At 73.5% G+C, this 55,178-nt stretch carries 56 protein-coding genes and 1 pseudogene; 36 read left to right on the top strand and 21 right to left on the bottom strand.

The features are described from left to right. Nucleotides 1–15 precede the first annotated feature (15 nt). Together ACWEPX_RS28510 and ACWEPX_RS28505 are read left to right on the top strand one after the other, a co-directional pair. Complete coding sequence (locus tag ACWEPX_RS28510) at nucleotides 16–606, top strand: Clp protease N-terminal domain-containing protein (RefSeq protein ID WP_451900337.1); 591 nt, start codon at nucleotides 16–18, stop codon at nucleotides 604–606. Between the two features lie 87 nt (nucleotides 607–693). After that, entirely contained in the window at nucleotides 694–1,842 is a 1,149-nt protein-coding gene (locus ACWEPX_RS28505; RefSeq protein ID WP_451900336.1) for an alkaline phosphatase PhoX, read from the top strand. 6 nt (nucleotides 1,843–1,848) lie between these two features. Here the strand turns inward: ACWEPX_RS28505 and ACWEPX_RS28500 are convergent, their stop codons facing one another. Further along, a complete protein-coding gene (locus tag ACWEPX_RS28500) occupies nucleotides 1,849–2,151 on the bottom strand; it encodes a 4a-hydroxytetrahydrobiopterin dehydratase (protein WP_451900335.1) in 303 nt (100 codons plus the stop codon). Between the two features lie 157 nt (nucleotides 2,152–2,308). Here ACWEPX_RS28500 and ACWEPX_RS28495 point away from each other — a divergent pair, with 157 nt between their 5' ends. The 3 genes and pseudogenes from ACWEPX_RS28495 to ACWEPX_RS28485 all read left to right on the top strand — a co-directional run. Continuing rightward, entirely contained in the window at nucleotides 2,309–3,343 is a 1,035-nt protein-coding gene (locus tag ACWEPX_RS28495) for a thiamine ABC transporter substrate-binding protein (RefSeq protein ID WP_451900334.1), read from the top strand. Nucleotides 3,344–3,362: 19 nt separating this feature from the next. Next, nucleotides 3,363–4,937, top strand: coding sequence for an ABC transporter permease (locus tag ACWEPX_RS28490; protein ID WP_451900333.1), 1,575 nt, complete (start codon nucleotides 3,363–3,365; stop codon nucleotides 4,935–4,937). 40 nt (nucleotides 4,938–4,977) lie between these two features. Next, a pseudogene (locus ACWEPX_RS28485) lies at nucleotides 4,978–5,787 on the top strand (ABC transporter ATP-binding protein); the annotation flags it as partial. Nucleotides 5,788–6,336: 549 nt separating this feature from the next. Here ACWEPX_RS28485 and ACWEPX_RS28480 read toward each other — a convergent pair. From ACWEPX_RS28480 to ACWEPX_RS28470, 3 genes are all read right to left on the bottom strand, one after another. After that, on the bottom strand, nucleotides 6,337–7,182 hold the full coding sequence (locus ACWEPX_RS28480; protein WP_451900332.1) for an ABC transporter permease: 846 nt from the start codon (nucleotides 7,180–7,182) through the stop codon (nucleotides 6,337–6,339). Then, complete coding sequence (locus tag ACWEPX_RS28475) at nucleotides 7,179–8,138, bottom strand: ABC transporter ATP-binding protein (protein ID WP_451900331.1); 960 nt, start codon at nucleotides 8,136–8,138, stop codon at nucleotides 7,179–7,181. The genes ACWEPX_RS28480 and ACWEPX_RS28475 overlap by 4 nt, the downstream gene beginning before the upstream one ends. A gap of 179 nt (nucleotides 8,139–8,317) precedes the next feature. Then, nucleotides 8,318–9,376, bottom strand: a complete 1,059-nt coding sequence (locus tag ACWEPX_RS28470; RefSeq protein ID WP_451900330.1) for an outer membrane lipoprotein carrier protein LolA — start codon at nucleotides 9,374–9,376, stop codon at nucleotides 8,318–8,320. A 139-nt stretch (nucleotides 9,377–9,515) separates the two neighbouring features. Here ACWEPX_RS28470 and ACWEPX_RS28465 point away from each other — a divergent pair, with 139 nt between their 5' ends. From ACWEPX_RS28465 to ACWEPX_RS28455, 3 genes are all read left to right on the top strand, one after another. Then, complete coding sequence (locus tag ACWEPX_RS28465) at nucleotides 9,516–10,244, top strand: response regulator transcription factor (protein WP_451900329.1); 729 nt, start codon at nucleotides 9,516–9,518, stop codon at nucleotides 10,242–10,244. Beyond that, nucleotides 10,241–11,566 (top strand): sensor histidine kinase, encoded by a 1,326-nt coding sequence (locus tag ACWEPX_RS28460; protein WP_451900328.1) that lies wholly within the window; start codon nucleotides 10,241–10,243, stop codon nucleotides 11,564–11,566. Before ACWEPX_RS28465 ends, ACWEPX_RS28460 begins: the two co-directional genes overlap by 4 nt. A gap of 599 nt (nucleotides 11,567–12,165) precedes the next feature. Next, entirely contained in the window at nucleotides 12,166–12,867 is a 702-nt protein-coding gene (locus ACWEPX_RS28455; protein ID WP_451900327.1) for a (deoxy)nucleoside triphosphate pyrophosphohydrolase, read from the top strand. A gap of 4 nt (nucleotides 12,868–12,871) precedes the next feature. Here the strand turns inward: ACWEPX_RS28455 and trpS are convergent, their stop codons facing one another. After that, the gene (gene trpS / locus ACWEPX_RS28450; protein ID WP_451900326.1) at nucleotides 12,872–13,828 is read right to left on the bottom strand and encodes a tryptophan--tRNA ligase; all 957 of its coding nucleotides are present in this window, start codon (nucleotides 13,826–13,828) and stop codon (nucleotides 12,872–12,874) included. 433 nt (nucleotides 13,829–14,261) lie between these two features. Here trpS and typA point away from each other — a divergent pair, with 433 nt between their 5' ends. The 13 genes from typA to ACWEPX_RS28385 all read left to right on the top strand — a co-directional run bounded on the left by typA (nucleotide 14,262) and on the right by ACWEPX_RS28385 (nucleotide 28,655). Beyond that, nucleotides 14,262–16,169: a translational GTPase TypA gene (gene typA, locus ACWEPX_RS28445; RefSeq protein ID WP_451900325.1), complete on the top strand. Its 1,908-nt coding sequence runs from the start codon at nucleotides 14,262–14,264 to the stop codon at nucleotides 16,167–16,169. A gap of 83 nt (nucleotides 16,170–16,252) precedes the next feature. Next, nucleotides 16,253–17,920: an ABC transporter family substrate-binding protein gene (locus ACWEPX_RS28440; protein ID WP_451900324.1), complete on the top strand. Its 1,668-nt coding sequence runs from the start codon at nucleotides 16,253–16,255 to the stop codon at nucleotides 17,918–17,920. A gap of 498 nt (nucleotides 17,921–18,418) precedes the next feature. Further along, a complete protein-coding gene (locus tag ACWEPX_RS28435; RefSeq protein ID WP_451900323.1) occupies nucleotides 18,419–20,212 on the top strand; it encodes an ABC transporter family substrate-binding protein in 1,794 nt (597 codons plus the stop codon). A gap of 164 nt (nucleotides 20,213–20,376) precedes the next feature. Next, nucleotides 20,377–21,375, top strand: a complete 999-nt coding sequence (locus tag ACWEPX_RS28430) for an ABC transporter permease (RefSeq protein ID WP_451900322.1) — start codon at nucleotides 20,377–20,379, stop codon at nucleotides 21,373–21,375. Continuing rightward, nucleotides 21,368–22,297, top strand: a complete 930-nt coding sequence (locus tag ACWEPX_RS28425) for an ABC transporter permease (protein ID WP_451900321.1) — start codon at nucleotides 21,368–21,370, stop codon at nucleotides 22,295–22,297. The genes ACWEPX_RS28430 and ACWEPX_RS28425 overlap by 8 nt, the downstream gene beginning before the upstream one ends. After that, nucleotides 22,297–23,439: an ABC transporter ATP-binding protein gene (locus ACWEPX_RS28420; RefSeq protein WP_451900320.1), complete on the top strand. Its 1,143-nt coding sequence runs from the start codon at nucleotides 22,297–22,299 to the stop codon at nucleotides 23,437–23,439. The genes ACWEPX_RS28425 and ACWEPX_RS28420 overlap by 1 nt, the downstream gene beginning before the upstream one ends. Continuing rightward, nucleotides 23,436–24,473 (top strand): ABC transporter ATP-binding protein, encoded by a 1,038-nt coding sequence (locus ACWEPX_RS28415; RefSeq protein ID WP_451900319.1) that lies wholly within the window; start codon nucleotides 23,436–23,438, stop codon nucleotides 24,471–24,473. The genes ACWEPX_RS28420 and ACWEPX_RS28415 overlap by 4 nt, the downstream gene beginning before the upstream one ends. Before the next feature lie 109 nt (nucleotides 24,474–24,582). After that, nucleotides 24,583–25,449, top strand: coding sequence for an N-acetyl-1-D-myo-inositol-2-amino-2-deoxy-alpha-D-glucopyranoside deacetylase (gene mshB / locus ACWEPX_RS28410; protein ID WP_451900318.1), 867 nt, complete (start codon nucleotides 24,583–24,585; stop codon nucleotides 25,447–25,449). Continuing rightward, on the top strand, nucleotides 25,446–25,844 hold the full coding sequence (locus ACWEPX_RS28405) for a hypothetical protein (protein WP_451900317.1): 399 nt from the start codon (nucleotides 25,446–25,448) through the stop codon (nucleotides 25,842–25,844). The genes mshB and ACWEPX_RS28405 overlap by 4 nt, the downstream gene beginning before the upstream one ends. A 37-nt stretch (nucleotides 25,845–25,881) precedes the next feature. After that, nucleotides 25,882–26,715: a hypothetical protein gene (locus ACWEPX_RS28400; RefSeq protein WP_451900316.1), complete on the top strand. Its 834-nt coding sequence runs from the start codon at nucleotides 25,882–25,884 to the stop codon at nucleotides 26,713–26,715. A gap of 167 nt (nucleotides 26,716–26,882) precedes the next feature. Beyond that, on the top strand, nucleotides 26,883–27,209 hold the full coding sequence (gene fdxA / locus ACWEPX_RS28395) for a ferredoxin (protein WP_451900315.1): 327 nt from the start codon (nucleotides 26,883–26,885) through the stop codon (nucleotides 27,207–27,209). After that, nucleotides 27,206–28,285 carry a succinyldiaminopimelate transaminase gene (gene dapC, locus ACWEPX_RS28390; RefSeq protein ID WP_451900314.1) on the top strand — a complete coding sequence of 360 codons (1,080 nt, stop codon included), beginning with the start codon at nucleotides 27,206–27,208 and terminating at the stop codon, nucleotides 28,283–28,285. Before fdxA ends, dapC begins: the two co-directional genes overlap by 4 nt. Before the next feature lie 52 nt (nucleotides 28,286–28,337). Continuing rightward, on the top strand, nucleotides 28,338–28,655 hold the full coding sequence (locus ACWEPX_RS28385; RefSeq protein ID WP_451900313.1) for a hypothetical protein: 318 nt from the start codon (nucleotides 28,338–28,340) through the stop codon (nucleotides 28,653–28,655). A 15-nt stretch (nucleotides 28,656–28,670) separates the two neighbouring features. On the opposite strand, the gene ACWEPX_RS28380 is transcribed toward ACWEPX_RS28385, so the two are convergent. The 5 genes from ACWEPX_RS28380 to dapD form a co-directional block, all read right to left on the bottom strand. Further along, on the bottom strand, nucleotides 28,671–30,404 hold the full coding sequence (locus ACWEPX_RS28380; RefSeq protein WP_451900312.1) for a choline/carnitine O-acyltransferase: 1,734 nt from the start codon (nucleotides 30,402–30,404) through the stop codon (nucleotides 28,671–28,673). A 27-nt stretch (nucleotides 30,405–30,431) separates the two neighbouring features. Next, nucleotides 30,432–31,211 (bottom strand): class I SAM-dependent methyltransferase, encoded by a 780-nt coding sequence (locus ACWEPX_RS28375; RefSeq protein ID WP_451900311.1) that lies wholly within the window; start codon nucleotides 31,209–31,211, stop codon nucleotides 30,432–30,434. 18 nt (nucleotides 31,212–31,229) lie between these two features. Then, on the bottom strand, nucleotides 31,230–32,060 hold the full coding sequence (locus ACWEPX_RS28370) for a HalD/BesD family halogenase (protein WP_451900310.1): 831 nt from the start codon (nucleotides 32,058–32,060) through the stop codon (nucleotides 31,230–31,232). A gap of 66 nt (nucleotides 32,061–32,126) precedes the next feature. Continuing rightward, the gene (locus ACWEPX_RS28365) at nucleotides 32,127–32,951 is read right to left on the bottom strand and encodes a CHAD domain-containing protein (protein WP_451900309.1); all 825 of its coding nucleotides are present in this window, start codon (nucleotides 32,949–32,951) and stop codon (nucleotides 32,127–32,129) included. A gap of 13 nt (nucleotides 32,952–32,964) precedes the next feature. Then, nucleotides 32,965–33,915 (bottom strand): 2,3,4,5-tetrahydropyridine-2,6-dicarboxylate N-succinyltransferase, encoded by a 951-nt coding sequence (dapD, locus tag ACWEPX_RS28360; protein WP_451900308.1) that lies wholly within the window; start codon nucleotides 33,913–33,915, stop codon nucleotides 32,965–32,967. Between the two features lie 18 nt (nucleotides 33,916–33,933). Between dapD and dapE the strand changes: the two genes are divergently transcribed. Next, complete coding sequence (gene dapE, locus ACWEPX_RS28355; RefSeq protein WP_451900307.1) at nucleotides 33,934–34,995, top strand: succinyl-diaminopimelate desuccinylase; 1,062 nt, start codon at nucleotides 33,934–33,936, stop codon at nucleotides 34,993–34,995. Here dapE and ACWEPX_RS28350 read toward each other — a convergent pair. Beyond that, nucleotides 34,985–35,425 carry a hypothetical protein gene (locus ACWEPX_RS28350; protein ID WP_451900306.1) on the bottom strand — a complete coding sequence of 147 codons (441 nt, stop codon included), beginning with the start codon at nucleotides 35,423–35,425 and terminating at the stop codon, nucleotides 34,985–34,987. The genes dapE and ACWEPX_RS28350 overlap by 11 nt on opposite strands. Nucleotides 35,426–35,475: 50 nt before the next feature. Between ACWEPX_RS28350 and ACWEPX_RS28345 the strand changes: the two genes are divergently transcribed. Both ACWEPX_RS28345 and ACWEPX_RS28340 read left to right on the top strand, forming a co-directional pair. Continuing rightward, nucleotides 35,476–36,237, top strand: coding sequence for an LOG family protein (locus tag ACWEPX_RS28345; RefSeq protein ID WP_451900305.1), 762 nt, complete (start codon nucleotides 35,476–35,478; stop codon nucleotides 36,235–36,237). Beyond that, nucleotides 36,219–36,770: an LOG family protein gene (locus tag ACWEPX_RS28340; protein ID WP_451900304.1), complete on the top strand. Its 552-nt coding sequence runs from the start codon at nucleotides 36,219–36,221 to the stop codon at nucleotides 36,768–36,770. Before ACWEPX_RS28345 ends, ACWEPX_RS28340 begins: the two co-directional genes overlap by 19 nt. Here the strand turns inward: ACWEPX_RS28340 and ACWEPX_RS28335 are convergent. After that, nucleotides 36,767–37,441 (bottom strand): lysophospholipid acyltransferase family protein, encoded by a 675-nt coding sequence (locus ACWEPX_RS28335; RefSeq protein WP_451900303.1) that lies wholly within the window; start codon nucleotides 37,439–37,441, stop codon nucleotides 36,767–36,769. The two genes, ACWEPX_RS28340 and ACWEPX_RS28335, sit on opposite strands and share 4 nt — an antisense overlap. Before the next feature lie 149 nt (nucleotides 37,442–37,590). On the opposite strand from ACWEPX_RS28335, the gene folP reads away from it, so the two are divergent. Next, entirely contained in the window at nucleotides 37,591–38,406 is an 816-nt protein-coding gene (gene folP, locus ACWEPX_RS28330; RefSeq protein ID WP_451900390.1) for a dihydropteroate synthase, read from the top strand. Further along, on the top strand, nucleotides 38,403–39,314 hold the full coding sequence (locus ACWEPX_RS28325) for a glucosyl-3-phosphoglycerate synthase (protein WP_451900302.1): 912 nt from the start codon (nucleotides 38,403–38,405) through the stop codon (nucleotides 39,312–39,314). Before folP ends, ACWEPX_RS28325 begins: the two co-directional genes overlap by 4 nt. Here ACWEPX_RS28325 and ACWEPX_RS28320 read toward each other — a convergent pair. Genes ACWEPX_RS28320 through ACWEPX_RS28305 form a run of 4 tightly spaced genes read right to left on the bottom strand, consistent with a single transcriptional unit; the run spans nucleotide 39,259 to nucleotide 44,340 of the window. Then, entirely contained in the window at nucleotides 39,259–40,749 is a 1,491-nt protein-coding gene (locus ACWEPX_RS28320) for an amino acid ABC transporter ATP-binding/permease protein (protein WP_451900301.1), read from the bottom strand. The two genes, ACWEPX_RS28325 and ACWEPX_RS28320, sit on opposite strands and share 56 nt — an antisense overlap. Beyond that, nucleotides 40,746–42,245, bottom strand: a complete 1,500-nt coding sequence (cydD, locus tag ACWEPX_RS28315; protein WP_451900300.1) for a thiol reductant ABC exporter subunit CydD — start codon at nucleotides 42,243–42,245, stop codon at nucleotides 40,746–40,748. The genes ACWEPX_RS28320 and cydD overlap by 4 nt, the downstream gene beginning before the upstream one ends. After that, nucleotides 42,242–43,192, bottom strand: coding sequence for a cytochrome d ubiquinol oxidase subunit II (locus ACWEPX_RS28310; protein ID WP_451900299.1), 951 nt, complete (start codon nucleotides 43,190–43,192; stop codon nucleotides 42,242–42,244). The genes cydD and ACWEPX_RS28310 overlap by 4 nt, the downstream gene beginning before the upstream one ends. Next, nucleotides 43,186–44,340: a cytochrome ubiquinol oxidase subunit I gene (locus ACWEPX_RS28305; protein WP_451900298.1), complete on the bottom strand. Its 1,155-nt coding sequence runs from the start codon at nucleotides 44,338–44,340 to the stop codon at nucleotides 43,186–43,188. Before ACWEPX_RS28305 ends, ACWEPX_RS28310 begins: the two co-directional genes overlap by 7 nt. A 106-nt stretch (nucleotides 44,341–44,446) precedes the next feature. Between ACWEPX_RS28305 and ACWEPX_RS28300 the strand changes: the two genes are divergently transcribed. From ACWEPX_RS28300 to ACWEPX_RS28280, 5 genes are read left to right on the top strand one after another with little or no spacing between them, the layout of a single operon-like run. After that, nucleotides 44,447–44,785 (top strand): PadR family transcriptional regulator, encoded by a 339-nt coding sequence (locus tag ACWEPX_RS28300; protein WP_451900297.1) that lies wholly within the window; start codon nucleotides 44,447–44,449, stop codon nucleotides 44,783–44,785. Then, entirely contained in the window at nucleotides 44,782–45,447 is a 666-nt protein-coding gene (locus ACWEPX_RS28295) for a permease prefix domain 1-containing protein (RefSeq protein ID WP_451900296.1), read from the top strand. Before ACWEPX_RS28300 ends, ACWEPX_RS28295 begins: the two co-directional genes overlap by 4 nt. A gap of 39 nt (nucleotides 45,448–45,486) precedes the next feature. Beyond that, nucleotides 45,487–45,798: a DivIVA domain-containing protein gene (locus ACWEPX_RS28290; protein ID WP_451900295.1), complete on the top strand. Its 312-nt coding sequence runs from the start codon at nucleotides 45,487–45,489 to the stop codon at nucleotides 45,796–45,798. Continuing rightward, nucleotides 45,795–46,235, top strand: a complete 441-nt coding sequence (locus tag ACWEPX_RS28285; RefSeq protein ID WP_451900294.1) for an SRPBCC family protein — start codon at nucleotides 45,795–45,797, stop codon at nucleotides 46,233–46,235. The genes ACWEPX_RS28290 and ACWEPX_RS28285 overlap by 4 nt, the downstream gene beginning before the upstream one ends. Next, nucleotides 46,232–46,780, top strand: a complete 549-nt coding sequence (locus ACWEPX_RS28280) for a DNA-3-methyladenine glycosylase I (protein ID WP_451900293.1) — start codon at nucleotides 46,232–46,234, stop codon at nucleotides 46,778–46,780. The genes ACWEPX_RS28285 and ACWEPX_RS28280 overlap by 4 nt, the downstream gene beginning before the upstream one ends. Here ACWEPX_RS28280 and ACWEPX_RS28275 read toward each other — a convergent pair. Both ACWEPX_RS28275 and ACWEPX_RS28270 read right to left on the bottom strand, forming a co-directional pair. Continuing rightward, nucleotides 46,767–47,552, bottom strand: a complete 786-nt coding sequence (locus tag ACWEPX_RS28275; protein WP_451900292.1) for an enoyl-CoA hydratase-related protein — start codon at nucleotides 47,550–47,552, stop codon at nucleotides 46,767–46,769. The two genes, ACWEPX_RS28280 and ACWEPX_RS28275, sit on opposite strands and share 14 nt — an antisense overlap. A 2-nt stretch (nucleotides 47,553–47,554) precedes the next feature. Then, nucleotides 47,555–48,331, bottom strand: a complete 777-nt coding sequence (locus tag ACWEPX_RS28270) for a PaaX family transcriptional regulator (RefSeq protein WP_451900291.1) — start codon at nucleotides 48,329–48,331, stop codon at nucleotides 47,555–47,557. Between the two features lie 169 nt (nucleotides 48,332–48,500). Here ACWEPX_RS28270 and ACWEPX_RS28265 point away from each other — a divergent pair, with 169 nt between their 5' ends. Together ACWEPX_RS28265 and ACWEPX_RS28260 are read left to right on the top strand one after the other, a co-directional pair. Then, nucleotides 48,501–48,668, top strand: coding sequence for a DUF3117 domain-containing protein (locus ACWEPX_RS28265; RefSeq protein ID WP_189208333.1), 168 nt, complete (start codon nucleotides 48,501–48,503; stop codon nucleotides 48,666–48,668). Nucleotides 48,669–48,722: 54 nt separating this feature from the next. Next, nucleotides 48,723–50,192 (top strand): leucyl aminopeptidase family protein, encoded by a 1,470-nt coding sequence (locus tag ACWEPX_RS28260; RefSeq protein ID WP_451900290.1) that lies wholly within the window; start codon nucleotides 48,723–48,725, stop codon nucleotides 50,190–50,192. Here ACWEPX_RS28260 and ACWEPX_RS28255 read toward each other — a convergent pair. Together ACWEPX_RS28255 and glgA are read right to left on the bottom strand one after the other, a co-directional pair. Continuing rightward, nucleotides 50,114–50,590 carry a GtrA family protein gene (locus ACWEPX_RS28255; protein WP_451900289.1) on the bottom strand — a complete coding sequence of 159 codons (477 nt, stop codon included), beginning with the start codon at nucleotides 50,588–50,590 and terminating at the stop codon, nucleotides 50,114–50,116. The genes ACWEPX_RS28260 and ACWEPX_RS28255 overlap by 79 nt on opposite strands. 17 nt (nucleotides 50,591–50,607) lie before the next feature. Continuing rightward, nucleotides 50,608–51,768 (bottom strand): glycogen synthase, encoded by a 1,161-nt coding sequence (glgA, locus tag ACWEPX_RS28250; protein ID WP_451900288.1) that lies wholly within the window; start codon nucleotides 51,766–51,768, stop codon nucleotides 50,608–50,610. A 129-nt stretch (nucleotides 51,769–51,897) separates the two neighbouring features. On the opposite strand from glgA, the gene glgC reads away from it, so the two are divergent. After that, nucleotides 51,898–53,115 carry a glucose-1-phosphate adenylyltransferase gene (gene glgC, locus ACWEPX_RS28245; RefSeq protein WP_451900287.1) on the top strand — a complete coding sequence of 406 codons (1,218 nt, stop codon included), beginning with the start codon at nucleotides 51,898–51,900 and terminating at the stop codon, nucleotides 53,113–53,115. Here the strand turns inward: glgC and ACWEPX_RS28240 are convergent. Then, the gene (locus ACWEPX_RS28240; protein WP_451900286.1) at nucleotides 53,102–53,671 is read right to left on the bottom strand and encodes an O-methyltransferase; all 570 of its coding nucleotides are present in this window, start codon (nucleotides 53,669–53,671) and stop codon (nucleotides 53,102–53,104) included. The two genes, glgC and ACWEPX_RS28240, sit on opposite strands and share 14 nt — an antisense overlap. Nucleotides 53,672–53,840: 169 nt before the next feature. Between ACWEPX_RS28240 and sigE the strand changes: the two genes are divergently transcribed. Together sigE and ACWEPX_RS28230 are read left to right on the top strand one after the other, a co-directional pair. Next, nucleotides 53,841–54,473: an RNA polymerase sigma factor SigE gene (gene sigE / locus ACWEPX_RS28235; protein ID WP_451900285.1), complete on the top strand. Its 633-nt coding sequence runs from the start codon at nucleotides 53,841–53,843 to the stop codon at nucleotides 54,471–54,473. Continuing rightward, the gene (locus tag ACWEPX_RS28230) at nucleotides 54,473–55,015 is read left to right on the top strand and encodes a zf-HC2 domain-containing protein (RefSeq protein WP_451900389.1); all 543 of its coding nucleotides are present in this window, start codon (nucleotides 54,473–54,475) and stop codon (nucleotides 55,013–55,015) included. Before sigE ends, ACWEPX_RS28230 begins: the two co-directional genes overlap by 1 nt. The last annotated feature ends 163 nt before the right edge of the window (nucleotides 55,016–55,178 follow it).

Here is a 55,178-nt window from a genome sequence, read left to right as displayed (position 1 = left end):
CCTAGAGTTGACGCCATGACGAACGCAACTCCTCGGCTCGACGACCTCATCGCGGTCGTCGAGAGCCAGCACAACGACGACCTCTCGCGGCTGTCCGCCGCCGTGCTGCTCGGGCAGCACATGGAGGAGGTCGCCGACCACCTCATCGGGCACTTCGTGGACCGGGCGCGGCGCTCGGGGGCGTCGTGGTCGGAGATCGGGGCCAGCATGGGGGTGACCAAGCAGGCGGCGCAGAAGCGGTTCGTGCCGCAGCAGCCGGAGTCGCCGGAGGCCGACCTGCGGATCTTCCAGCGCTACACCGACGGCGCGCGGGCGGCGCTGATCGGGGCCCAGGAAGCCGCCCGGGAGCGCGGGCACGCGGCGATCGAGCCCGCGCACATCGTGCTCGCTCTGCTCGCCGACCCCGAGCTGAGCGGGCGCCCGGACGCCGACGAACTGCGGGCGGGCGCGGAGCAGGCCCTGCCCGAGCGCGGCGAGGCGCAGCAGGCGAACATCCCGTTCGCGCCCTCGGCCAAGAAGGCGCTCGAACTCGCCCACCGCGAGGCGCTGCGCCAGCAGGACGAGAACGTCACCGTTCACCACCTGCTCGTCGGCGCGACGGCCTGACGTCATCCCGCGGTCCGAAGAGGATCATGCTCCCCGGTTACGTTCCCCACGCGGTACCCACACGCACGGTGACGTGATCGGAGTGTCATGGAACGGCGCAACTTCTTGCGGGTAGCGGTGGTCGGGGCAGCATCGGCGGCGTTCGGCGGGGCGTCGTGGAGCCAGGCGTTCGCGGCGGGGGCGCAGCCCGGCCCCAGCCCCTACGGCCCGCTTCAGGCGGCCGACGCCAACGGGATCAGGCTGCCCGCCGGGTTCAGCAGCCGGGTCGTGGCCCGGTCCGGGCAGCGGGTGGCCGGGACGGGCTACACCTGGCACCCCGCGCCGGACGGCGGGGCCGTCTTCGCCGACGGCGGCGGGTGGATCTACGTGTCCAACAGCGAGGTCGCGGGCACCGGCGGCGTCGGGGCGATCAAGTTCGACGCGCAGGGCCAGATCGTCGACGCCTACCGCACGCTGTCGGGGACCGACGTCAACTGCGCAGGCGGGGCGACCCCGTGGAACACGTGGCTGTCCTGCGAGGAGGTCTCGACCGGCCGGGTCCACGAGACCGACCCCTGGGGCGTGGCCGCCGCCGTCGTGCGCCCGGCGATGGGCCGCTTCAAGCATGAGGCCTGCGCCGTCGACGCCGACCACCGCTACGTCTACATGACCGAGGACGTCAGCGACGGCTGCTTCTACCGCTTCCGCCCGACCACCTGGGGCGACCTGTCCAGCGGCACCCTGCAGGTGATGAAGGGCGCCACCAGCGCCACCAGCGGGCCGGTGACCTGGGCGACCGTGCCCGATCCCGACGGCAGCCCCACCGCCACCCGCAACCAGGTGCCGGGCGCGAAGCGGTTCAACGGCGGTGAGGGCTGCTACTACGCGGGCGGCACCTGCTGGTTCACCACCAAGGGCGACAACCGGGTCTGGGCCTACGACGCCACGACCTCGACCATCGCCTTGACCTACGACGACTCCCTGGTCAGCGGGACGGCCCCGCTGACCGGGGTCGACAACGTCACCGGCGCGGCCAACGGCGACCTGTTCGTCGCCGAGGACGGCGGGAACATGGAGATCTGCGTGATCACCCCCGGCGGGGTCGTCGCGCCGTTCCTGCAGGTCACCGGGCAGTCCAGCTCGGAGATCACCGGGCCTGCGTTCACCCCGGCTGGCGATCGGCTCTACTTCTCCTCCCAGCGCGGCGCTTCGGGCAGCGGGATCACCTACGAGATCACCGGCCCGTTCCGGAGCTGACCCGCGCTACCCGGCCCCGCCCATCGCCTCGATCACGCCGTCGATCTCCTGGGCGAGGTCCACGTCGTTGCGGGTGAGCCCGTTCACCGAGTGCGTCGTGCAGCGGAAGGTCAGCCGCCGCCAGCGGATGTCGATGTCGGGGTGGTGGTTGTCGTTCTCGGCGATCTCGGCGACCCGGTTGACCACCTGGATCGCCTCCGGGAACGACGCCAGCTCCACCTCCCGCACCAGCGCGCCGTCGTCGAGCCGCCACGACGTCAGCACGCCCAGCGCCTTGCCCACCTCGGTCTCGTTCAGCAGTTCAGCCATGGCCTCCATCCTGGCCCGACCGCGGGGCGTACGCTCGACGCTGCCACGGGAGTCCGGTGCGCCGGGCTGAGAGGAGGGCGGGGAGCCCTCGACCGTCACACCTGATCAGGGTCATGCCTGCGCAGGGAGGTCCTCGTGGCGCGCACGCCCGAGGAGGATGTCCATGCGTCGAATCGCGATCGCCGCGGCCGCGGTGCTGCTGGCGGGGTGCTCGCTCAGCGGGGGCGGTGAGACCCCGGGGGACCGCACCGTGGTGCTGGTCACCCACGACTCGTTCGCCTACGACCAGGCGGTGTTCGACGCCTTCACCGCCGACACGGGCATCCGCGTCGAGGTGCGCAAGAGCGGCGACGCGGGGGCGCTGACCAACCAGCTCGTGCTCACCAAGGCCAGCCCGCTGGGCGACGTCGCCTTCGGCGTCGACAACACCTTCGCCTCCCGCGCGCTGGCCGAGGGCGTCTTCGCCGAGCACCGCTCGCCCGCCGCGGCCAGCGGCCCCCAGCGCTACGCCATCGACGACACCGGCAGGCTGACCGCGGTCGACGTGGGCGACGTGTGCGTCAACGTCGACATCGCGGCGCTGGCCGCCCGCGACCTGCCGGTCCCGGCAGGCTACGCCGACCTGGCCGACCCGCGCTACAAGGACCTGCTGGTCGTGGAGGACCCGGCGACCTCCTCGCCCGGCCTGGCCTTCGTCCTGGGCACGATCGCCGAGTTCGGCGACGGGTGGACCGAGTACTGGTCGAAGCTGCGCGCCAACGGCGTGCTCGTCGTCAGCGGGTGGGAGGAGGCCTACACCCAGGAGTTCTCCGGCTCCTCGGGCAAGGGGCCGCGCCCGATCGTGGTGTCGTACGCCTCCTCGCCGTCGGCGGAGATCGGCGAGGACGGCAAGCCGCGCACCAAGGCCGTCCTCGACACCTGCTTCCGCCAGGTCGAGTACGCGGGCGTCCTGGCGAACGCGAAGAACCCCGGCGACGCGGGCAAGGTCGTGGACCTGCTGCTGTCCCCGGAGTTCCAGCGCACCGTCCCCGAGCAGATGTACGTCTACCCGGCGCGCGAGGACGTCGAGCTGCCCGCGTCCTGGCAGCAGGCGGCCCCGCTGCCGCCGGACCCGGCCACCCTGCCCGCCGCGGACATCCAGGCCAACCGCGAGGCGTGGATCGAGCAGTGGCGCACCGCCGTGCAGGGATGACCGCGGCTCGGGTGGGGCCGTGGTGAGGCGCGGTCGGACGTGGGCGGGGCCCGCCCTGCTGGGGCTGGCGCCGCTGGCGTTCCTGGCGGTGTTCTTCGTCTGGCCGGTGGCCGCGATCGTCCGGCTCGGACTGGACGCCGCCGCGCTCGACGTGCTCGGGGACCCGGCGACCTGGCGGGTCGTCGGGTTCACCCTCGGGCAGGCGGCGGCGGCGACCGCGGTCGCGGTGGTGGCGGGCCTGCCGGTCGCGTTCCTGCTGGCCCGGGTCGCGCTGCCGGGGATGGCGGTGGTCCGGGCGCTGGTGCTGGTGCCGTTCGTGCTGCCGACGGTCGTGGTCGGGCTGGCGTTCCGCGCGCTGCTCGGCGGCGGCTTCTGGTCGATCGTGCTGGCGAACGCCTTCTTCAACGTCGCGGTGGTGGCGCGGACGGTGGGCGGGCTGTGGGCGCACCTGGACCGGCGGGCCGAGGACGCCGCGCGGTCGCTGGGCGCGTCCCGGTGGCGCACGTTCCGGTCGGTGACGCTGCCCGCGCTGACCCCGGCGCTGGGCTCGGCCGCAGCCGTGGTGTTCCTGTTCTGCGCGACCAGCTTCGGCGTCGTGCTGCTGCTGGGCGGGGCCCGGTACCGGACCCTGGAGACCGAGATCTACCTGCGCACGGTCGAGCTGCTCGACCTGCCGGGCGCGAGCGCGCTGTCGCTGCTTCAGGTGTCGGCCGTGGTCGCCGTGCTGGTCCTGGGCGCGCGGGCGCGGCGCAAGCGGGAGGCGGCGCTGAAGCTGCGCGCCCGGGTGGAGAGCGCGCGGCGCCCGGTCGGCGGCGAGTGGTGGGTCGTCGCGGCCGCGTACGCGGTGGTGGCCGTGCTGATCGTCCCGATCGCCTCGCTGGTGGCGCGCTCGGTCGAGGGCGGGTTCGCCGGGTACAAGGCGCTGGCGGGCACCGGGCACGCCGGGTCGCTGTCGGTCACCGGCTGGGAGGCCGCCCTCAACTCGCTGCGCACCGCGACGGACGCCACGCTGCTGGCGCTGGTGCTCGGGGTGAGCGCGGCGGTGGCGCTGATCTCCCTGCGCCGGGCCCGCTTCATCGACGCCCTCGACACCGCGCTGATGCTGCCGCTGGGCGTCTCCGCGGTGACCGTCGGCTTCGGCTACCTGATCACCCTGGACGCCCTCCCCGGCGACCTGCGCACCTCGGCCGCCCTCGTCCCGCTGGCCCAGGCCCTGGTGGTGACCCCGCTGGTGATCCGCCTCGTCCTGCCGGTGCTGCGATCGATCGACGAGCGCCTGCGGCAGGCGGCGGCGACCCTGGGCGCGGGCCCGTGGCGGGTGTGGCGGGAGGTCGACCTGCCGCTGGCGGGCCGCTCGCTGCTGGCGGCCGCGGGCTTCGGCTACGTCGTGGCCCTCGGCGAGTTCGGCGCGACCAGCTTCCTGGCCCGCCCGGACACCGCGACGCTGCCGGTGGTGATCGGCAGGCTGGTGTCGCGGCCGGGGGAGCTGAACGCCCAGATGGCGTACGCCTCGTGCACGCTGCTGATGGTGGTCACCATCGCCGTGGTCCTGGTCGTGGAACGCCTGCGCGCGGGCGAGCTGGGGGAGTTCTGATGCCTGCTCGGTCCGATGTGGCTGGCGATGGGAGTTGCTGGTGCTGAAGGTCTGCGGTCTCACCGTGCGCTACGGCGCGGTCGCCGCCGTGTCCGATGTGGACTTGACGATCGGCGACGGCGAGGTGCTGGCGCTGCTGGGGCCCTCCGGCTGCGGGAAGTCGACGCTGCTGCGGGCGGTGGCGGGGCTGGAGCCCGCGGACGGCACGGTGAGCTGGGACGGGACCGACTTGGCGGATGTGCCGGTGCACCGCCGCGGCTTCGGCCTGGTGTTCCAGGACGGGCAGCTGTTCCCGCACCGGGATGTCGCGGGCAATGTGGCCTTCGGCCTGCGGATGCGGGGCGAGAAGTCGCCCGAGCGGGTCGCCGAGCTGCTGTCCCTGGTCGGCCTGGCGGGCTACGAGTCCCGCCGCGTCGCCTCCCTGTCCGGCGGCGAGCAGCAGCGCGTCGCCCTCGCCCGCGCCCTGGCCCCCCGCCCCCGCCTCCTGCTCCTGGACGAACCCCTCTCCGCCCTGGACCGCTCCCTGCGCGAGCAGCTGGCGATGGACCTCGCCACCCTCCTCCGCGCCGCAGGCACCACCGCCCTGGTCGTCACCCACGACCACGACGAAGCCTTCACCCTCGCCGACCGCGTCGCGGTGATGAACGCGGGCCGCATCAGCCAGGTCGGCCACCCGGCCGAGGTCTGGCAACACCCGGTCGACGAAATCACGGCCCGCTTCCTCGGCTGCACCACGTTCATTCCTGGCACCGTCGCGGGGGGCTTGCTCACCTGCGAATTCGGCACCATCCCCCACCCCCTCCCCGACGGTCAGGTCCAGGTAGCCCTCCGGCCCGCAGCCCTCCGCGCCACCACCCCCACCCCCGACCACCCCGCCCCTGCCTCCGACAGTCACGCCGCGGCAGCCGATGGTTCCGCCCGGATCGCAGACGAGTTCCCCACTGCGCCGGCCGGGGCAGAGGGCAGCTCTCGCGGTGCCGGTGCTTCCGGTCCGCTGGACGACGAGGGCGGCCCGGTGGGCGGCGAGGGCGGTCCGGTGGGCGGCGAGGGCGGTCCGGTGGGCGGCGAGGGCGGTCGGGCTGGTCGGGCAGGTGGTCCGGCTGGTCGCCCGGGTGGGGGCGAGGGAGCGGGGTTCGGTGGCTCGCGGGAGAAGGGCGGTGCCCCCAGTCCGCTGGACGGGTGGGGGTTGGGTACCGCTCCGGCTACCCCTGGAGGCGCGGATGAGGCTGCGCAGGGGGTTCGGGGGCGGGTGGTGGGGCGGGTGCATCGGCACGACCACGTGCGGTTGGTGGTTGATGTGGGGCGGCACGTGGATGCGGTTGCCGAGGTGGCTGGGGTGCCGGTGGTGGGGGAGGAGGTTGAGCTGGTGCTGGATGCGGCGGGGGTCGCCGTGGTGGGGTCAGCCGTCGCGGCTGAGCATTCGGGAGAGGGCTAGGGAGTAGCCGATCAGGATGTAGCAGCCTGCCCGGAGGGCGCCTTCGCCGAGGGTGTCCCAGGGGAGGGGGTCGCGGGCCACCTCGCCGATCGACTGCCAGCCGGTGGTGATCAGGACCGGGTCGAGCCAGTCGAGGGCGGGGATGGCGCTGAGGACGCCCGAGACGATGAGCAGGCCGAGCGCGACTGACAGGACGATCAGGGGGTGGTCGGTCCACGCCGACACCGCCAGGCCGACCGCGGCGATCCCCCAGATCTGGATGGCCACCAGCACCGTGGCCAGCAGCACCCGGCCCAGGCCGTCGAGGAACGGCAGGCGGGTCGCCGACATGGTCAGCAGGCCGTCGCCGCCGAGCAGGACCATCCCGGTGATCGTGCCGGTGACCGCCATCAGCAGGCAGGCCAGCAAGGTCACCGTGGCCACCCCGAACGCCTTGATCGCCAGCAGCCTGGCCCGCCCGACCGGCGCCACCAGCAGCGACCGCAGCGTGCCGTGGGTGGACTCGCCCGCCAGCGCGTCGGCGGCCAGGGTGGCGCCGACCAGCGGCAGCAGCATGGTCAGCGCGGCGAGGAGGGCGAAGATCGGCAGCATCAGGCCGTTGCCCTCGATGAGCGTGGACAGCCCCTCGCCGACCGGTCCCTCGCCGTCGGCCGCGATGCGGATGGCGATACCGGCGATCACCGGCACCGACGCCAGCAGGCCGAGGCCGACCAGGGTGCGCGGGCGGCGCAGCATCATCCGCAGCTCCGAGCGCAGCAGCCGCCCGAGCGGCGCCTTGGTGCGCGGGAGCGGCGCGGCGATCGCGGTCATCGCACGTCTCCGATCATGGCCAGTTCCTCGTCGAGGGAGTCGGTGGCGCCCGGCTCGGTGAGGCGGGCGAAGAGGTCTTCCAGGCCGGTGCGCTGCCTGCGCACCTCGTGCACGGGCACGCCCGCGCGGACCAGCGTCTCGACCACGGCGGGCGCGGTCGTGGTGGTGAGGTCGGCGAGGATGCCGTCCGGGACGGCCCGGGCCGGGATGCGGTTGTCGCGCAAGGCGTCCACGGCCCGGGTGACCTCCGGGGTGGACACCAGCAGCCCCGCGCCGTCGGCGTCGAGCAGGCTGCCCAGCTCGCCCTGGGCCACGACCGCGCCCTGGTGCAGGACCGCGACGTGCGTGCAGGTCGCCTCGACCTCGGCGAGCAGGTGGGAGGAGACCAGCACGGTGGTCCCGCCCGCGTGCAGGTCGGCGATGACCGCCCGCACGTCCCGGGTGCCCGCCGGGTCGAGCCCGTTGGTCGGCTCGTCGAGGATGACGAACCGCCGGGGGGCCAGCAGGGCGGCGGCCAGCCCCAGCCGCTGCTTCATCCCCAGCGAGTAGCCCTTGTACCGGCGGTCGGCCGCCCCGGCCAGCCCGACCCGCTCCAGCGCCTCGCCCACCGCGGCCGGGATGGCCCGCGTGGCCAGCGCGGGCTCGGCGGCCCCCATCCGCAGCAGGTTCTCCCGGCCGGAGAGGAAGGGGTGGAACCCCGGCCCCTCGACCAGCGCCCCCACCTCGGGCAGCGCCCGCGCCGCCCCCTCCGGCAGCCGCTGCCCCAGCAGCTCGACCTCCCCCGCCGTGGGCTCGACGAGGCCGAGCAGCATCCGGATGGTGGTGGTCTTCCCCGAGCCGTTCGGCCCGAGCATCCCCATCACGGAGCCGGTGGGGACTTCGAGGTCGACGTGGTCGACGGCCACCGTCCCCCGGTAAACCTTGCGCAGCCCCTGCGTTCGTGCCGCCGGAACCATGGTGGACCTCCCGGTCACTTCGTCGCGCGCGGGTCAGTCGGGCGACGGCGGTCGTGGACGTGCTGTTCGATGGTCATCAGCATGCCTCGGGTCGTGCGGGCCGGGACCTGCCCGGTCGCCGCGGGAGTGGAGGCCGACGCGGCAGGCGGTTCTGCCTGCCACGCCGACCTCCAGGGGGCCTACTTGGTCAGGGCCTCGGTGAGGACCTGCTGGGGCACGGCGCCCAGCGCGACCCGGCCATCGGTGGTGATCAGCGCGGTGCCGACCTTGGTGGTGATGGCGTAGCCGGTGCCGAAGGAACCCGTCACCTCGGTGCCCAGCTGGCGCATCAGACCGGTCGCGTCGACGGGCTCGCCGTCGCCCTCGGCGGGGACCGGGGTGGTCATCAGCTGCGGCGGCACCTGACCGACCAGCACCGTGTCCCAGCCCTCGCCGACGACCCGGAGGTCGACGCCGTCGAGCAGGGCGTTGCCCTCCACGTGCTGGGGAGCCGAGGTGCCCTCGGTCACCTTCGCGCCCGCGGGCGGGGTGAACTGGAACAGCGCCGGGTCCTGCGCGCCCGGGTCGAAGTCGGCGAAGCCGACGCTGACGGCGGGCTCGGCCTGGCCGTTGGCCAGCACCTCCAGCCGCAGCGGCAGCCGGGTCGCCTCGTCGACGGAGACGCGGATCTCGCGCAGCAGCGTGCGCTCGGTCGGCTTGGGCGTGAGCACCAGCTGGTACACCGGCCGGTCGGCCACCCGGGCCGTGCCGTCGATGGTGATGGTGCTGTCCTTGCGCATCAGCTCGACGAGCTGGCGGGACGCGGCGGCCGGGTTGGTCAGCTCGCCCTGCGGCACCGCGGCGTGGTCCATCCCCCCGAAGCGGATCACGCTGCGGTCCTTGCTGTCCCACACCCAGGTGTTGGCCCCGTCGCCGACGATGGTGCGCTCGCCCGAGCTGTCGCCCTCCAGCGACACCCGGAACCGGCCGTCGCCGTCGGTGAACACCCGGGCCGCGCGGCCGTCGCCGGTCGGCACGCCCGGGATCGGCAGGCCGAGGTTGTTGGTCAGCTCGACCGTGCCCGACAGCGCGGGCACCTCGGCGTCGAGCACCGACTGCACCAGCGCCTCCGGGGTGGTCGCCGGGAGCGCGGGCGGCGCCTCCCCGGCGCCCGCGGGCGTCGCCAGCAGGACGAGGCCGACGACCCCCGTCGCGGTGCCCACCGCGGCGATCCCCAGCGCGGTCCGTTTCCTGTCCATCGTTTCGATCTCCCCTGTTTCCGGGTGTGGTTGTTCCCGCGATTCCGAGAGTGCACCCGGGCTGCTGAGATGGCGCTGAGAGCGGCCGCGACGCTGAGAAGGCGCTGAGAGCCGCGGCGGGGATCTCGGCCGACCCGCCATGATGGCAGGCGTGAAGCCTCGGGTCCTGGTGGTCGACGACGAGCCTGGCGTGCGCCGGGCGCTGCAGCGCGGGCTCACCGCGGAGGGGATGGACGTCGCCGTGGCCGCGGACGGCCCGAGCGCCCTGCGCGCCGCGCTGACCGGCGCGTTCGACGTGATCCTGCTCGACATCATGCTGCCGGGGCTGTCGGGCTACCGGGTGCTGGAGAAGCTGCGGGCCGAGGGCGTGCGCAGCCCGGTGCTGCTGGTCTCGGCCAAGGACGGCGAGATCGACCAGGCCGACGGCCTCGACCTCGGCGCCGACGGCTACCTGGTCAAGCCGTTCTCCTTCGTGGTGCTGGTCGCCCAGGTGCGCGCGATGCTGCGCCGCGGGGCCGACGAGGGCGGCGCGCGGGTGCTGCGGCTGGGCGAGCTGGAGGTCGACCGCGCGACCAGGACCGTCCGGTTCGCAGGCGAGCCGGTCGCGCTGAGCCCGCGCGAGTTCGCCGTGCTCGACGCGCTGGCCGGGCGCGCGGGGTCGGTGGTCACCAAGGACGACCTGCTGCGCGCGGTCTGGGGCGACGAGCAGGCCGCCACCCGCAACGCGGTGGAGGTCTACGTCGGCTACCTGCGCCGCAAGCTCGACGCCGTGGGCGCGGGCGGCATCGTCCGCACCGTCCGCGGCCACGGCTACCTGGCCTCGACCGGGGAGATCGACGCGGCGCTCGATCCCGCCCGGCCGCGGTGAACCGGCTGCGCGGGCTGTGGCTGCGGCGCACGATCCGCTCCCGCATCACCGCGGTCGCCACCGTGGCCGCCCTGGTCGTGCTGGTCGGGGTGGCCGGGCTGACCAGCAAGCTGGCCGGGTCCGTGCTGGTCCGCGCCGCGGACAAGGAGCTGACGTCGGTGCTCGGCGGGGCCGTCGCCGCGGTGGCCGCGGGCGCGGCGCCGACGGAGGCCCCGAACACGCAGGTCCGGGTGCTGGACACGGCGGGAACGCCGGTCGACGGCCGCCCGCCGCCGCAGCTGGGACCGGCCGACGTGCGCGTGCTGAAGGCTGCGACGCCGGTGCTGCGCCGCGGGGACCGGCCGCCGACGCGGTGGCTGGGCACGGTCGTCACCGCGCCCGACGGCAGCCAGCGGCTCGTGGTCGTCGGGACGGGGCTGGTCGGGTACCACAGCGCCGATGACGAGGCGCTGCGCTGGCTGCTGCTCGCGGCCGGGCTGGTGTCGGCTGCGGTCGCGCTGGCGACCTGGCTGACCGTGCGCTCGGCGATGCGGCCGGTGGAGCGGATGCGCCGGGCGGCCGGGCGGCTTGGCCCGGGTCGACGGCTGCCGCTGCCGGAGGCCGACGATGAGATCCGCGGCCTGGCCAGCGCCCTCAACGGCCTGCTCACCCGCCGCGACGAGGCCACCGACCGGCTGCGCCGCTTCACCGGCGACGCGGCCCACGAGCTGCGCTCCCCGGTGGCGTCGATCCGCGTGCAGGCCGAGGTGGCGGTGGCGCACCCGGACCCGGACCTGGCGCAGGAGGTGCTCGCGGAGGTCGTGCACGAGTCCCAGCGCCTGTCGGTGCTGGTCGACGGCCTGCTGACCCTGGCCCGCTCGGACGCGGGCGAACTGCCCCCCGCCGAGCCGGTCGACCTCGCCGCGGCCGCCGCTGCCGCGGTGCGGCGCTGCCCGGAGGACGGGCCGACCGTCCAACTGCACCTGCCGCCAGCGCCGTGCTGGGTCTCGGCCGCTCCGTCCGAAGTGGAGCTTGTGCTGGACAACCTGCTGCGCAACGCTTTCCGGTACGCGCGGGCGCATGTGACGGTGACGGTGCTGCCGGGCAACCGCACCGGGCGGCTGGTCGTGGACGACGACGGGCACGGCATCGAGGCCGAGCACCGCCAGCGCGTCTTCGACCGCTTCTACCGCGTGCAGGACGACCGGGCGCGCAGCAGCGGCGGCACCGGGCTGGGGCTGGCGCTGGTGGCGGAGGTCGTGCGCAGGCGCGGGGGAGTGGTGGGGGTGGCGGAGTCCCCGGAGGGCGGCGCGCGGTTCCAGGTCGTCTGGCGGGTGGCTTGATCGCGCGCGCCGCGGTGGCGGGGATGGGAGATCGGGCGGCGGCAGGGGGCGATCGGGCGCGGGCGGGGGTTGGGCGCGGCTGAGGTGGTGGGTGGGTTGGGCGCTCGGTGGTGCGAGTGGAGTGGGCACGGCAGGGGGCTGGACGAAGGGGTTGAGCAGTGTGGTGGGTGGTTGCTTGCGACCGGTGGTAGCGCGATGGGCGGTGTTGGTTGGGGTGGAGCAGAGCGTGTGGGCGGGTTGTTGGGTGGAGCGGTTGGGAGAGAGGGCGGGGGCGAGCTGGTGGGCGATGGGGTGAGCGGTGCGGCGGGTGGTTGTTTGTGGTTCGTGGCGGCGCGTTGGTGCTGGTGGGTGGGGCGGAGCAGGCAGTGAGGGGACGGCTGTGGGAGTGACTGCCTGAGAGGAGTGGTGGGTCGATCGCGTAGGGCGATGCTGGTGGTTGGAGTGGGCGGTTCGGGGGTTGGTCGAGTTTGGTGGGATGAGGTGGTGGCCGGTTCGGGCGGGTCGGGTGGTTAGGCCGGTTGGCGTGTGGGGGTGGGCCGGGTGGTGGAGTGGGGGGTGCTGGATGTGTATGAGGTGGACGGTGGGGGCATCATGCCCGCATGCGGATACCGCTGCCGCCGAGGGCCGTTGCTGCCGCGTTGACGGAGACCGAGGTCCTGGGGGCGTGCGGGGGCGGGCGGTTGCTCGTGCCCGGGGAGGACGTGCACATAGGCGGGCACCGGTTGCGCGTCGTCCATCTCGATGCTGATGGGTTGCGGGCGGTGCCGGTCGGGCGGGCGTTGGTGGCGGTGGATGTCGGGGTTGTGGCGGTGGATGGGGACACGGAGTTGAGCGTGGCCGTGCGCGGGCCGAGGGCGTGGGCGCATGAGCTGATGGCCCGGATCGCGCATCGGGCTGCTGTGCTGGCCGAGGCCAGGGTCGTGGTGGGGACGGCGGTGCTGCGGGATGGGCAGGTGCTCGCGCAGCAGCGGGCGTACCCGCCGGAGGCCGCGGGGCTGTGGGAGTTCCCCGGCGGCCGCGTCGAACCGGGGGAGTCCGACGCGGACGCCGTGCGGCGGGAGTGCCGGGAGGAGCTGGGGATCGAGGTGCTGCCCAACGGGACGGTCGGGCCGGACGTGGTGCTGGCCGACGACCTCGTCCTGCGCCTCTACACCGCCCACGCCCCGCACGGCACACCCCGCCCGAACGACCACCAGGCGCTGGCCTGGCTAACCGAGCACACCCTCGACACCGTGCCCTGGCTGCCCGCCGACCGGGTGCTGATCCCCGCCCTGCGCGCCCGCCTGGCGCAGTTGCGCTGACGGCTCAGGTCACCCCCGCCAGGCGCAGGGCCGAGTCGAGGAGGTGGGTCGCCCGGGCTCGGGCGCGCTCGGCGCCGTCCTTGCGGATGCGGTCGAGCTCGGCCGGGTCGGCCAGCAGCTCCACGACCTTCGCCCGCAGCGGGCGCAGCTCCTCGATCACCGCCTCGGCCACGGCCGCCTTCAGCTCCCCGTACGTGCCGAACGAGACGTCCCGGGGCGACACGCCCGCGCACGCGGCGTAGATCTCCAGCAAGTTCGCCACGCCGGGCTGCTCCTGCGGCCGGTAGGCCACCACGTCGAGGGAGTCCGTCACCGCGCGCAGCACCTTCCTGCGGATCAGGTCCGGGTTGTCCAGGACGAACACCACGCCCGCGGAGTCGCGCGTCGACTTCGACATCTTGCGCTCGGGCGCGGACAGGTCGCGGACGCGCGCGGCGGTCGGCGGGGTCACCGCGGCGGGCACCACGAAGACCTCGCCGAAGGTCGCGTTGAACCGGCGGGCCAGGGAGCGGGCCAGCTCGACGTGCTGGGTCTGGTCGTCGCCCACCGGCACCGTGTGCGCGCCTTGGAGCAGGATGTCGGCGGCCATCAGCACCGGGTAGGTCAGCAGGCCCAGCCGCGCGCCCGAGCCGCCGCCCTTGGCCTTGAACTGGGTCATCCTGGCGGCCTCGCCGTAGGAGCAGGTGCACTCCAGCACCCAGCTCAGCGCCCCCAGCTCGCGCACCAGATCCGATTGGACGAACAGGTGCCCGGGGTCGATGCCCTCGGCGACCAGCACGGCCAGCAGCTCGCGGGTCAGCGCGCGCAGCCGCGGCGGGTTGTACGCGACGGTCATGGCGTGCAGGTCGGAGACGAAGTAGAGGTCGCCGGGGCCGCCGTCGCGGGCCCAGCGGCGCAGGGCCCCCAGGTGGTTGCCCAGGTGGGCGTGGCCGGAGGGGGTGATCGCGGATAGCCGGGTCATGGCGCTCCTAAAGTTTGCGAGCCGCCCCGGACACGACGAAGGCCGCCCGAGACGGACGGCCTGGAATGAGGACAGGGTTCACAGCCGCCGTGAGGCGGCCCACCACAGTCCCGTGTTCATGCCCACAACGTAGCAGCGGAGGGCCTGCTCACGCAGCCGCCAATCGAGCCCGTTTGAGCGCCAGCACCGGGCACTTGCGACATCGCGGCTTGGATGAGCAGCACTTCTTCTTCACCTTGCCCTTCTTCATCAGCTTCTTCACCACGTCCGCAGGGGACTTCGCCCGCTTGCCCACCGTCGGCCTCCACTTCCCCGTGTGTCGTCTGCCACTGCCCGGCGACCGCTAAACTGGTGGTGCGGCAGCAGCGACTCCGCTGCCTGGGCACGCCCGCCGACCGCCGCCATCCGCCAGCGAGACTCCAGGAGCACGAGCGTGCCCACTGCCACCGCCGAGCCCGTCAGCCTGCGCCGACTCGACCTGCGCAACGTCGCGATCGTGGCGCACGTCGACCACGGCAAGACCACCCTGGTCGACGCGATGCTGCGCCAATCGGGGGCCTTCGCCGCCCGCGCCGAGCCCGTCGACCGCGTCATGGACTCCGGTGAGCTCGAGCGCGAGAAGGGCATCACCATCCTCGCCAAGAACACCGCGGTGCGCAGGCAGACCGCTGACGGCCCGGTGACGATCAACGTCGTGGACACCCCCGGCCACGCCGACTTCGGCGGCGAGGTCGAGCGCGGGCTGTCGATGGTCGACGGCGTGCTGCTGCTGGTCGACGCCAGCGAGGGCCCGCTGCCGCAGACCCGGTTCGTGCTGCGCAAGGCGCTGGCCGCCAAGCTGCCGGTCGTGCTGGTCGTCAACAAGGTCGACCGCCCCGACGCCCGCATCGCCGAGGTCGTCGACGAGACCCACGACCTGCTGCTCGACCTGGCCGCGGAGTTCGACGACCTGGACGACTCCGTGCTCGACCTGCCCGTCGTCTACGCCTCGGCGCGGGCGGGCCGGGCCAGCCTGACCCAGCCGGAGGACGGCGGCCTGCCCGACAGCGAGAACCTCGACCCGCTGTTCGACCTGCTGCTGGGCGCGGTCCCGCCGCCGGTCGGCGACGCCGAGGCCCCGCTGCGCGCGCTGGTCACCAACCTCGACGCCTCCGCCTTCCTCGGCCGCATCGCGCTGTGCCGCATCCACGCGGGCAAGCTGCGCAAGGGCCAGACCGTGGCCTGGATGCGCGCCGACGGCACCGCGACCAACGTCCGTGTCACCGAGCTGCTCGTCACCGAGGCGCTGGAGCGCGTCCCGGCCGAGGAGGCCGCCGCGGGCGACCTGGTGGCCATCGCGGGCATCCCGGACATCACCATCGGCGACACCCTCGCCGACCCCGACCACCCCGAGGCGCTGCCCCGGCTGACGGTGGACGAGCCCGCCATCTCCATGACCATCGGCGTGAACACCTCGCCGCTGGCCGGGCGCAACGGCGGCAAGAAGCTCACCGCGCGGCTGGTCAAGAACCGCCTCGACGCCGAGCTGGTCGGCAACGTCAGCGTGCGCGTGCTGCCCACCGAGCGCCCCGACGCCTGGGAGGTGCAGGGCCGCGGCGAGCTGGCGCTGGCCATCCTGGTCGAGCAGATGCGCCGCGAGGGCTTCGAGCTGACCGTCGGCCGCCCCACCGTCGTCACCCGGCAGATCGACGGCGTGCTCTGCGAGCCGTTCGAGCGGCTGACCGTGGACACCCCCGAGGAGCACCTCGGCGCGGTCACCCAGCTGCTGGCCAACCGCAAGGGCCGGATGGAGCAGATGGGCGGGCACGGCTCCGGCCGGGTCCGGATCGAGTTCGTGGTCCCGTCCCGCGGCCTGATCGGCTTCCGCACCGACTTCCTCACCGAGACCCGCGGCACCGGCATCGCCAACGCGATCTTCGAGGGCTACTTCCCGTGGGCCGGGGAGATCCGCAGCAGGCACAGCGGCTCGCTGGTCGCCGACCGCCAGGGCGCGGTCACCGGCTACGCGATGCTGCAGCTGGCCGACCGGGGCACCTTCTTCGTCGAGCCGGGCGCCGACGTCTACGAGGGCATGGTCGTGGGGGAGAACCCCCGGGCCGAGGACCTCGACGTCAACGTCACCAAGGAGAAGAAGCTCACCAACATGCGCTCCTCCACCGCTGATGTGATGGAGACGCTGGCCAGGCCGCGCAAGCTCTCGCTGGAGGAGGCGCTGGAGTTCTGCGCCGCCGACGAGTGCGTCGAGGTCGCGCCGGACGTCGTGCGGGTGCGCAAGGTCATCCTGGACGCCACCGGCCGCGCGCGGGCGCGGTCGCGGGAGAAGCAGCGCGACCAGAAGTAGAGCGGTTGGGGTTGTCCAACCAGTGGGTGGGCGGCCCGGGACTTCTGGCAGCATGCTCCCGGGGACTCCAGGGGAGGTCGGACGTGCGTCGGGTAGTCGCGGTGGTGGCCGCTCTGGCGCTGGCGGGCTGCACCAACGCCCCGCCGCCGCCCCTGGTCACCACCGAGGTCGCCCAGACCGAGCCCACCCGGGCGGTCGACCCCGGTGAGATCGTGGTGGGGATCGACAGCGTCGCGGGCGGCTACAACCCGCACAAGCTCGCCGACCAGTCCGCCATCACCACCGCGCTCGCGCAGACGATGCTGCCCTCGGTCTTCCGCACCGGCCCCGACGGCGTGCGCAGGCTCGACCGCACGCTGATGGTCTCGGCCGAGGTCACCTCGGCCGAGCCGTACGTGGTGACCTACCGGGTGCGGCCGGAGGCGGCGTGGTCGGACGGCGCGCCGATCGCCGCCGAGGACTTCGTCTACCTGTGGAACCAGCTGCGCGACGCGCCCGGGGCCATCGACGACCCCGGCTACCAGCTGGTCTCCAACATCTCCGCCAGCGAGGGCGGCAAGGTGGTCGAGGTCACCTTCGCCAAGCCCTTCCCGGCCTGGCGCTCGCTGTTCGCCGACCTGCTGCCCGCCCACCTGCTCAAGGACAGCCCCGGCGGCTGGGACGCCGCCCTGGCCGACAGCTACCCGGCCAGCGGCGGGCCGTACTCGCTGCGGCTGCTCGACCGCGACCGCGGCGAGGTCGTGCTGGAGCGCAACGACCGCTACTGGGCCGAGCCGGTCGCCCTCGACCGGGTCGTGCTGCGCCGCACCGACGTCCCCGGCCTGGTCGGCGCGCTGCGGACCGGCCACCAGCAGATCGGCCTGACCCCGGTTGACGCCGAGGGCGCCCCGCTGGTCGACGGCCTGGGCGCGGAGGTCAGCGCGGCGGCCGTGCCGCGGCCCGCGGTGGCGGCGGTGCTGCTGCGGCCGGTCAGCGAGGTCATGCGCGAGTCGGCGGTGCGCCGGGCGGTGGTGGCCGTGCTCGACCGCAAGGCGCTGATCGCGGCGGGCACCGGCGGCGGGCCCGCGGCCGCGCTGCCCGCGGACTCCCTGGTCATCCCGCCGTCGGCGCCGAACTACACCGCCACCCGGCCTGCGGGCGTGCCGGTCAAGCCCGTCCCCGCCCAGGTCCAGGAGCTGCTGACCGAGGCGGGCTTCGCCAAGCAGGGGGCGGTCTGGGCGCGCGGCGGCGCCCCGCTGACCCTGGTCATCGCCGCGGGCAGGCCCGACTACGCCGACCTGGCCGCCGAGGTGCAGCGGCAGCTCACCGCGGCGGGCATCCAGTCCACCATCGCCACCCCGGACGACCCGTACCGCCCGGCCGAGCCCATCGACCTGCTGGTCGGCCCGCTGCCCGCGGGCAGCGACCCGGCCACCACGCTGGCCGCCCGCTTCGGCTGCACGGCCACCGACCCGCCCGCCGCGCCGGGCGCCCCGGACCCGCCGGAGAGCACCCCGGACCCGACGGCCAACCCGCTGGGCTACTGCGACCTGAGCACCGACGAGTCCATCGAGTCCGCGCTGACCGGCTCGGCCCCGGTCGCCGACGTGCTGGCCGCGGTGGAGCCGCGGCTGTGGCAGGCCGCGCTGGTCTACCCGCTCTACCAGGAGACCGACCAGCTCGTCACCCACCGCTCGGTGTCCGGTGTGGACGTCGGGCCGCCGCTGGCCGGGCCGTTCGCCGACGCCGACCGGTGGCGCAGGCAGGGATGAGCGCGCCGGGCGCGTCGGCTGTGGACGCCGGGCCCGCGGCAGAGCGGTTAGAAGACGGCATAAGGGACAGACGCGCGCCAGGGTCACTATGCCCGATTCGTTTCGAGCTGTCTGGAACGGGGTAGGGAGGTGCTGGTCAATACGTACGGCATCCGTTCAGCCGCCGTTACCGACGCTGAACGGCCGGAGTTGGCTCGCCGTTCGGCTCAAGGGGTGATTTGGCGCGATCTGGACATGCCGCCGTTGGGACAGTGGCCAGAACGGGCCACGGAACGTCACGGCGCTCCTGCGCTGCGTATGCGGTGGTAACAGTCGCGTTGCGTGCGGCCCCTCGCGTGTCACCCTTTGGTCACGATCGCCGTGGCAGAGGTGACCGGGAACCCACTTCGTTCCTAGCGTGCGCGGTTAGTGCGCCGCCCAACGGTCGTTGGGGGCGTGATGGGTAAGGGACCGTTCGGCCGGACCGGCCGAGGGCGGGGCCCTGTGCTAGGAGGGCACGTGTCAATCAAGAAATCCACACTGTCGGCAATCGCCGCGGTCGTCGGAACGTCGCTCGTCCTGAGCGCGTGCGGCGGGTCGAACGGGGATGGCGGCAACGGATCCACCGACGGGACCACCGACATCAAGTCGATGGCCACCGCTAAGGGCCAGTCGGGCGACGAGTACACCTCGCCGGAGGTGGCGCAGGGGACCGAGGTCATCAACGTCTCCACCGACAACCCGTTCACGGCCTACAACAACGCTGCGGCGGACGCGAACAACTCGTACAACTCGTTCGCGCTGACGATGGTCCTCTCGGGCGCCTACAAGCTCGACGGCAACGACAAGGTCCTGCTCAACAAGGACGTCATGGACTCCGTCGAGCTGACCAGCCAGGACCCCCAGGTGGTCACCTGGAACATCAAGCAGGGCGTGACCTGGTCCGACGGCGAGGCCTGGGACTGCGACGACTTCCACCTCGCGTGGCTGGCGCAGACCGGCAAGGTCAAGGACGGCGAGTCCGACATCTTCACCGCCGCTGGCACCACCGGCTACGACATCATCGAGAAGCTGGAGTGCCCGGCCCCGAACAAGGTCGTCACCACCTTCAGCGAGCCCTACCCGGACTACAAGGGCCTGTTCGGCATCTCGCTGGACATCCTTCCCGCCCACATCCTGGAGAAGGAGACGGGCGTCGCCGACATCACCAAGCTGACGCCCACCTCGGACATCGCCGAGCTGAAGAAGGTCGCCGAGTTCTGGAAGACCAAGTGGAACGGCTTCGACGCGAAGCTGATGCCGTCCTCGGCCCAGTACAAGATCACCGCGTTCGAGCAGAACAACTCGGTGACCCTGGAGCGCAACGAGAACTTCATCGGCAAGCCCGGTGGCCCCAAGACCATCGTGCTGCGCGGCATCCCGGACCAGGTCGCCCAGGCCCAGGCGCTGGAGAACGGTGAGGTCCTGGTCAACTCCATGGCCCAGCCCGACGCCAACGCCGCCGAGCGCCTGCGCAACCTGTCGGCCCAGGGCGTGTCCTTCGGCGCGACCGCTGGTCTGACCTTCGAGCACCTCGACCTCAACTTCAAGAACAAGTGGCTGCAGGACCCGGCCGTCCGCAAGGCGTTCATGCAGTGCGTCGACCGCAACGAGCTGGTCGAGAAGCTGATCCGCCCGGTGCTGGAGGACGCCACCCCGCTGGGCAGCGTCGTGTTCTTCCAGGGTGAGGACGGCTACGTCGACAACTACGCCCAGTACACCGGCGACGAGGCCGCGGCCAAGGCCACCCTCGAGGGCGCTGGCTTCACCATCGGCGCCGACGGCTACGCCACCAAGAACGGCGAGAAGCTGTCGCTGAAGATCTCGCACACCGACATCCCCCGCCGCAAGCAGACCGTCGAGCTGGTCCAGGCGCACTGCAAGCCCGCGGGCATCGAGATCATCGACGACACCGACCCGAACTTCCTGGACACCCGGGTGAGCCAGGGCGACTACGACATCGCGCTGTTCGCGTGGTCGGCCGCCCCGTTCAAGTCGAGCCAGAAGTCGATCTACTCCACCGGTGGCGGCCAGAACTGGTCGGCGTACTCCAACAAGGAGGTCGACGCGGCCTACATCGAGGCGTCGACCAGCCTGGACGAGGCCAAGGGCCGCGAGGCCTACGCCCGCGCCGACAAGCTGATGGCCGAGGACAACTACACCCTGCCGCTGTACCAGCTGCCTCGGATGTGGGCGTTCAAGGGCATCGACAAGGTGTTCTTCCAGTCGTACTACGGCGCGCTGTGGAACGCCAACGAGTGGGTCGTCTCCTAGTCACCACGCCGCCCCCTGGCGGTTGACAGGTCGACGAGCGGGAGGGGCCGGGCCACACAGTCCGGCCCCTTCCGCTTGGGCACTGACCGCGGCCGGCGCACACTGGCTTGGTCAGGACGCCGGAGCGCACCTACCGGTCGCCTGGGCCCCACCGAGGAGTTCTCGTGATTCGCTACATCATCCGACGGCTGCTGATATCAATACCGATCCTGGCGCTCGGCAGCTTTCTCGCCTACGTGATGGTTGCCTCGGCGGGCAACCCGCTCGCGGAATACCGGGCGCGCCCGAACGTGACCGAGGAGATGGTCCGGTCCCTGGAGATCGAGCTGGGCCTGGACAAGTCCGTGGTCGAACGCTACTGGATCTGGCTGACCGACTTCCTGTCCGGCGACTGGGGCACCAGCATCGCGCTCGGCCAGGCCAGGGTCGAGGTCTTCGACTCGGTCATGCAGTCGCTGTGGATCACCTTCCGCCTGGTCATCGGCGCCGAGCTGCTGGCGATCCTGCTGGGCGTCGCCGTCGGCGTGCTCGCGGCGGTGAAGCAGTACTCGATCTTCGACTACTTCGCCACCTCCGCGGCCTTCCTGATGTTCTCCATGCCGGTGTTCTGCGTCGCCGTGATCCTCAAGACCTACGGCATCCAGTTCAACAACGTCCTGGAGAGCATGGGCATGGAGCGCTGGCTGAGCACCGTCTCACCGGCAACCAGCGGTTATGAAGGCAGTCTTATCGACATCCTGTACGACTACACAAGTCAATACACGCTGCCGACGATCACGCTGGCCCTGATCAGCTTCGCCGCCTACAGCCGCTTCCAGCGCGCCTCGATGCTGGAGACGCTGCACTCGGACTACGTGCGCACCGCCAAGGCCAAGGGGCTCTCCCAGCGCCGGGTGATCCTGCGCCACGCCTTCCGCAACGCGATGATCCCGGTCACCACCCTGTTCTCGATCAACTTCGCCGTGGTCTTCACCGGGGCGATCGTGACCGAGCAGGTGTTCAGCTGGCGCGGAATGGGGTCACTGCTGGTCAACTCCGTGCGCCAGTTCGACCCGAACATGCTGATGGGGTGGCTGATGGTCACCGCGACCATGGTCATCATCTTCAACCTCGTCGCCGACATCATGTACGGCGTACTCGACCCGAGGATCCGCCTTGCCTAGCGACCCGTTGCTGCTCACCGCGGACCAGCCCGGTCCCCCGCTCGGCACGTCGAGCGAGTTCGACACCACCAAGGCGCGCAAGCAGAGCACGCTCATCCGGCAGCGCTTCTTCCGGCACAAGCTGGCCGTGGCCAGCCTCGTCGTGTTCCTGCTGATCGTGGCGTTCGGCCTGCTGGGTCCGCTGTTCTGGACCATCTCGGTCGACGACGCCTCCGGCGGCCGGTTCGAGCCGCCCAGCGCGGAGCACCCGCTGGGCACCAACCAGATCGGCAAGGACATGCTGGCCCAGCTCATGCGGGGCACCCGGCTGTCGGTGCAGATCGCCCTCACCGTCGCGGTCATCGCCACCGCGCTCGGGGTGACCCTCGGGGCCCTGGCGGGCTACCTGCGCGGGTTCGTCGACACCGCCATCAGCAGGCTCATCGACCTGCTGCTGATCATCCCGCAGATCGCCGTCGCGGCCATCCTGGTCAAGGCGTTCAGCGGCAGCTGGTACGTGGTGGCCCTGGTGCTGGCCTCGTTCGGCTGGATGTCCATCGCCCGCATCACCCGGGGCGAGACCCTGTCGCTGTCCCAGCGCGAGTTCATCGAGGCGGCGACCGCCTCCGGCGCGAGCACCCGCTGGGTGATCTTCCGCCACCTGGTGCCCAACATGGTCGGCAGCATCACGGTCAACGCCACGCTGGCCGTGGCCCTGGCCGTGCTGTCGGAGGCCGCGCTGTCGTTCATCGGCCTCGGCGTGCAGATCCCGGACACCTCGCTGGGCCTGATCATCAGCGAGAACTACCCGCAGATCACCGCCCGGCCCTGGCTGTTCTGGGGGCCGTTCGTGATCATCGTCGCGCTGTCGCTGTGCGTGAACTTCATCGGCGACGGCCTGCGCGATGCGTTCGACCCGCGGCAGACGAAGGTGCGTGCCTGATGACCGTGCTCAACGACCGCGTCACCACCGACGCGGTGCTGGCCGTGGACGACCTCTCGGTCACCTTCCCGACCGACGACGGCGACGTGCGCGCGGTGCGCAACGTGTCCTACTCGCTGCGCCCCCGCGAGGTGCTCGGCATCGTCGGCGAGTCCGGATCGGGCAAGTCGGTGTCCTCGATGGCGGTCATGGGCCTGCTGCCCCGCTCCGCCAAGATCACCGGGTCGATCAAGTTCCGGGACCGGGAGCTGGTCGGGCAGTCGTACAAGCAGATGCAGGGCATCCGCAACAACGGCATCGCCATGATCTTCCAGGACCCGATGACCTCGCTGAACCCGGTCTTCACCATCGGCTGGCAGCTCGCGGAGGCCTACAAGGCCCACCACGACGTCGCCAAGAAGGTCGCCTGGGCCAAGGCCGTCGAGGCGCTGGAGCTCGTCGGCATCCCGGAGCCGCAGAAGCGGGCCAACCAGTACCCGCACGAGTTCTCCGGCGGCATGCGCCAGCGCGTGGTGATCGCCATGGCGATCATCAACGACCCGGACGTGATCATCGCCGACGAGCCGACCACGGCCCTCGACGTGACCGTCCAGGCGCAGATCCTGGAGACCATGCTGCGCATCCGCGACGAGACGGACGCGGCCATCGTGATGATCACCCACGACCTGGGTGTCGTCGCGGGCATGGTCGACCGCGTGCAGGTGATGTACGCGGGCACGGTCGTGGAGGCCGGGCCGGTCGACGACGTGTTCGACCGCCCCCGGATGCCCTACACCGTCGGCCTGCTCGGCTCGCTGCCGGACCCGACCATGCTGGGCAAGCGGCTCACCCCGATCCTGGGGGCGCCGCCCTCGCTGATCAACCTGCCCAGCGGCTGCTCGTTCTCCCCGCGCTGCCCGCTGGTCATCGACGAGTGCAAGCAGGTCGAGCCGCAGCTGGTGACCACCGACGCGGCCAACCACACCGGCCGCTGCCACCGCTGGCAGCACCTGGCCTCGCTGCCGAACCCCGAGCGGCTCTTCGAGCACGAGGAGATCGGCACCATCGACGACACCGTGACCCCGGTGCAGCCCGCCGCCGAGGCGGGCGACGACGTCGCGGCGATCGAGCAGCGGCTGCGGCAGGAAGGCCCATCGTCATGACCGAGACATACGCCAAGGCGGACCCGCAGGCCGCCGAGACCGGCAGCGCGCCGCTGCTGGAGGTCACCGACCTGGTCAAGACCTTCCCGGTGCGCGGCGGCGGGATCATCCCGCGCACGGTGGCCGAGGTGCAGGCCGTGGCCGGGGTCAGCCTGACCCTCCACCGCAGCGAGACCCTGGGCCTGGTCGGCGAGTCCGGCTGCGGCAAGTCCACCACCGGGCGGGCCATCCTGCAGCTGCACAAGCCGACCTCGGGGTCGGTGCGGTTCGAGGGGCGCGAGCTGACCACGCTCTCGCCCGCGCAGCTGCGGCCGATGCGCAAGGACATGCAGATCGTCTTCCAGGACCCGTACGCATCGCTGGACCCGCGCTGGCAGGTCAACGACGTGGTGGCCGAGCCGCTGCGCATCCACCGCTACGGCGACGACCGCAAGATCCAGCGCCGGGTGGACGAGCTGCTGGAGCTGGTGGGCCTCAACCCCGAGCACCGCAACCGCTACCCGCACGAGTTCTCCGGCGGCCAGCGCCAGCGCATCGGCATCGCCCGCGCGCTGGCCCTGGACCCGAAGATGATCGTGCTGGACGAGCCGGTGTCGGCCCTGGACGTCTCGGTCCAGGCGGGTGTGGTCAACCTGCTGGAGGAACTGCAGGAGCGGTTGGGGCTGGCGTACCTGTTCGTCGCCCACGACCTGTCGGTGGTCCGGCACATCTCGCACCGGGTCGCGGTCATGTACCTCGGCAAGATCGTCGAGATCGGCGACCGCCACTCCATCTACGAGCGGCCGACCCACCCCTACACCCAGGCGCTGCTGTCCGCGGTGCCGGTGCCCGACCCCAAGCAGGAGCGGCAGCGGCAGCGGATCGTGCTGACCGGCGACGTGCCCAGCCCGGCCAACCCCCCGTCGGGGTGCCGGTTCCGCACGCGCTGCTGGAAGGCCCAGGACATCTGCGCCACCGAGGAGCCGCCGCTGGTGGCCCACGGGGCCACCGTCTCGGCGTGCCACTTCGCCGAGGAGCGGCAGGTCCTGCCGTAGTAGGGTGACCGACCGGAGAAGATCCACTTCTCCGCTGGACGCCGATGCGGGCGCGCCGGACCAGGGGTCCGCGCGCCCGCATCGCCCTACCGCGCATAGGCTGACCCCGATGCTGACAGCCCCACCACGACTGCTGCTCGTCCACGCGCACCCGGACGACGAGAGCCTGTGGACCGGCGGGACCATCGCCCGCTACGCCGCCGCGGGCGTGCAGGTGACCCTGGTGACCTGCACGCTGGGCGAGGAGGGCGAGATCATCCCCGAATCGCTGGCCCAGCTCGGCGCGCACGCCGCCGACCAGCTCGGCGGCTACCGGGTGGCCGAGCTGCGCGCCGCGTGCGCCGCGCTCGGCGTCTCCGACCACCGCTACCTCGGCGGCATGGGCCGCTGGCGCGACTCGGGCATGGTCGACACCCCCGCCAACGCCCACCCGCGCGCCTTCATCGGCGGCGACCCCGACGAGCAGGCCGCCGCGCTGGCGGCGATCCTGGCCGACGTGCGCCCGCAGGTGGTCGTCACCTACGGGCCCGACGGCGGCTACGGCCACCCCGACCACATCCGGGCCCACGACATCACCGTCGCCGCCCTGGCGACCTGCCCCGAGGTGCAGCGGCTGTACTACGCCGTGGTGTCCGAGGCCGATGTGGCCGCCGGGCTGGCCGCCCTTGAGGGCGTCGACCTGCCGTACCGGATGCCCGAGCCCGGCGAGCTGCCGGTCGTCGCCGACAGCGAGATCACCACCCGGGTGGCCATCGGCGACCACCTGCCCGCCAAGCTGCGCGCCCTGCGCGCCCACGCGACCCAGGTGGGCGTCTGGCAGGGCGACGACGGCGCGATGGCCTACGCGCTGTCCAACGGCATCGCCCAGCCGGTGCTCGACACCGAGTGCTACGTGCTGGCCTCGGGTTCCGGCCCGGCCGAGACCGACCTGTTCGGCGGGCTGGCCCCCGTCGAGCACGCGGGCGCGGACCGGTGACCCGCGAGCGCGGCTCCCTCGGGGGCCTGCTGGTCCTCAGCGCCGTGCTCGCGGTCTTCGAGCTGTTCTTCCTGCCGCTGCGCTTCGACGGGACGCTGCTGCCCGACCTGGGCGGGCTGCCGTTCCCGATCTCGGCGCTGGTGGCCGGGGTGAGCCTGTGGTGGCTGGTGGGGGCGGCCGCCGAGGTGCGGCCCCGGCCCGCGGTCGCAGGCGGGCCGCTGTGGGTGTGGCTGGGCACGCTGCTGCTGTTCGTGCTCATCGGCCCCGGCGGCGACCGGATCGTGCTGGCGGACTGGCGGATGCTCCTGCTGCTGGGCGCGGGGGCGTTCCCGGCCGCCTTCCGCATCGGCGACGTGATGGCCAAGGCGGCCATCGCGCGCGGCGAGCGCCGCTGACCCTGCGGGACCGGCGCTGATCGCCCAGACTGGGCGGGTGGCCGAGTACATCACCGACAAGCACGTGGTGTCGGTGCTGCGCCCGTTCGTGCGCGCCACCGCGCCGCTGCTGGACGCCCTGCGCGACTCCAACCCGTTCTTCCTGGTCCGCAAGGTCCTGACGGCCGCCGACCGGGAGGACCGCGAGCAGCTGGAGAAAGTCGACAAGTCGATCCGCGAGCGGCTGCGGTCGGGTCTTGAGCACCTGCGGGTGCCCGGCACCGAGGCGTGGGAGCGGATGACGGTGGGCCAGCGGGAGGACTGGTGGCTCAACCGGGTCGGCCGCTTCACCGTGCTGATCGCCGCGATCCCCGGCATCGGCGGCGCGCTGGCTGACCGGCTGCCGATCCAGACGACGCTGGCCTCCGCAGGCCAGGGCCTGGTCCTCTCCGCGATCGGCATGGAGAACGGCTTGGACGCCGCGACCCGGGTCCGGATGATCGCCCACGTCCTGTTCGACCGCGACATCGCCCCCGACCTGGCGGCGGGCATCGGCGACCACCTCACCGACGCCGAGGAGGACGCCGCCACCGCCGCCCTCGTCGAGGACCTCGACACCAGCACGAGCAAGCACGGCCGCGTCACCCTCAAGGCCGCCGCAGGCACCCTCTGGCGCTTCGGCCGCACCCTCCACGCCCTCGGCTCGGAACTCGACAAGCGCCCCCAGGGCCGCTTCTACCACCAGGCCATCGGCATGCTCCCCCTGGTCGGCGCCCTCGGCGACTACCTGGGCGAGCGCTCCGCCCTCAAGCGCGCCGCCAAGAAGGCCCGCAAGTGGATGGCCGCCCACCCCCAGCCCGCCGCCGGGGCGGACCGGCAGCACCGGGGCTGACCCCATCGGGTGCACTACCCCACTCCGGGAGTGCTCGGTAGGCGACTCCTGCATTGTGAGCAACATGGCACCTGCTGCGTGGCAGGCTGGTGGGCAGGGGATACTGGCCGGTGTCGCGCAGTAGGACGCCTGCGCGCCGTCGAAGATAGAAGGAGCAGGAGACCGCAGTGACGTACGTGATCGCCGAGCCCTGCGTTGATTTGCTCGACAAGGCCTGCATCGAGGAGTGCCCTGTCGACTGCATCTACGAGGGGGAACGGATGCTCTACATCCACCCCGACGAGTGCGTGGACTGCGGCGCGTGCGAGCCGGTCTGTCCGGTCGAGGCCATCTACTACGAGGACGACGTGCCCGACCAGTGGGCCGCCTACACCAAGGCGAACGTGGACTTCTTCGACGAGCTCGGCTCCCCCGGCGGTGCGTCCAAGACCGGCAAGACCAGCAACGACCCCGACTGGATCAAGGCGCTGGAACCGCGCTCCCACGACGAGTGAGCGCGCTTCCCGACTTCCCCTGGGACAGCCTGGCCGACCACGCCGCCCGTGCCCGCGCGCACCCCGACGGCGTGGTCGACCTGTCGGTCGGCACGCCGGTCGACCCGGTGCCCGCGGTGATCCGCGACGCGCTCGCGTCGGTGTCGGAGGTCCCCGGCTACCCCACCACGCACGGCACGCCCGCCCTGCGCGCGGCCGCGGTCGCGGCGATGGCCCGCCGGTACGGGGTGGTCGGGCTCGACCCGGCCGCGGTGCTGCCGACCATCGGGTCCAAGGAGCTGGTGGCCTGGCTGCCGACGCTGCTGGGCGCCAAGTCCGTGGTGATCCCCGAGGTCGCGTACCCGACCTACGAGGTCGGCGCGCTGCTGGCGGGCGCGTCGGTGCTGCGGGCGGACAGCCTGACCCAGATCGGCCCGGCGACGCCCTCGCTGCTGTGGCTGAACTCGCCCGCCAACCCGACGGGCAAGGTGCTCCCCGTCGAGCACCTGCGCAAGGTCGTCGACTGGGCCCGCGAGCGCGGTGTGGTCGTCGCGTCGGACGAGTGCTACCTGTCGCTGGGGTGGGACGCCGAGCCGGTGTCGATCCTGCACCCGTCGGTGTGCGACGGCGACTTCACCAACCTGCTCGCGGTGCACTCGCTGTCGAAGTCCTCCAGCCTCGCGGGCTACCGCGCCGGGTTCATCGCCGGTGACCCCGCGCTGGTCGCACGGCTGCTGGAGATCCGCAAGCACGCCGGCATGATCGTCCCGTTCCCGGTGCAGGCGGCGATGGCCGCGGCCCTCGCCGACGACGAGCACGTCGTGGCCCAGAAGGCGCGCTTCGGCCGCCGCCGCGAGGCGCTGCGCGCGGCGCTGACCGAGGCGGGCTTCACCGTCGACCACTCCGAGGCGGGCCTGTACCTGTGGGCCACCCGCGGCGAACCGGCGTGGGACACCGTCTCCTGGCTGGCCGACCACGGCATCCTCGCCGCCCCCGGCCCCTTCTACGGCCCCACCGCCACCCACCACGTCCGCATCGCGCTGACCGCCACCGACGAGCGCATCACCGCCGCAGTCGTGCGCCTGACCATGGCGTGACCGGCTGTCGCCGTCCGGCCGTCCGCGGTCTGATCGGGACTACCGTGGTGGCATGACCGACAACTGGGCTCCCGCCGCCTGCACGCTCCCCACCGCCGAGCAGCCGTTGCGCGTGGCGGAGTTCGACGGGTTGTTCGCCGAGGCGCTGCGCGGGCTGGAGCGGACGGGGCCGACCGGGCTGCGGATCGCGTTGGAGGCGACGCCCGAGGTGGCTGCCCGGGCGGCTGAGCTGGTGGTGCGGGAGTCGCAGTGCTGCTCCTTCTTCACCTTCACCCTGACCGCGGCCAGCGGTGAGCTGGCCCTCGCCATCGGGGTGCCCGACCAGCACGCGGACGTGCTCGACGCGATCGCCGCCCGCGCGTCGGCGTGATCGGTCGGGCGTGCCTCACTCCCTGAGCAGGGCCGCCAGCTCGGGCACGGCGTCGCGCAGGTGGTCGGCGAAGGCGGTCATCTCGGCGGCGACGGCGCGCGGGGTGCTCAGGTAGACGTTGAAGCGGTCGGGCAGCAGCACGTAGGCCACGCCGATGCACTGCTCGCTGGTGGAGCCGAAGCCGAAGTACTGGATCGTGGTCGACGGGGCTGAGGACGTGCTCAGGTAGTCGTCGCGCATGATCCGCCAGCCGGGGGAGTCGAACAGCGGCATGGGGGTGGTGCCGCCCTGGCGGCGCTGGATCCACTGGAGCTCCCAGAGGTGCTGCTCGGGCGCCAGGCCCGCCTGGCACTCCTTCGCCCTGGCCACATGGGCCTGCGCCGCGGCGCGGAAGGCGGCGGCGCGGTCGGGGCTGCCGGTCTCCATCGCCTCGACGAACGCCAGGACCTCCGGCGTCACGACCCGCATCGCCTCGGTGCGGCCGTTCTGGAACTGGCGGGTGGCGATCGACTCATAGGTCGCGCCGACCAGGCCCTTGGAACGCTTGTGCGCCAACTGGTAGGCCATCTGCACGAAGGCGTCCGGTGACATGCCCAGCGCCTTGATGGCGGTGGAGCCGAAGCCGGGGAAGGAGACGGTCGTGGTCGCCGTGCCCGCGGCGTAGTCGGCGAAGGACGCCGCGGCCTCGGCGATGTCGGCGCGCAGCGCGTCGTCCACGGTGAACTCCACCGGGCGCGCGGCGGGCGTGCCGGGGGCGAAGGCGGTGGACCGCGGGATGATCGGGCGCAGCAGGGCGTCGGTGAAGGCCAGGATCGTGGTGCCGTCGAGGCCGCAGTGCTCGACGTTGATGCCCGCCCGGCCGTCGGCGAAGACGACCAGCGACACGGCCTTGTCGAACCAGCGGTTGCCGCTGTCGCCGTGCAGGAGCTGGTCGCACGCGGCCTTCGCGTCGACGGGGGCGCAGTCCTCCAGGCACAGGCAGAACAGCGCCGACTCGATGACCTCCAGCGCCTCGGCGTTGGCCGCCCGCAGCCGCTCCCGCGCCGCCGCCCACTCCGCGCGGGCCATCGTCGTCAGGTGGCCGACCGGTGCGGCCGGGCGCGCGGCGTCGGCCATGATCGCGCGCAGGGCGTCGGCGAGCGCTTCGGGCGCGTGGGGCAGGCCGTCGGCGAACACGTCCAGCGCGAACACCGCGCCCTTGTGGAAGACCGCGATGTGCTGGGCAGGCGATGGCCCGTCCCACCCGTTGCCGTACGGCGCGCGCACGGTGTCCTGGACCGGGCCGGGGATGCGGGTGGTGGAGAACAGGAACTTCTGCTGCTCCATCGACTGCGGCCGGCCGCGCACCACCACCGGCGGCACGGCTTCGGCGTCCAGCGCCAGCTTGTAGTCCACCGCGGCCGACACCAGCGCGGCCGCCCGCTCGACCTGGCCCAGCGGGGAGTCCTCGAACAGGAAGAAGAAGTTCGCGTTGAGCGCGATCCGGTCCCGCCGACCCAGGTAGCGCGACGGCCAGAACAGGTCCAGCCAGCTGCGCACGCCCTCGGTGGCGTCGAACTTCTCCAGCTCGGCGTGCAGCGAGCGGGCGACGCCGTCCGGGCGCAGGAAGTCGGCCACGGCGGCCTCGGTCTCGGCCAGCTCGGCCGGGGTGAGCAGCGGCGCGCACCAGCTGAGGAAGCGGGCGCACGACTCCTCCAGGGCAGGCAGCGGCACGCGGGGCAGCCGGTCCTCGTGGGCGAACGTCGTCACAGGGGCAACCTTCCCTGGCGGAGGGGATCAGGGGAGAACTCTGGCGCGGGGCCGGGAGATGTGCAATCGGGCGTAGAGCCACCCGCCGGTTTCCCACCCGGACGGGTCCACGCCCGCCTGGGCGAGGGTGTCGAGCACCTGCTCCTGCTCCTCGACGGAGGCGAAGCGGCGCTGCGGGAACATCCGGTCGACCACCTCGGTCTGGTAGCCGAGGGCGTCGAGGCGGTCGGCGATGGGGGCGAAGGGGAACATGCGCAGCACGAAGTGCGCCATCCACGGGGTCCTGGCGCCTGCGACGCGGGCCAGGGTCGCCTCGGTCACGTACCCGATGCAGCCGGTGGAGATCACCAGGTCGATGGTGTCGAACAGCGCCCGCTGGGCGGGGGTGGGCTCGTCGGTCTCCAGGTCGGCGTGCACGGCGGCGTCGAGGAAGCCCGCGGCCAGGGCGTAGTCCAGCGCGGGGCGGGAGGCGTCCAGGCCGGCGAACCACGCCGGGCGCCCGCGGGTGCGGACCAGCTCGCGGTCGGCCACCAGCAGCTCGGCGCGGGTGCGGTCGTCGGCGGGGTAGCGGTCGAACAGCTCGTCCATCGTCAGGTCGCAGCGCAGCAGCGCGGCGTTGACGCCGTAGGAGCAGCCGATGTCGAGCACCCGCCGCGCACCGCAGCGGGCGATCAGGTCGGTGAAGTGCGGCTTGGCCAGCTGCGGCACGCGGTAGTCCAGGCCGCGCAGGGTGCTGAAGAACGGGCGCGGGTCCGGCGCGGTGTAGATGTGGTCGAGGGAGACCTTGCCCGTGGCGTCGAAGTCCATCGTCAGTCCAGGAGGCCGTCAGTCCAGGAGGCCGTCGCCGCGCACCGGGCGGCGCTCGTGCGCGGGCAGCACCCGGCCGAAGAGCTGCCGGGTGCGCGCCGGGCTGCCGACCACGCCGGGGCGCAGGCTGTAGGCGAAGATCGCCGAGTGCCGCTGGGTCGCGCCGCCGACCTCGGTGACCCGGTGCAGGGAGTACCGGCCCTTGAACAGCTGCAGGTCGCCGGGCCGCAGGGCCAGCCGCCGCACGAGCCGGGTGTCGCCGTCGAGCACGCCGCGCACGTCGGCGAAGTTCTCCGCGTCGGCCGAGCGGATGTTGGGGCAGTACTCGAAGTCGCCGCCCCGCTCGGCCGCCTGCGTCAGCATGCTGACGGTGAACTCGTTGGTGTCGAAGTGCCACGGGTGGGCCATCCCCGGCCGCACGACGTTGAGGCACAGCCCGGCCAGCGGATCGGCCAGCGGGTGCACCTCGGGCAGCTCGAAGCAGTCGGCGACGAACCGCTGGAACTGCGGGCTGGTGTAGAGCCGGTGGATGATCGCCGTGGCCGGGATGCGGTCCCACGGCACGAAGGCGTTGCCGCGCACCATCGTCCGGCGGCCCGGGTGGTCCTCGGGCAGGTCGCTGTCGACGGGGATGTTGTAGGCGTTGACGGTCTCGGTCTCGTAGTGCGCCAGCGGGGCGATCTGCTCGCCCTCGCGGCGCAGGGCCTCGCGCAGGTGCGGGCGGATGAAGTCGGGGAGCACGCAGCACCCGGACTCGGCCAGCTCGGCCCTTGCGGCGGCCACCACCGCCGGGTCGCCCGGCGGGTACCGGTCGGTGTCCACGACCTGCTCGACCACTGGTGCCGTCATCGCGTGCCTCCGGATCGGATGCGTGTGCCCTCCGTCAGGGGTAGCACACCGACCGTGGCCACCACATTACCCGTCGGTAAGGTGTGATCGTCCCGACAGCGCGGCAGCCCGCTTCCCGACCTCGGCCGCTGCCGCCCGCCAGCGCGCCCGGGACTCGGCCCGGCGCGCGTGCTCGCGTTCGATGAGCCGCCCGGCGACCAGCGCCACGTCCACCGGGACAGCGCCGCCCATCGCCGCCAGCAGCGCGCGGACGCGGGCGACCGCGACGGCGGCGTCCTGGTGCTCGCCGAGCACGCCTTGCAGCTTCTTGGTGGCCTTGACCAGCGGTTTCGCCTTCTTGCCCCGCAACTCGGCGGCGTAGCGCAGGCGCTTGCCGCGGATGCGCAGGCGGTGCAGGTCCTCATCGCCCGGGTCGTCACCGAGCCGTGCCAGCGCCTTGGCGAACTTGCGGTGCGGCAGCGCCACCGCGGCGGGCTCGACGGCCCGCGCCGCCTCCGCCAGCGAGGAGACCAAGGCGCGGAAGCGGGTGCTGCGCAGTGCGGCCAGCAGGTGCCTGCGGGCGCCCCGGCGCTGCTCGGCCACGCCGTCGAGCAGGCGGTCGACGGCGGCGCGCTCGTCGGCGTCGAACCCGGCGGCCGAGGCGCGCAGGCGGGCGAGCAGGACGTCGGCGTCGCGGACGTCGGCGCACACCCCGCCGAGCCACTTCAGCTCGGCTTGCAGGTGCTTGTGGGTGCTGGTGGCCTTGAGCACGGCCCGCGCCCGTCGGACGGCGACGCGCAGCTGGTGCACGTGCTCGGGGTCATGGGAGCCGCGGACCCCGTCCGCGTGCTGGATGAGCGCCCGGACCTGGCGGTCGAGCTGGGCCCGGACGCGCCTGGTCGGAGCGCCCATCCAGCCAGGTTAGTCAGTTCGCGTGCAGCGCGGCGTTCAGCGCGATGCCCTGCCCGGTGCGCTGGCGGACCTCGACCGCGCCGGTGGTGGAGTTGCGGAGGAACAGCAGCCCGCTCTGCCCCGACAGCTCGCGGGCCTTGACCGTCGTGCCGTCGGGTAACGAGATCTTGGTCCCGGCGGTCACGTACAGCCCGGCCTCGACCACGCAGTCGTCGCCCAGGGAGATGCCGACACCGGCGTTCGCCCCGATCAGGCAGCGCTCGCCGATGGCGATGGTCTCCTTGCCGCCGCCGGAGAGCGTGCCCATGATCGACGCGCCGCCGCCGACGTCGGAGCCGTCGCCGACCACCACGCCCGCGGAGATGCGGCCCTCGACCATCGACGCGCCGAGCGTGCCCGCGTTGAAGTTGACGAAGCCCTCGTGCATGACCGTCGTGCCCTCGGCCAGGTGCGCGCCGAGGCGGACCCGGTCGGCGTCGGCGATGCGGACGCCGGTGGGCAGGACGTAGTCGACCATCCGGGGGAACTTGTCCACGCCGTAGACGGTCACCGGGCCGCGGGCGCGCAGGCGCAGCCGCACGTCCTCGAAGCCCGCCACCGCGCACGGCCCGAAGTTGGTCCACACGACGTTGCTGAGCAGGCCGAACACCCCGTCGAGGTTGGCCCCGTGCGGCTTGACCAGCCGGGCCGAGATCAGGTGCAGGCGCAGGTAGACGTCGTAGGCGTCGACCGGGGGCGCCGAGAGGTCGGCGATGGTCGTCCGCACCGCGGCGACCTCGACGCCGCGGTCGTCGTCGCGCCCGACCTGCTCCACGAAGTCGCTGGTCCGGGTGGTTCCCGAGGTCTCGTGCGCGCCCAGTTCCGGGTGCGGGAACCAGACGTCGAGCACGGTCCCGTCCGGGGTGGTGGTGGCCAGTCCTGCGCCGCTCGCGCCGGTGGTGTCTGCACTGCTCACGCGGTCCACCGTATAGCGTGGCGGGACGTGACCCACGTCCTGGACATCACCGCCGATCCCGTCGAGCTGACCGCCGCCCTGGTGGACGTGCCGAGCGTCTCCCGGGAGGAGGCCGCGCTGGCCGACGCCGTGGAGGCCGCGCTGCGGGCGCAGGCCCCCCACCTGGAGGTCATCCGCTCCGGCAACGCCGTGCTGGCCCGCACCGCGCTGGGCAAGCCGTCCCGGGTGGTCTTCGCCGGGCACCTGGACACCGTCCCGGTCAACGGCAACCTGCCGCTGCGCCGCACCGACGGCGTGCTGCACGGCCTGGGCACCGTCGACATGAAGGGCGGCGACGCGGTCATGCTCCACCTGGCCGCCGCGGTGACCGCCCCCGCGCACGACCTGACCTTCATCTTCTACGACTGCGAGGAGATCGACTTCGCCAGCAACGGGCTGACCCGCATCGAGCGCGAGCTGCCCGGGTGGATGGAAGGCGACCTGGCGATCGTCTGCGAGCCGTCGAACGCCGTGGTCGAGGCGGGCTGCCAGGGCACGATGCGCGTCGAGGTGCGCACCAAGGGCGTGCGCGCGCACACGGCCCGGGGGTGGATGGGGGAGAACGCCATCCACGCGCTGGAGCGGCCGCTGCGGGCGCTGGCGGCCTACCAGCCGCGCACGGTCGAGATCGACGGGTGCGTGTACCGGGAGGGCCTGCAGGCGGTGTCGATCTCGGGCGGGGTGGCGGGCAACGTCGTCCCGGACGAGGCCGTGCTGGTGGTCAACCACCGCTTCGCCCCGGACCGCTCGCCCGCCGACGCCGAGGCCCACCTGCGCGAGGTGCTCGGCGACCTCACCGTCGTCGACTTCGCCGCTGGCGCCCTGCCCGGCCTGTCGACCCCCGCCGCGCAGAGCCTGGTCGCCGCCGCCGGCGGCGCCCCGGTGGCCAAGCTGGGCTGGACCGACGTCTCCCGCTTCGCCGCCCGAGGCATCCCGGCGGTCAACTTCGGCCCCGGCGACCCGACGCTGGCCCACACCCAGCAGGAGAACGTCGCCGAGGCCGACATCCGCCGCTGCGCCGAGGTGCTGACCCGGTTCATCACCGCCTGACGGCGGTCGCCGCCACCAGGGCGGGGACGCAGGCCAGCAGCAGCCAGGGCGCGGGCCACCAGGCGCCGTCGGCGGTCGTGCCCAGCCAGACCAGCAGCGCCGCCGCGGCCAGGCCCAGGGCGCCCGCGGCGGCCTTGGCCCCGGCGCCGACCGACTCGGCGCAGGCCGACCACACCGCAGTGCCCGCCAGCGCCAGGACCGCGGCGAGCAGGGCGAGCGCCTGGCCGTGGTCGCCGACCATGCCCCACAGCGTGCGGTCGACCTTGCGGTCGGTCACCCACGGCAGGGCGGTGAGCACCACGGCGGCCGCGGCCAGCGCCGGGGCGATGAGCCGCGCGGGCAGGGCGTCGCGGTCGGCGGCGCGCTGCTCCTCCAGCGCGGCGATCCGGCTCCGGAGGGCGCGCAGGGATTTGTCGATGTCGGCCGTCATGCCCGCTCCGACGCCGCCGCGCCCGCACGCCGTTCCCTACACTCGCCGGGGTGACCACCGAGGACCCGCACCCGCGCGAGAAGCAGCGCGGCCCCGTCACCCTGCGCCGCGGGCGCAGCGACGAGGCGACGACCACCGACCAGCGCCTGCTCGACTCCCGCGGCCCCAGCGACTGGGTGCACACCGACCCGTGGCGCGTGCTGCGCATCCAGGCCGAGTTCGTCGAGGGCTTCGGCGCGCTCGCCGAGGTCCCGCGCGCGGTCACGGTGTTCGGCTCGGCCCGCACCGGCCGCGACGACCCCGAGTACGCGACCGGCCGGGAGATCGGCGCGGCATTGGCGGCCGCGGGCTTCGCCACGATCACCGGCGGCGGCCCGGGGACGATGGAGGCGGTCAACCGGGGCGCGTCGGAGGCGGGCGGGCTGTCCATCGGCCTGGGCATCGAGCTGCCCTTCGAGCAGGGCCTCAACCCGTGGGTCGACCTGGGCGTGAACTTCCGCTACTTCTTCGCCCGCAAGACGATGTTCATCAAGTACTCCCAGGCGTTCATCTGCCTGCCCGGCGGGTTCGGCACCCTTGACGAGCTGTTCGAGGCGCTGACGCTGGTGCAGACGAAGAAGGTCACCAAGTTCCCGGTCGTGCTGTTCGGCACCGAGTACTGGTCGGGCCTGCACGCCTGGCTGCGGGACTCGGTGCACGCCGCGGGCAAGATCGGCGAGAAGGACCTCGCCCTGCTCCACCTGACCGACGACGTCGACGACGCGGTGCGCGTGGTCGAGGAGGCTTATCAGGCATGGCTCGACACGCACTGAGGCTTTGCGTGTACTGCGGCTCTAACGACAACGTCCCGCAGGCGTACCTCGACATCGCCGACGCCGTGGGCGCAGGCCTGGCCGCCCGCGGCTGGTCGCTGGTCTGGGGCGGCTCGTCGGCGGCGATGATGGGCGTGCTCGCCCGCGCCGCCCGCCGCGGCGGGGCCAAGACCGTCGGGGTGATCCCGCACGGCCTGGTCAACCTGGAGAAGGCCGACCCGGAGGCCGACGAGCTCGTCGTGGTCGACACGATGCGCGAGCGCAAGCGCGAGATGGACGAGCGCGCGGACGCCTTCCTGGCCCTCCCGGGCGGCCTGGGCACGTGCGAGGAGCTGTTCGAGGTCTGGACCTCGCGCTACCTCGGCATGCACCGCAAGCCGGTGGTCCTCCTCGACCCCGACGACCACTGGGCGGGCCTGCTGGCCTGGACCAGGGACCTGGCCACCCGCGGCTTCGCCAGCCCGGCCGCCCTCGACGCCGTCCTCCTCACCCGGTCGGTGGAGGAGGCGCTGGACGCCTGCGCGGCGGGCTAGGCGGCGGGGTCGCTGGAGCGCTTGTGGTAGGAGTCGACGTACTCCTGCCCGGACAGCTCCATGATCGCGTACATGATCTCGTCGGTGACCGCGCGGCGGATGGGCAGGGAGTTGGTCAGGCCCTCGTAGCGGTCGAAGTACAGGGGGGCGCCGAAGCGGATCTCCGGGCGGTGGCGGCGGGGGAACTTCGCCCCCGCCGGGAGGACCTTGTCGGTGCCGATGACGCCGACCGGGACCACGCACGCCTTGTGCTCCAGCGCCAGCTGCGCCACCCCGGTGCGGCCGCGGTGCAGCTTGCCGTCCAGCGAGCGGGTGCCCTCCGGGTGGATGGCGAACGCCGCGCCGCGGTCGAGCACCTCGCCTGCGACGTCGAGGGAGGCCAGGGCGGCGCGGCTGTTGTCGCGGTCGACCGGGATCGCGCCGAGGGCGGTGAACAGGGTGGCGACCAGCCGCTTGCGGGGGGAGCCGCCCTGGAAGTACTCGGCCTTGGCCAGGAAGCTGACCGGCCTGCGGACCATCATCGGGACCAGGAAGCTGTCGATCACCGACAGGTGGTTGACAGCCAGGATCACCGGCCCCTTCTCCGGGACCAGCTCCGCGCCGGTGACCACCGGGCGGAGGAACACCCTCGTCAAGAACGAGAGCACGACACGCAGGGCGCGGTAGAGCACGGCTGGTCCTCCTCAGTCGGCTTCAACTGTAGTTCCCCGGCCCCGGGCCCACCGACCCCGAGGAGACCTGCCTCACGTCGGTAAAATGGGGTTTCGTGACGATTCTTCGCTTTGGCGCCCGCGCCGTCCCCCAGGATCGCGCCCTCGTCATGGCGATCGTCAACCGCACCCGCGACTCCTTCTACGACCGCGGCGCGACCTTCGCCGCCGAGGCCGCGCTCGCCGCCGTCGACCGGGCCGTGGCCGACGGGGCGGACATCATCGACATCGGCGGGGTGCGGGCGGGCTCGCACGGGGAGGCCGTGGACGCCGCGGAGGAGGCCCGCCGGGTCGTGCCGATGGTCGAGGCGGTCCGCGAGCGGCACCCCGACGTGGTGATCAGCGTCGACACCTGGCGCCACGAGGTCGGGGCCGCGGTCTGCGCCGCGGGGGCCGACCTGATCAACGACACCTGGGCCGGGGCCGACCCGCGGCTGGCCGAGGTCGCCGCCGAGCACGGCGTGGGCATCGTCTGCTCGCACACCGGGGGCGCCGCCCCCCGCACCGACCCGCACCGCGTCCGCTACGCCGACGTGGTCGGCGAGGTCGTCGCCGAGCTGGTCGCCCGGGCGGAGCGCATGGTCGCCATCGGCGTGCCGCGCGAGGGCGTGCTGATCGACCCGACCCACGACTTCGGCAAGAACACCTGGCACGGCCTCGCCCTGCTGCGCCACCTCGACCGGCTGGTCGACACCGGCTGGCCGGTGCTGATGGCGCTGTCCAACAAGGACTTCGTCGGCGAGACCCTCGGCGTCGAGCTGGACGAGCGGGTGGACGGCACCCTGGCCGCGACCGCGGTGTCGGCGTGGGCGGGCGCGCGCGTCTTCCGCGCCCACGAGGTCCGGCGCACCCGGCACGTGGTGGACATGGTCGCGGGCATCGCGGGCACCCGCCCGCCCGCCAGGGCCGTGCGGGCGCTGGCGTGACCGCGCTGGTCTGGCAGAGCCCGGAGTGGACGGTCTCGCAGCTGGTCCTGGCCAAGGGCGCGCGCACGGTGAGCGTCGTGCTGCCCGCGCTGGACGAGGAGGCGACCGTCGGCGCGGTGGTGGCCTCGGTCCGCCCGCTGCTGGGCACGCTGGTCGACGAGCTGGTCGTGGTCGACTCCGGCTCGACCGACCGCACCGCCGAGGTCGCGGCCGCCGCGGGCGCGCGGGTGGTGGCCCGCGACGACGTGCTGCCCGACCTGCCGCCGCTGCCCGGCAAGGGCGAGGTGCTGTGGCGCTCCCTGGCCGCCACCACCGGCGACCTGCTGGTCTTCCTCGACACCGACCTCGTCGACCCGGACCCGGCCTTCGTCCCGACCCTGCTCGGCCCGCTGCTGACCGCCTCCGGCGTGCACCTGGTCAAGGGCTTCTACCGCCGCCCGCTGCGCGTGGAGACCACCGAGCACGGCACCGGCGGCGGCCGGGTCACCGAGCTGCTGGCCCGCCCGGTGCTCTCCGCCCTGCGCCCGGAGCTCTCGGCGGTCATCCAGCCGCTGGGCGGGGAGTACGCGGGCACCCGCGCCTTCCTGGAGTCCGTCCCCTTCGCCAGCGGCTACGGCGTGGAGATCGGCCTGCTGCTCGACGCCCACCGCGCCTACGGCCTCGACGGGATCGCCCAGGTCAACCTGGGCGTGCGCAAGCACCGCAACCGCTCCCTCCAGCAACTGGGCATCATGGCCCGCCAGATCCTCGGCACCGTCTTCACCCGCTGCGGCGTCCCCGTCGCCGCGAACCACCTGACCCAGTTCGTCCAGGTGGGCGGCGAATGGCTCCCCGACACCACCACCATCGACATCACCGACCGGCCGCCGATGCGGGAAGTACGAGCTCATCCAACGCGCGTTCGTTGAGCCAGTGCTCGCGGTAGTAGTCGGGCTCGGCCACGAGGGTGGCGTGGGGGCCCTGCTGGGTCACCGTGCCGTTGTCGAAGACGAGGATCTCGTCGACGTGGGGCAGGGCCGCCAGGCGGTGGGTGGCCACGACGACCGTGCCCGGGTAGGCGAGGACGTCGGTCAGGAGCGCGTCGGCCGTGGCCGGGTCGAGGCCCTCGACGGGTTCGTCCAGCAGGAGGATGGCCGGGCGGGCGGTGAGGGCTCGGGCGAGCAGGAGGCGGGCGCGTTGGCCGCCGGACAGCGTGGTCGCCGTCAGGTCGGTGTCCCAGCCGTCGGGGAGGGTGGCCAGCCAGGGGGCCAGGGCGGTCTCGTCGGGGGTGGCGTCGGTGCCGAGGAGGACGTTGTCGCGCAGGGTCGCATTGAACACGTGGTCATCGGCGAAGGCGCCGCGGACGGCGGCGGGGTCGGCGTTGGCGGCGATGGCGCGCAGGAGCGTCGTCTTGCCCGAGCCGCTCGGGCCGACCAGGGCGATCTTGCGGCCCGGTGGCGCCGAGCAGATCTCCTGGGCGATGCGCGTGCTGATGCCCCAGGCCTCGGGTTCGGTGTCGGTTTCGGTGTTGAGCAGGTCGCGCAGGCGGCGGAGGGCCGCGCGGGCGGCGGGCCAGCGGCGGGTGGCGATGACGGCGGGGACGACCGTCTCGAAGACGCCGATCAAGCCCAGGACGACGGCGGCCACCACCGGGAGGCCGCGGTGGGCGGTCAGCATGCCCGCCGACAGCGCGGTCACCCCGCCCACGACGCTGGTGAACGCGGCGGCGAAGCCGTCCGGAGCCGCGCGGTCCAGGACCGCGATGCGGGCCGACGTGGCCACGGCGCGGTCGCGGAAGCGCGGGGTCGCGCCGAAGACGGCCAGCTCGGCCGCGCCGCCGATCAGCTCGTCGGCCTCGTCGGCGAGCCTGCCGCGCAGCGCCGGGCCCGCGGTGTCCGACCGGCGCAGGACACCCGCGCAGGCCAGGACCAGCCCGCCCGCCACCACCGCGCCCGCGCGGGGATCCACGAGGAAGGCCGCGCCCGCCGCCGCCAGGCCCACGGCAGCCGCGGTGATCCACGGCAGCAGGCAGCGCAGCACGGCGTCCTGCACCGCGTCCACATCGGACACCAGGCGGCTCAGCGCGTCGCCGTGGGACAGGCCGCGGCGGGCGGCGGCGTCGAAGAGCCTGCCGCGCAGGTCGGTGATGTGCTCCAACACCGCGCGGTGGCCGGTCAGCCGCTCGACGTAGCGCAGGCCGCCGCGGCCCAGTGCCAGCGTCCGGACCAGCACGATGGCGATGGCCAGCGCGCCCAGCGGCGGGTGCTCGGCGGCCCGCAGCAGCAGCCACCCGGCCGCCGCCATCAGCCCGACGCCCGCCAGTTCCGCGGCCGTCGCCGCCAGGGCCGCCCACGCGATCCTCATGACACCACCCCATCCCGGACGACCAGCACGCGCGACGCCTCCCGCAGGAACACCGGGCGGTGCGCGACGACCAGCGAGGTCGTCTCCAGCGCCCGCCAGGCCGAGAGCAGGACGCGCTCGCCAGTCCCGTCCAGGTGCGCGGTCGGCTCGTCCAGCAGGACCAGGTCGGCTGGCCGGGCCAGCGCCCTGGCCAGCGCGACCCGCTGCGCCTCGCCGGTGGACAGCGAGCCCACCGGCCCCGCCACCCCGGCCAGGTCCGCCGCGGCCAGCGCCCGGTCCACGGCAGGCCCGCCGAGGGCCACATTGGACCGGACGTCGCCCGCGAACAGCCACGGCCGCTGCGGCACCCACGACAGCCGCTCGCGCCAGGCGTCCTGGTCCAGCTCGCGCAGGTCGACCCCGCCCACCACGACCCGCCCGGACGTGGGCGCGACCAGCCCGAGCAGCACCGCGATCAGCGTGCTCTTGCCCGCCCCGCTCGGCCCGGCCACCGCGATCCGCTCGCCGGGCGCGATCCGCAGCCGGACCGAGCGCAGCACCTCCCCGCGGTCCGGATAGGACACCGTCACGCCGTCGAAGGCGATGTCGGCGGTGCGCAGGTCGGGCGGTCGCGCGGTGCCCCGGGCGGGGGCGCGCGGCACGGCCAGCGCCGAGTTCAGCGCGACCAGGCCGTCGGTGCTGGCGTGGAAGCGCGCCCCGGCCGCCCGCAGCGGCAGGTACGCCTCCGGGGTCAGCACCAGGATCAGCACGGCGGTGTGCGCCGAGACCCCGCCGGAGAGCAACCGCAGGCCGACCGGCACCGCCACCAGCGCCACCGACAGCGTGGCCACCAGCTCCAGCACCAGCGCCGAGAGGAACGCCACCCGCAGCGTGCGCATCGTCAGGTCGGTGTGGGCGCGGGCCATCGCCCGCACGGTCACCGACTGGGCCTCCACCCGCTGGAACAGCCGCAGCACGGGCAGGCCCCGCATGACGTCAAGGAAGTGCCCGCCGAGGCGGGCCAGCGCCGACCACTGCATGCGCGCCGCGGTGTGCTTGCCGACCAGCGCGGCGAACACCGGCACCAGCGGCAGCGTCAACGCGACCACGACCGCCGAGGTGAGGTCGACGAACGCCAGCCGCACCAGCACGGCGACCGGGACCACCGCGGCGACCATGACCGCGGGCAGGTACCCGGCCAGGTACGGGCGCAGCGCGTCGATGCCGCGGGTGAGCAGGGTGGCTGCCGCGCCCGCGTCCCCGGGCGCCCCGTCGAGCACCCGGGTGCGCAGCTCGTGCCCCACCCGGGCCGCGGTGCGGGCCGCGACGACCTCGCGCACCCAGCCGATCCCGGCCCGCAGCGCGACCGCGAGCCCGGCGAGCGCGGCGGCCGGGAGGGTCGGGTCCACCAGGAACGCCGCGAGGAGCTCGGCCTGGAGCAGCACCGCGACCGCCGTGCCGACGCCGAACACCCCGAGGACGGCCAGGTAGTTACGGATGCCGGGGACCGCGTTCACCAGAACACCGGCCGCTCGCCGCCGCGGAAGGCCCACCAGCACATGCCCTGGAAGGCCGCGACCAGCGGCAGCACCAGGGCGGCGAACCAGATCAGCACGCCCAGCGTGGCCGGGCCCGCCGCGGCCTCGGCGACGGTGAGCGTGCCCGCCGGGTCGGCGGTCGAGGCCAGCGCCACCGGCCAGCGGGCCGCGCCGACCACCAGCACCGGCAGCCCGCACGCCAGCGCGGTGCACAGCGTCGCCCTCGCCGGGCCCAGCCGCGGGGCCACCAGCACGAGCGCGATCACCGCGGCCGCGCCCGGCACGGCGATCAGCGGTTCCACGCCGTCGACCTCGAAGGCAGCCAGCACCGCGACGGCGGCCACGAGCCCGGCGGCCACCCGGCTCAGCGCCGGGACCAGCCGGCGCACGTCGACGCTGGAGCGCCAGCGCAGGAACACCGCGCCGTGGACGATGACCAGCGCGGCGAAGGCCAGCCCGGACACGACCACCACCGGGGTGAAGATGCCGCCGACCCGGCGCCCGTCGGCGTCCAGCGGCAGCCCGGTCAGCAGCGCCCCGAGGAACACGCCCCACCCGACGGCGACGACCGCCGCGCCGCCGACGATCAGCGCGTCCCAGCCCGCTTTGGCGCCCTCGGCGAGCCGCCCGCGCAGCTGCACCGCCGCGGTGAAGCCGATGAGCGCGACCAGCAGCGCCACCAGCACCGGGTAGAGCGCCGACAGCAGCTCGCCCTCCAGCCGGGGGAACGCGCCGAACAGCACGCCGACGGCCGCGACCAGCCACACCTCGTTGCCGAGGAAGAACGGCCCGGTCGCCGCCAGCACCTCGCGGCGGCGCTGCGGCGGGGCCGCGCGCAGCAGCAGCGCCGTGCCGTAGTCGGCGCCCGCGAGCGCGAAGTACCCGGCGAAGAGCACACCGAGCAGGACGAACCACAGCGTCACCACGCCCGCACCTCCTGGGGGACGAATTCCTGGGTCGATGCCGGGCCGCGCCGGGCGACCTTGGCCAGCAGCCGCCAGTCGAGGACCGCCAGCGCGGCGAACATGGCGGTGAAGGCGAGGAACGAGAGCAGCATCGTGGTCGGGTCGGTCTGGCTGGCCGCGTCCTCGGTGCGCAGCAGGCCGTAGACCAGCCACGGCTGCCTGCCCACCTCGCGGAAGACCCACCCGCTGATCGCGGCCACGAACGGCCAGGGGATCGCCAGCACCGCCAGCCACAGCGCCCAGCGCGGCTGGCGCTTGCGCAGCACGTGGGCCAGCACCAGGTTCGTGATCATCAGGACCAGGCCGATGTTCATCATCAGCGCCAGCGGGACGCCGAGCAGGCCGGTCCCCTGGCCGAGCTTGTCCGGCTGCACCGCGTTGATCACCGGGAACTGGGCGATGCCCGCGCCGATCACGAACGGCGAGCTGACCGCGGCGGCGATGACGCCCTGCCGCAGCGAGCGCCGGAAGAACTCCGCCTCGGCGGTGCCGCGCAGCAGGTGCCACGCGCTGATGCCCGCCATCACCACCCCGCCCGCCAGCAGCGAGCCGGTCAGCACGTGCAGCAGCGCGGCGCCGAAGGTGGGGTTGGTCAGCAGCGCGCCGAAGTCGGTCAGCCGCAGCACCCCGTCGCGCAGTTCGTGGCCGACCGGGTTCTGCAGGAAGGCGTTGGCAGTCATGATCCACAGCGCCGATGCGTAGGCGGTGATGGCCACCAGCCAGATCAGCGCCAGGTGCAGGCGCGGGGAGAGCCGGTCCCAGCCGAAGATCCACAGGCCGAGGAAGGTCGACTCCAGGAAGAAGGCGACCAGCGTCTCCACCGCGAGCGGCGCGCCGAAGACGTCGCCTGCGAAGGCCGACAGGCCGCTCCAGTTCAGCCCGAACTGGAACTCCATGACGATGCCGGTGGCGATGCCGACCGCGTAGTTGATCACGTAGAGGTGGCCCCAGAACCGGGTCATCCGCCACAGCTGGGGATCGCCGCGGCGGTGGGCGCGGGTCTGGGTGACCGCGACCAGCGTGACCAGGCCGAGGGTCAGCAGCACGAACAAGAAGTGGAACGAGGTCGTCACGGCGAACTGCAGCCGGGCGAGCACGAGCGCATCCATAGGTTTGGAGGCTACATGTAGCGTGTCTACTTATGGCGGGGCTCAGGGAAAGATCAGGGTTGAACCGGGGTCCGCGGGGCTGCCCCGGTTCCGTAAGGTTCCGGCCATGAAGGCCGACGCCCTCCGCGGCCACCTCGACGCGCTGCTGCTGGCGGTCATCGACGGCCGCCAGCTGCACGGCTACGCGATCATCGAGGCCCTGCAGGCCCGCAGCGGCGGCGCGCTCGACCTGCCGACCGGGACGGTGTACCCGGCGCTGCGCAGGCTGGAGCGCGCCGGGCTGCTGGTCAGCGAGTGGAGCACGGTGGGCGGGCGCAAGCGGCGCACCTACCGGCTCACCCCGGCGGGCACGCGCGCGCTGGCCACCGAGCGGTCCGCCTGGCGGGAGTTCACGGCGGCCATCGACGGGATCCTGGGAGGCGGACCGTGGCCCACGCAGGCGTGAGCGATCCGATCACCGACTACATCGCCGCGCTCGCCACGCGCTTACGCGGGCCCGCCGCGGCGAAGGCCGACCTGCTCGCCGAGGCCCGCGACGGCCTCGACGACGCCGCCGACGCCTACGCCGCGGCCGGGCACCCCGACCCGCGCGGGCGGGCGGTGGCCGAGTTCGGCGACCTGGCCCACCTGGCCCGGGCCTACCAGGCCGAGCTGGGGGTCGCCGAGGGCGCGCGGGCGCTGAAGTCGGTGCTGGTCGCCGTGCCGGTCATGCACGCGCTGTGGCAGACCAACGAGCTGGTGTGGATCGGGAGCTGGTCGGACTTCGGCGGCCCGGTGCCCGCCTGGTACCAGGCCGTCGCGGGCGTCTACGACTGGATCGGCTGGGCGGTGATGGGCCTGGTGGGCGTGGCGCTGCTGGCCGGGCGGCTGCTGTCGCGGCGCGGGGTCGAGACCCGCAAGCTGGGCCGCGCGGCGGGCTTCCTCGGCGCCGCCGGGTCGTTCGTGCTGCTGCTGAACCTGATGGTGCTGATCACCGCCACCGCGCACCTGGACCTGTCCCGGCTGCTGATGCCCCTGCCCTGCCTGGCGGTGGGCGCCGGGATGTTCATCGTGCACGGGCGCATCCTGGTGCTCGCGCACCGTTCATTGAAGTTCACAGCGGGTTAACCGTGCGCGAGCGGGGCTCGCCGTGCCACCATCGGCCCCGTGACCTCCGCTCTCGTGTACCTCGTCGTCATGGTGTTGGTGGCGGCCGTGGTGTTCCTGCTCGCCTCGGTGCTGTTCGGCCGCGGGGAGGAGCTGCCCGCGCTGCCGCCGGGCGCGTCGCCGACCCGCCTGCCCGCCGAGGGGCTGACCGGCGACGACCTGCGGGCCGTGCGCTTCCAGCTGGTGCTGCGCGGCTACAAGATGGGCGAGGTGGACTGGGTGCTGCGCCGGGTCGGGGCGGAGCTGGACGCGCTGCGGGCCCGGGTCGCCGAGCTGGAGTCCGCCCGCGCGCCGGAACCCGCCGACCGGTGATCGAGGTCGTCGAGCGCGTCGACGTGGTGGCCCCCGCCGCCGTGGTCTGGGCCGCGGTGACCGACTGGCACAACCAGGGCGCGTGGATGCTCGGCACCCGCGTGCGGGTGGTGTCCGGCAACGGGCGGCTGGGGTCGCGGCTGGCCGCGCGCACCGCCGTCGGGCCGCTGGGCTTCACCGACCGCATGGAGATCACCCGGTGGGAGCCGCCCGTGGCGTGCGAGGTCGCGCACGTGGGCGGGCTGGTGCGCGGGACCGGCGGGTTCCGGGTCGAGCCGCGCGGGGTCGCCCGCAGCACGCTGGTGTGGTGGGAGCGGCTGGCCCCGCCGCTGGGCGTGCTCGGCGCGGTGGCCTGGCGGCTGACCGGGCCGGTGTTCCGCATGGGGGTGCGCCGCTCGCTGCGCCGCTTCGCCGACTTCGCGGAGGCGCGGGTATGAGGTGCGGGTGGGCGACCACTCCCGACTACGTCGAGTACCACGACACCGAGTGGGGCACGCCGCTGCGCGGGGTCCGGGAGATGTTCGAGCGGGTGTCGCTGGAGGCGTTCCAGTCCGGCCTGTCGTGGATCACCATCCTGCGCAAGCGCCCGGCCTTCCGCGCCGCCTTCGCGGGCTTCGACCCCGCCGCCGTCGCCGCGTTCGGCGACGCCGACGTGGCCCGCCTGATGGCCGACCCGGGCATCGTCCGCAACCGCGCCAAGATCGACGCGACCATCCGCAACGCCCGGGCCGTGCTCGCGCTGGACGTGCCCCTGGACGAGCTGCTGTGGTCCTTCGCGCCCACCGGGGCCCGGCCCCGGCCCGCCGCGCTGGCCGACGTGCCCGCGGTGACGCCGGAGTCCGCGGCGATGGCCAAGGAGCTCAAGCGGCGCGGGTTCGCCTTCGTCGGGCCGACGACCTGCTACGCGCTCATGCAGGCCACCGGCATCGTCGACGACCACGTGGCCACGTGCTGGCGGGCCGGGTCGGTCAGCGGCCCGTGAAGCGGGGGTCGCGCTTGGCCACGAAGGCGTCCACGGCCTCGCGGTGGTCGGCGGTGCGGCCCGCCTCGACCTGCGTGCGGCCCTCCACGGCCAGGCCATCGGCCAGCGAGGCGCCCGCCGAGGCCAGCATCGCCTCCTTGATCTTGGCGTAGGCGGTGGTCGGGCCCGCCGCCATCCGGGCGGCCAGCGCCTGGGCGGTGGCCAGCACCTCGGCGGCCGGGACGACCTGGGTGACCATGCCCACGCGCAGCGCCTCGTCGGCGGCCACGGGCTTGGCCAGCAGCATCATCTCCATCGCCCGCCCGTAGCCGATCAGCCGCGGCAGCGTCCAGGACGCGCCCGAGTCCGCGGTCAGCCCGACGTTGGCGAAGGCCATCAGGAACTTCGCCGAGTCCGCGGCGATCCGCAGGTCGCAGGCGTAGGCGAAGGAGGCCCCCGCGCCCGCGGCCATGCCGTTGACCGCGGCGATGATCGGCTTGGGCAGCGTGGTGATCGCCGTCACGATGGGGTTGTAGTGGTCGGCGACCGTCGCCAGCGGGGACGGGTCGTCGGCGGCCAGCAGGGCCATGTGCTCCTTGAGGTCCTGGCCTGCGCAGAACGCCTTCCCGGCGCCGGTCAGGACCACCGCCCGGACCGAGTCGTCGGACGCCGCGGCGACCAGGGCGGCCAGCAGGGCCTCCTTGAGCTCGACCGTCAGCGAGTTGAACGCCTCCGGCCGGTTGAGCGTCAACGTGCGGACGCCGTTGTCGTCGTGGGTGAGCAGCGCGGGCAAACCTACCTCCGGGTGGTCAGGCAGTCGTCGACGAACTTCGCCGCCGCCGGGGCGAACCGGGCGGTCTCGGTGTCGAAGAACTCCGCGGCCGCCGCGCCGGGCCACCCCGGCGGCAGCAGCTGCGCAGGCAGGCCCGGGTCGCGGAAGAGGAACCCGCGCCAGGCGTGCAGCAGCCGCTGGCAGGCCGCGAACGCCGCTGGCGGGTCGGCGGCGTCCACAGCGGACAGCTCGGCCGACCAGGCCGCGGTGAACGCGGCGTACTCCCGGCCCAGCTCGGCCAGGTCCCACGCGGTCGCGGCGAGGTCGGCGTCGTCGCCGTCGAGGGCGCCGTGGAAGACCCGGGCCGCCACCTCGCCCAGCACGTCGGCCAGCCCGGCCGAGGGGCGCGGGGCCACCCAGGTCGCCGGGCCGAGCGGACCGTAGCCGAGCAGTCGCAGCGAGGAGGTGAGCCGGTCGCGGGCCGGGCGGGCGGGCAGCTCGGCCAGGGCCACCACGTGCCAGCGGCCGTCCCATGTGGAGGAGCCCAGCCGGTAGATCCGCGCGGCGGCCTCGGCCAGCCTGCGCTCGGCGCGGTCGGTGAGGGCGTAGCCGGGCCCGTCGGGCAGCCTGCGGGGGGCCAGCCAGCCCTGGCGCACCATTCTGGACACCGCGGTCCGGATGGCGGGCGCGCCGAAGTCCAGCGGGGCCAGCAGCCGGACCAGGGCGGCGATGGTGGCCGCGCCGCCCCGCCCGCGCAGGTAGGCGCCGTAGACGTCGAACAGGGCCGAACGGGCACGCACGTGGAGTGAGTCTGTCAGTCCGAAGCGGCCCCGCGCCACCATCGTGGCCGGTCACCGACACGCGATGATCGGTTCCGATTTCACCGCCGCGACCGGATGGGGGAGAATAGCCGGAGCCCGGCCGGTTCCCCCCGGCCTGGTAGGCAGGCTATGACGGAGGGAGCACGCTATGGCGGCCATGAAGCCCCGGACCGGTGACGGTCCCCTCGAGGTGACGAAGGAGGGCCGGGGCATCGTGATGCGCGTCCCGCTGGAGGGCGGCGGACGCCTCGTCGTCGAGATGACTCCGGACGAGGCGGCCAACCTCGGCGAGGCCCTCAAGAACGCCGTCGGCTGACCCCAACCCCTCCCGTCCCCACCCCGCAACCCGGAGGAACGCTTGCCAACGCCGGTGCCCACGGTGCCCTCGCCGCTGCCCGCCGTCGAGGTCGCCGCCGCGCCGCGCGCGGGCACGCCCGTCGTCGCGCTCGGCCGCCGCGCCGGTGACCAGCCCTCCTTCGGCGACCCGGGGCTCACCCCGCAGTGGGCGGACGCGCTGGGCCTGACCGGCAAGGCAGGCGAGGTCGCGTCCGCGCCGCCCGGCGCCGCCGCCAGCTGGGTGGTCGGCGTCGGCGCAGGCGCGGCGGCCGACTGGGGCGCGGCGGGCGCCGCGCTGGCCAGGGCCGCGCAGGACCGGCTCACCGAGGGCGACCCCCGCCCGTCCCTGCAGCTGGACGTGCCCGACGACACCCCCGACGACGCCCTGGCCGCCTTCCTGCGCGGCGTGCTGCTGGGCGGCTACCGCTTCACCGTGACCGGCGCGCAGCAGCCGCCCAGGCTGCGCGGGCTGCGCCTGGTCGTGTCCGATCCGGACCGTCGCGAGCGGATCGGCGGCCTCGCCGAGCGCACCGCGGTGCTGGCCGCGGCCACCGCGTTCGCCCGCGACCTGGCCAACGCCCCGGCCAACGTCAAGGACCCGGCCTGGCTGGCCAGGACGATCGCCAGGGCGGCGGCCAAGGTGTCCGGTGTGGACGCCGTGGTCCGCGACGAGGCCTGGCTGGCCGAGCGCGGCTTCGGCGGGGTGCTGGCCGTCGGCGGCGGTTCGGCCCGCCCGCCCCGGCTGGTCGAGCTGACCTACGCCCCCGCAGGCGCAGGCGGCCCGCACCTGGTGCTGGTCGGCAAGGGGATCACCTTCGACACCGGCGGCATCTCGGTCAAGCCCGCCGAGGGCATGCACCTGATGCGCACCGACATGGCGGGCGGCGCGGCGGTCGCCGCGGCCACCATCGCCATCGCCCGGCTCGGCCTCCCGGTGCGGATCACCGCGCTGGTGCCGTGTGCGGAAAACCACATCTCCGGCTCGGCCTACCGCCCCGGCGACGTCGTGCGCCACTACGGCGGGCAGACGACCGAAGTCACCAACACCGACGCCGAGGGCCGCATGGTGATGGCCGACGCCCTCGCCTACGCCCACCGCGACCTCGGCGCCGACCTGCTGGTCGACGTCGCCACCCTGACCGGGGCCATGAAGATCAGCCTCGGCCTGCGCACCGGCGGCCTCTTCGCCACCGACGACGACCTCGCCGCCCGCATCGCCGCGGCGGGCTCGGCGGTGGGGGAGTCCTGGTGGCGGATGCCGCTGCTGGCCGACCACGCCGAGGACGTCGTCTCCACCATCGCCGACCTGCGGCAGTGCCCGCCCGGCCCGGGCGGCATCACCGCCGCGTTGTTCCTGCGCGAGTTCACCGGCGGCCTGCCGTGGGCGCACCTGGACATCGCGGGCCCGGCGCGGGCGGAGAAGACCTACGGCGAGGTCGTCCCCGGGGCCACCGGCTTCGGCGCGCGCACGCTGGTCGAGCTGGCCGAGTCGTTCGCTGGCTGAGCGAACAGGCGGTCGAGCAGGGCGAACTTGGCCACGAACACCGGCAGCCCGCCGAGGGCGTAGGCCAGGTTCAGCACCAGCGTCCGGGCGCCCAGGTCGGCCACCAGCGGCCCGACCAGCGCGTCGGCCAGGGTGGTGAAGCCGACCGACACCAGCCCGCCCAGCGCGGTGACCACCAGGTAGCCGACCACCTGCCGGGTCAGCCGCGGCCTGCCCCGCTGGCCCCACGCCCACCAGCGGATCATCACGAAGTGCGGCGCCGCCCCGACGGCGAAGCCGATCGCGCTCGCCGTCAGCGCGCCCACGCTGGCCTGGGCGTACAGCACCCACAGGACCAGCTGGGTGATCGCGGTCGCGGTCAGCGAGGCGACCGTGTACCGGGAGAAGCGCGGGCCCACGCGGGCCACGGTAGGCGTCATCGCCTGAACGAGCTCTCAGCCGCCCGGTAGACCTCGACGGTCTGCGCCGCGACCGACTCCCAGGAGAACTCCCGCTGGGCCCGCTCCCGCCCGGCCGCGCCCATCGCCGCGGCCCTGGCCGGGTCGGCGAGCAGGGCGTTGACCGCCGCGGCCAGCCCGGCCTCGTAGGCGGCCGGGTCGGCGCCGCAGTGGACCAGCAGGCCGGTCTCCCCGTCGGCGACGACCTCGGGGATGCCGCCGACGTCGGAGGCCACCACCGCGGTCGCGCACGCCATCGCCTCCAGGTTGACGATGCCCAGCGGCTCGTAGACCGACGGGCAGACGAACACCGTGGCCGCGGTGAGGAACTGCCGCAGCTCGGCGGCGGGCAGCATCTCCTGGATCCAGTGCACGCCCCCGCGCGCCGCGGCCAGCCGCTGCACCGCGGCCCGGGTCTCCGCGGCGATCTCCGGGGTGTCCGGCGCGCCCGCGCACAGCACGACCTGGGCGTCGGCGCTGATCGAGTGCGCGGCCGCGACCAGGTGGGCCAGGCCCTTCTGCCGGGTGATCCGGCCGACGAACAGCACGATCGGCCGGTCCGGGTCCACCCCGTGGCGGCGCAGCGCGCCGGTCTCGGGCACCGGCCGGTACTCGTCGGTGTCGATGCCGTTGCGCACCACGTGCACCCGCGCCGGGTCCAGCGCGGGGTAGCAGTCCAGCACGTCGGCGCGCATGCCCTCGCTGACGGCGATGATGGCGTCGGCGGCCTCGTACGCCGTGCGCTCGACCCAGGAGGAGATCCGGTAGCCCCCGCCCAGCTGCTCGGCCTTCCACGGCCTGCGCGGCTCCAGGGAGTGCGCGGTGACCACGTGCGGCACGCCGTGCAGCAGCGCGGCCAGGTGGCCCGCGAGGTTGGCGTACCAGGTGTGCGAGTGGACCACGTCGACCCCGGCCGTCGCCGCGGCCATCGACAGGTCGGCGCTCAGCGTCCGCAGCGCGGCGTTGGCGTCCTGCAGGCCCAGCGGGTTGTGCGCGACCGCGTCCTCGCGGGGCGCGCCGAAGCAGTGCACGTCCACATCGACCAGCTCGCGCAGCCGGGGCACCAGGAAGCCCACGTGCACGCCCGCGCCGCCGTAGACCTCCGGCGGGTACTCCCTCGTCAGCAATCCGATCCGCACAGGGTGCACGGTAGCCGCCGACCAGCGGCGCGAACGCGCTGCGGCGGGCGGGTGAACGGCGCGACAACGCCGACCGGCCCGCCGTGTCGCATCTGGCCGTGATCGCGCGGGGCGAATAGTGTCCACCCCGTGAAGGGGCAGCCGCGCGTACTCGGGATCGTGCTCGCGGGCGGCGAGGGCAAGCGGCTCTGGCCGCTGACCGCCGACCGGGCCAAGCCTGCCGTGCCCTTCGGCGGCAACTACCGGCTGGTGGACTTCGTGCTGTCCAACCTGGTCAACGCCGGTTTCCACCAGCTGTGCGTGCTCACCCAGTACAAGTCCCACTCGCTGGACCGGCACATCTCCACGACCTGGCGGCTGTCGAACGTGCTCGGCCAGTACGTCACGCCGGTGCCCGCCCAGCAGCGCCTGGGCAAGCGCTGGTACACCGGCAGCGCCGACGCCATCTACCAGTCGTTGAACCTCGTCTACGACGAGGAGCCGGACTACATCGTGGTCTTCGGCGCCGACCACGTGTACCGGATGGACCCCTCCCAGATGCTCGCCCGGCACATCGAGTCCGGGGCGGGCGTGACCGTGGCGGGCATCCGGGTGCCGCGGGCCGAGGCGCGGGCGTTCGGCTGCATCGACGCCGACGCGGCAGGCCGGATCACCGGGTTCCTGGAGAAGCCCTCCAACCCGCCGTCGGTGCCCGACGACCCGGACGTGACCTTCGCCTCGATGGGCAACTACATCTTCTCCTGCCGGACCCTGCTGGAGGCCCTGCGCGCCGACGCCGCCCAGTCCGACTCCGCCCACGACATGGGCGGGGACATCATCCCCATGCTGGTCGACGCCGGGGTGGCGCACGTCTACGACTTCGACGACAACGAGGTGCCCGGCGCCACCGAGCGCGACCGCGGCTACTGGCGCGACGTGGGGACCATCGACGCCTACTACGAGGCGCACATGGACCTGGTGTCCGCGCACCCGGTGTTCAACCTCTACAACCGCGAGTGGCCCATCCGCACCGCGACGCCGCCGCTGCCGCCCGCGAAGTTCGTGCACGACGGGACGGCGCGCGACTCCATCGTCGGACCGGGCTCCATCATCTCCGGAGCGACGGTGACCAGGTCGGTGGTGTTCTCCGACGTGGTGATCGAGGACGGCGCGGTGGTCGAGGGCAGCGTGCTGCTGCCGGGCACCCGCATCGGCAAGGGCGCGACCGTGCGCCGGGCGATCCTGGACAAGAACGTCGTGGTCGCCGACGGCGTGCGCATCGGCGTCGACCCCGAGCTGGACCGGGTGCAGTACACCGTCAGCGCCGGGGAGGTCGTGGTCCTGGGGAAGGGCTTCAGAGCCGAGTGAGCTCGCCGCTCTTGGCGGCCACGAGCAGGCCGTCGGCCAGGGTCAGGTGGACCAGGCGGTCGTCGGCGCGCACGGCGCGGACGAGGTCGCGTAAGTTCGCGCCGTCGGCGAAGGCCAGCACCCCGCCCGGGCGCAGCAGCCGGACGGCCTCGTCGTGGTAGGCGCCGAAGTCGCCCTTGGCGCCGTCGACGAACAGCAGGTCGTAGCCGCCGTCGGTGAGCCGGGGCAGCACGTCGAGGGCCCGGCCCATGATCAGCCGGGTGCGGCCGGGGGCGATGCCCGCCGCCCGCAGCGTCCGCTTGGCCTCGGCCTGGTGCTCGGGCTCGACGTCGATGGAGGTCAGCACGCCGTCGGGCACCATGCCGCGCAGCAGGTAGAGGGCGCTGACCCCGGTGCCGGTGCCGATCTCGACGACGGCCTTCGCCCGCAGTACGGTGGCGAGGAACCGCAGCGCCGCCCCCACGTCCGGGGTGATGGCCGAGCAGCCCAGCGCCGCCGCGCGAGCCCGCGCGGCGCTCAGCGAGTCGTCCTCGACGACGGGCGTATCCGGTGCCACAGGGAGGCAGGTTAGCGCCGGTTGTCCCGAAATCGGGTGAACCTGCTCGGAAGGTCACGCGCCCGGCCGCTGGTTTCTCAGGGATGTCTCAGGTCACTCTCACGGTGGGCTCATCGTCGCGCGCCAGAATCGTCGGTGACGGCGGGTCCGAGCGGGGGAACTACGGGACATGGGGAACACAGGGCGGCAGCGCAACGTTGACCAGGGCAACAGCATCCAGGAGGTGCACATCCCCGCGATGACGCAGACGGTGCCCGTGGAGGACGCGGAGTGGGTCGCCCCGTCCTGGGACGAGGTCGTGCGCGAGCACGCCGACCGCGTCTACCGGCTCGCCTACCGGCTCTCCGGCAACAAGTACGACGCCGACGACATCACCCAAGACGTCTTCATCAAGGTCTTCCGCTCGCTGAACAGCTACAAGCCGCAGACCTTCGAGGGCTGGCTGCACCGCATCACGGTCAACATCTTCCTGGACATGGTCCGCCGCAAGGGCCGGGTCAAGATGCACGCCCTGCCCGAGAACAGCGAGCGCATCAAGGGCGAGGAGCCCAGCCCCGAGGACATCTACGCCGACACCCACCTCGACCCCGACCTGCAGGCCAGCCTGGACGAGCTGCCCCCGGACTTCCGCGCCGCCGTGGTCCTCTGCGACGTGGAGGGGCTCTCGTACGAGGAGATCGGCGCGACCCTTGGGGTTAAGCTCGGAACTGTGCGCAGCCGAATCCACCGGGGCCGCCAGGCCCTGAAGGCCTCGCTGGAGCGACGCCGAGAACTCGCCGCAGCCGCGGAGGCGGCTTCATGATGTGGGGCATGTCCGAACAGCACCTGCTGCCGGACGCCGTCGTCGCCTTCGTCGACGGCGAGCTGTCCCCCGGCGCCCACCAGCGCGCCGCCGACCACGCGGCGCGCTGCCCGTGCTGCTCCGCCGAGATCGCCGCCCAACGCCAGGCCCGCGCCGCCGTCCGCTCCGCAGACGCCCCCGGCGCCCCGGCAGGCCTCCTGGCCGCCCTCCGCGCCATCCCGCACGAGGTCGACCTCCCCTCAGCCCCCGACGGCCTGGCCATGACCCGCGACGGCCAATTCGTCACCGTCCAGCGCCCGGAGGCATTCGCAGGCGGAGAACCCCTCGGCTCCTCCACCCGCCTCGGCGAAGGCCGCGCAGTCCTAGGCCGCCGCGCAGGCGCAGGCGTAGTCGTCTCCGGCCTGGTACTCGGCGCATTAGCCCTGGTCAACTCCGCAGACCAGGCCCCGGTCCAGGCCCCCGCCGCATGGATGCACTCGCCTGGCGAGGTGGACGTCCAAGAGGTCGCTTCAGTGGGGTTCGGCTTGTTCTCCGCTCGCTGAGCAAGTAGCAGCGCCACCACCCACCGAACGCAACGCGCCCCAGCGCAAGTGTCCGATGGGGTGGACCTGCATTCGCGGGGAGCGAAACGCCGCTAAACTTGCGAGGGCGTGAACGGGCTCCGCCCGCCTTCACCGCCTTCACGCCCAAGCGGCGTTTCGCTTA

The organism is Actinokineospora sp. NPDC004072 (genome assembly GCF_053604195.1).
Note: the sequence above shows the minus strand (reverse complement) of the source record. Positions and strands in the feature narration are given on the sequence as shown.

Excerpts from the sequence above, each read along its gene's own strand:
- ACWEPX_RS28370 (WP_451900310.1), bottom strand. The coding sequence starts at position 32,060 with ATGACGGCACCAGTGGTCGAGCAGGTCGTGGACACCGACCGGTACCCG.
- sigE (WP_451900285.1), top strand. The coding sequence starts at position 53,841 with ATGGGGAACACAGGGCGGCAGCGCAACGTTGACCAGGGCAACAGCATC.
- ACWEPX_RS28385 (WP_451900313.1), top strand. The coding sequence starts at position 28,338 with ATGACCGACAACTGGGCTCCCGCCGCCTGCACGCTCCCCACCGCCGAG.
- ACWEPX_RS28470 (WP_451900330.1), bottom strand. The coding sequence starts at position 9,376 with ATGGACAGGAAACGGACCGCGCTGGGGATCGCCGCGGTGGGCACCGCG.
- ACWEPX_RS28350 (WP_451900306.1), bottom strand. The coding sequence starts at position 35,425 with ATGACGGCCGACATCGACAAATCCCTGCGCGCCCTCCGGAGCCGGATC.
- ACWEPX_RS28340 (WP_451900304.1), top strand. The coding sequence starts at position 36,219 with ATGGCTCGACACGCACTGAGGCTTTGCGTGTACTGCGGCTCTAACGAC.
- ACWEPX_RS28495 (WP_451900334.1), top strand. The coding sequence starts at position 2,309 with ATGTCCATGCGTCGAATCGCGATCGCCGCGGCCGCGGTGCTGCTGGCG.
- ACWEPX_RS28465 (WP_451900329.1), top strand. The coding sequence starts at position 9,516 with ATGATGGCAGGCGTGAAGCCTCGGGTCCTGGTGGTCGACGACGAGCCT.
- ACWEPX_RS28265 (WP_189208333.1), top strand. The coding sequence starts at position 48,501 with ATGGCGGCCATGAAGCCCCGGACCGGTGACGGTCCCCTCGAGGTGACG.
- ACWEPX_RS28320 (WP_451900301.1), bottom strand. The coding sequence starts at position 40,749 with ATGAGGATCGCGTGGGCGGCCCTGGCGGCGACGGCCGCGGAACTGGCG.
- ACWEPX_RS28230 (WP_451900389.1), top strand. The coding sequence starts at position 54,473 with ATGTGGGGCATGTCCGAACAGCACCTGCTGCCGGACGCCGTCGTCGCC.
- ACWEPX_RS28365 (WP_451900309.1), bottom strand. The coding sequence starts at position 32,951 with ATGGGCGCTCCGACCAGGCGCGTCCGGGCCCAGCTCGACCGCCAGGTC.
- ACWEPX_RS28415 (WP_451900319.1), top strand. The coding sequence starts at position 23,436 with ATGACCGAGACATACGCCAAGGCGGACCCGCAGGCCGCCGAGACCGGC.
- ACWEPX_RS28475 (WP_451900331.1), bottom strand. The coding sequence starts at position 8,138 with ATGGTTCCGGCGGCACGAACGCAGGGGCTGCGCAAGGTTTACCGGGGG.
- ACWEPX_RS28375 (WP_451900311.1), bottom strand. The coding sequence starts at position 31,211 with ATGGACTTCGACGCCACGGGCAAGGTCTCCCTCGACCACATCTACACC.
- folP (WP_451900390.1), top strand. The coding sequence starts at position 37,591 with ATGGCGATCGTCAACCGCACCCGCGACTCCTTCTACGACCGCGGCGCG.
- mshB (WP_451900318.1), top strand. The coding sequence starts at position 24,583 with ATGCTGACAGCCCCACCACGACTGCTGCTCGTCCACGCGCACCCGGAC.
- ACWEPX_RS28500 (WP_451900335.1), bottom strand. The coding sequence starts at position 2,151 with ATGGCTGAACTGCTGAACGAGACCGAGGTGGGCAAGGCGCTGGGCGTG.
- ACWEPX_RS28480 (WP_451900332.1), bottom strand. The coding sequence starts at position 7,182 with ATGACCGCGATCGCCGCGCCGCTCCCGCGCACCAAGGCGCCGCTCGGG.
- ACWEPX_RS28305 (WP_451900298.1), bottom strand. The coding sequence starts at position 44,340 with ATGGATGCGCTCGTGCTCGCCCGGCTGCAGTTCGCCGTGACGACCTCG.
- ACWEPX_RS28280 (WP_451900293.1), top strand. The coding sequence starts at position 46,232 with ATGAGGTGCGGGTGGGCGACCACTCCCGACTACGTCGAGTACCACGAC.
- ACWEPX_RS28510 (WP_451900337.1), top strand. The coding sequence starts at position 16 with ATGACGAACGCAACTCCTCGGCTCGACGACCTCATCGCGGTCGTCGAG.
- ACWEPX_RS28505 (WP_451900336.1), top strand. The coding sequence starts at position 694 with ATGGAACGGCGCAACTTCTTGCGGGTAGCGGTGGTCGGGGCAGCATCG.
- ACWEPX_RS28300 (WP_451900297.1), top strand. The coding sequence starts at position 44,447 with ATGAAGGCCGACGCCCTCCGCGGCCACCTCGACGCGCTGCTGCTGGCG.
- ACWEPX_RS28420 (WP_451900320.1), top strand. The coding sequence starts at position 22,297 with ATGACCGTGCTCAACGACCGCGTCACCACCGACGCGGTGCTGGCCGTG.
- ACWEPX_RS28455 (WP_451900327.1), top strand. The coding sequence starts at position 12,166 with ATGCGGATACCGCTGCCGCCGAGGGCCGTTGCTGCCGCGTTGACGGAG.
- trpS (WP_451900326.1), bottom strand. The coding sequence starts at position 13,828 with ATGACCCGGCTATCCGCGATCACCCCCTCCGGCCACGCCCACCTGGGC.